Raw genomic sequence first — 53,912 nt, 5'->3', positions numbered from 1 at the left:
ATACCGATCTACGTCAAAGATGATGGATACATCAGTGAAGAGATCCTCGGAGAAGTTGTCGATGCGGATCGAGTGAGTCCACGGATCATCGTCCCGATTGATCACTGATCGCATGCGGAGTTGGCGTGCGTGTGACTGCGCGTTGAGCATCCGGTCGTGACGGAATGCTTGCGCGGCGATCAGTACGGCCACCGCTGTGAGCAGACCCGTCACCCAGTCAGCAGTAGAGCCCCAGTCCCACTGCCGAATGTCTGGCGTGCCGGTCAGCCACTCAGAGACTCCGCCCCAGAACTCATCCACCCGCTCACCGTAGCGGGCTAGACGACCATGACGGTCGCGATGGTGCTCGTGATCGAGCGGCTCGTGCTGGCGGCGTCCCACTGCACCGTCACGTCCGGCGACATGTCCGCCGTCGTGTCGATCGTCGTCATCGCTCCGGCGTTGTCGATGTCCTGGAAGAACTTGCTCGCGCCGATGGAGTACGACGCTTCACCGCCCACGATCACCTTGCCGGCCGTGCCGACCTCGCGGACCACGATGAGGCAGTCGAAGGTGCAGGCCTTGTTCACCGCGCTGGCGAGCAGCGCTGACGTCAGGACGGATGCGACGACCACTCCCCCGAGCTTGACCCGGATGGTGAGCGACGAACCGATGAGGGGTGTTGAGTAGATCCCCTCGCCGTGGATGCGGATGCGCTTGCCCACCGTGAGCGCGTTGGCCTTGATCAGGTTCGAGCCGACGCCAGCGCCGAGCAGGCTCGTCTCGGAGACGGTGTTGGTGATGGTCTTGTTGACCGTCTGGGAGAAGATCACGCTGTCCGCGTTCGGGTTGTACGTCATCAGACGACCCTCCACGCGGACGGGAAGGCCTTGAGCGTGACCGCTGAGCCGGACGGCAGCGTGTAGGTGTTGGCCGTCGTCACGTTGCCGATCAGCTCGGTGCCGTTGCCCTTGATGGTCGCGGCGGCTGCGTTGATGTTGACGAACTCGTACATGCGGCCCTGACAGGTCGCGAGGGCGGGCAGCGTCTGGGTGGCGGTCGTGTTCAGCTCGACAGAGCACTGAGTTCCCGTCATGGTCGTTGCTGATGTCAATGCTGAAGCAGAGACGGCGGTAGCGAAGGACCCACCCGACTGAAGAGTTGAAGTGGGAGCGGCTGACATGCCGATAGCGAATCGCTGATTAGTAGAGTCGATACTAGCCATAGTCACATTTGCAGCATTCTTGTACTGAACGGCAGTGATGGAATCTGTACCGGGCCGAAAGATGAACGACCCATTGCCCTTGGTTCGCAGAGTGATTCCGATATTAGTGTCGGTTCCGAGCGGAAGTAACGTCGGATAGCCTCCCGCCCCCGCGTTTGACAGACTTAGGTAGTTGACCGCTGATGCCACTCCGGGAGTCGAGAATATCGGCAAGCCGTTTGCGTCGTTCAAACCTGTCAGAGAAGGTGGTACTGAGAACGATTTGACTCCGGTTATTGTCTCGGATCCGGTGAGATGTACAGCTGTCGGAGTCGTAGGGTTTGGATACGTACCACCCAGGTCCCCGCCCGCAGATCCGGTAGGAGCGCTGGACGAACTCTCAATTCGATCATAGATCGCATTCTTTGTGGGGACTTCGAGTGATCCATTCCAGCCGCTGCCGTACGCATCATCAGGTACCGTAACTGCGCTGTTATCCATTCCAGTATTATTGAAGTAGGTGAGGTTCGTGCTCGCCCCAGCACCTGCGCTCAGATACAGGTTGGTATCGCAGTTGAGCACCTTGTTATTGTTGAAGCTTACCGAATCGCACGCATAGAGAAACACGCCTCGAGCAGAACCGTCTACTATGTTGTCAGATACGACGACATCTCTGAGATATTGGAACTCGAGGCCTCTGTTCGAGTCAGTTCCAGCGTCTTTGATCCCTTCAATGTTGTTTCCTACGACAATAACTCTGCTCGTCTGGTAAAGCGGGATGTCCTGACCTTGGACGTATACTCGCCCGCCGATCACCTGGTTACTGACGATGTTTATATACTTACTCTCGTCAGTTTCCCCCGCGTTGCTATCACAAAAGACGGTGATGTTTGCGCCTATTGAATTTTGAGCCGCGCTTACGATATTGCCGACGATCGACGTGTGGTAGTGCGGTATCTTCTCACCTCCCGCGGTGATGTTCCCCTCGACAGTGTTGCCCTGAATGAGATTTTTGTGCATCGCAACTGTGTTGATCGCCGAACGAGAGTTGAAGATACCTAGTTGGCCCTGCCGAATAAAGCAACGCGTGATCGTGACCTCCGAGAGCACAGACGACGCATCGCTCGGACCACCAAAGATCGTGTCACCATATCCCCCTGAAGTTAGGGTGCACCGATCGATTGTGATCTTTCCGTATGTGCCCCCACCTGATGCCACCAGTTTGATGGCCGGGCCAAGATTATCAAGGGACCATAGATTGTCGATGGAGATGTTGTCGCAGTTGGACACGATTATCGAACCATCGCTCGACGCCATTTGGCTTCCGTCAATCCTCAGGTCCGAGATGCGCGCGTTGGTGATACCGCTGAGATTGATCGTACGTCCACCTCCCCCACCCATTTGCAGGACCGTGCCGTAACCTTCCCCACGTAGCCACACGTTCGATCTCATACTTATCGCACCCGTCAGGTCAGCTGCTAGCCATTGACCCCTCACCTGCACGACACCGCCCCCCGCACTATTCACTGCCGTGATAGCGGCATTGATTGCAGCTGACATGTGCGCGTACGAAGCTCTCGGATAGTCCGAGCCAGAAGGTCCCACCGTCGCCGTCACTGTCCGCAGCCGTGTCGAAACCAGGTTGATCGCTGTCGCTTGCGCCGTGCTGACCGGCTTGGCTGCGTCGGTGGTGTTATCCACGCTTCCCAGACCGACGTGCGCCTTCGTAATGCCGGTCGGCGTTCCGGTGAACGCTGGTGAAGCCAGCGGTGCCTTGAGCGCCAGTGCGCTGCTCGTCGCCGCTGACACCGGCTTGCTCGCGTCGCTCGTGTTGTCCACGTTGCCGAGCCCCACGTCACCCTTCGCGAGGGTGACTGCGCCTTGCTTGCCCGCGACCGACTGAACGGGCGCGGATGCACCGGCTTGGAAGGCATCGACGTAGCCAGCCGGGTTGCTCGCGTTGTACTTTGCGTTCAGAGCCGTCTGTGTGGCCGCGGAGACGGGCTTCGCTGCGTCAGACGTGTTGTCGACCAGGTTGAGGCCGACATCGGCCTTGGAGAGGACGACGTTGCCTGTGCGGCCGGCGACGGTGCGGACATCGCCGCGTAGGTCGAGCCCATCAACGAGCTCGTCGACGTAGGTCTGGTCCGCCTTCGTCAGGACCGCATCCTCGATCGCCTCGAGAGTGCCCGCTGTCACCGTGCCGGCGATCACCCACCCAACCTGCACGATCTTCGGGAGTGAGCCTTCTGTCCCACGCGCGAGGACGACGTTGTCTCCGCTGACAGAGGTAATGCGCGCGATCTCGGCGTTGTCGGAGCTCGGGTCCTTGCCGTACGGCGCTAGAGTCACAGGCATGTCGGGAGCAAAGAGGAAACCATCGCCGGGAGCGACCGTGAAGTTCATTCCCGACGTGCGATTTGCTGGCACTGATGCCAGGAACGACTGCGCCAGATTCTTGTGAGTAGGGAATTGCATCTACTCATTAATATAGCCCGCAAGCCCGATTATGGGAAGAAGTGATTCGGACAATGGACCCAGCTCTTATCCCATTTATTTCAGGTGCATTTGCATTGGGCGGTACAGCCTTCGGCTTCGGTTTGAAACTACTCGATGATCGCCTAAAGCGAAAACGAGAGGATGCTCTCAGGTGGTCCCCGACTGTAAGAGAACTTGGAGCGACTTACCTTAAGGCGTCCGACGATCTGCTGTTGCTGACGCGCTACATGACCAAACCGACTCCCTTGACGAACAGCAAGTTTAGACAGGATTTCCGAGATCTTTTTCCAGGCGCAGAAGAGCCGCTCGGTCGCCTATTCCACAATTACACATCATTGTCTATAGTTGCAAAACCTAATATCGTGTCGGCCGCAACGATCCTTTGGGACGCCGCCCGTGACTCTCTCTTTTGCAATTTCGAGGATCTTCCAGAGGCAGTCGCCGCGCACGAAAAGGCGCAAAAGGCCTTCATCTCCATCCTTCGCCACGAACTCGGAGTGGAGCTTCTACCGAAAGCGAAGCTAGCGGAGCTTCTTATCGTTGATACTCGGCCATTCGGAAGCCAGAAACCGGACTCATCAGCCGAGCCCGATGTTGCAAGGTCGCCTATAAACCCCGCCTCTGCCCAGGGGCAGATCACACCTATTGAAGAATCATCATGACATCTATTGTTCCTACACCTACCGTGAGCCCTTTTCTAGTAGAGATGGTCGGGGGTGAGGCCGACCCCTGGTTCGCCGGCATCGCTGGCTCGCTGGCCACTTTGATAGCAGGTGCGCTCATCGGTTTTCTGAGTTCGTTTGCTACCGAGCGCATTCGCGCCGGACGCGACGATAAGCTTCGTAAAGAAACACAGATACGTGAGGACAAGTTGCGGGCTGAGGCATATGAACGTGAAGATGATCGGCGCTTCGACGACACTCTGCGACTGGCGGTTGCCGAGTTTATGGCCGCGGGCCAAGGTCTCCAGACTCTTGGGTTAAAGCTGACGGTGTACGATACGGGCAAGCGCGAGGAGGAAACAAATGCGTTGAAGAAACAGGCTCTAGAAGAATTTCCGCAAATGTGGGCGCTTCGATACGCGATCGATTTGGTAGCATCTGAGGACATTCAGCTGGCCGCGCTTCATTACGCGGAAGCGGTCCAAAATGCGACGACTGCGTACAAAGAAGATGACAAGGTCGCCTCGAAAGCGAATACCGCCGCGCGTGACTTGTCTGATCTGGTCAGGAAAAAGCTGAGCGGTAAGCCCGGAGAATACAGAAAGAGCACCCATCAAGAGGGTGCTCCGGCTTCCGAACCAGACAAGTCCTAGTCCTGCGTCGCTGCTTCGATCGCCGCAACGATCTCGTCGCGGGTGTTGTCCTTCGTGACGTCGAGCGTCAGCCCGTCAGTCTCGGCCCGAGCCAGTAGCTCAGCCTTGGTGAGGGGCTTCGTGATCTGCTCGGCTTCGATCTGCTCGACGACGAACTGACCGTCAGCCTCGATCTCATCGGCCTGCTCAGCGGTGAGCGGGCCTTCGTAGCCGTACGCCTTCGTCACCGTGACGCCAGCGCGGGTGCGCTGGTCGTACGGGAAGTCCCATGGGAGTGTGACCTTGTAGTCAGCCATGGTCAACCGCCTAGTTCGCTACCGCACCAACGATGAGCTGGTGGTTGCCGTAGCCGGCGTTGTGACGAGCGCGTGTACCCCAAGTGAAGATGTCCTTGTCGAACGCGCGGTCGCTGTTGATGTCGGTCTTCGAGATCAGGTTGATCGCTACCCGGATCTGAAGGATGAACGGCATGAGCCCTTCGCCGAGGTTCGCGACAGCCCACTTCTTGCTCGTCGCACCGAGATGTGGCAGCACGATCACTTCGTAGCGGCCGTAGTACGGGTTGTCGACGGCAGCGCCGCCCTCGACGATCGTCTTGCTCTTCACGAGCTTGTTCGCCGCAGCTACGAGCGCCGGGCCAACGATGAGGGCTGTGCCCTGGTAGCCGAGCACTTCGTCCTGGTCGTCCTTCATCGCTGCGAGCAGGAGCTCAGCGGCGTCGAGGTTCGCGACGTTAAGGTCCTTCGCTGTGCCGAGGTAGTTGCCTCCGCCAGCGTGGTTCGCGTCGAAGAAGTTCTGGCCGTCGAAGATCGGAGTCGTGAAGGCGAGGTCGAAGGCGCTCGACACGAGGCGGGTGTAGTGCTTCCCAGCCTTGGTCGCCATCGTGCTGAGCGCGATCATGATCTGACCGGTCTGGTCGTCCTCAAGCGCGTCTCGGTCGACGTCGAGAGTCGATTCATACTTTTTGTTCGTGATCTCGTACTCAAACTTGCTGAGCGTCCCAGGGATGCGCTCTGACTTGAACTCACGCAGTCCGGGTACGTTGCCGAGCCACGCATACTTCTCACTGGTGTTCTTGCTGTTGACCGGCATCGCGATCTTCTTCCACAAGTCCGCGTTCGGTGCGGTCTCGTAGCGTTTCTGCCATGTCACGTTGATGTTCGTATTCAACGATTTCAGAAACTCTTGGGTGATAACTGTCATCTAGTGGATTCCTTTCCTAGACCTTAGATTTTTACGCGCACTTCAGTTGCTGATACGAACTTCACCACCTGACCAACGCGAACGTCGTTCGTTGTAGTTGCTGCCAGAGCGACTACGTTGTCATCAACTGCGAATACGTCTTGCTGCACCCATGCTTGGGTTGCACCCGTGCAAGGGAATGAGAACACTCCCTCTTTCCAGACACGAACGTATTTGTCGACGTCCTGGGTGCCCGCGCTGTCTTTGGTCTCCATCGCGACACCAGCGAATTTCTCCCCCGCTGTGTCTGATCCTTTTTTCGCAAAGCCAGCAGCGTTTGTGTTGACAATGCTCCCCGCGAACACCTTTGTCGATGGGGCAAGATCGACGTCAACAAGGATGCCTTCTTGCCTTTGGTCTGGACGTGGTGCTGTTAAGTTAGCCATTTACTTGATCCTTCCTATTTACCAGCCGCTGCGGCTGCTTCTTTTTTCTTGTACTCAGCGATCTCTTCCGGCGTGTTGCCGAAGTCGCTGCCGAGGCTCTTGTCCTCGTCGGTCAGTTCGACCGCGACCGCTTCGCCACCGTCACCGCTCGGTGCTGATGCGATGAGCGTGTTGGTAGGGAGCGCTTCGAGGAACGCGCTCAGGCTCGTGCGCTGGCTGTCGCTAGACGCCATGAGCAGAGACACCGCGCTGTCGAGCTGGTCGCTCTTGATCGCGCCGCGCTCGATGTGTGCCTTGACGGACGCGGTGAGACGCGTCTTCAGCAGTTCTTGCTGTGCCTCGCGGCCAGCCTTCGCGTCAGCCTGAAGCTGGGCGATCTGTGACGCGGTGAGCCCGTGTGCGCTCGCCTGAACAGGACCAGCAGCGGGTGCAGGTTCCTCAGGTGTCGCAGGCTCCTCGGGCGTTGCTGGTGCTTCAGGCGTTGCTGGCTCGTCGACAAGTCCGAACGCTGTGCGCTCGTCGTCGGTGAGTTCTGTCTTGTGCTCAGCGAGGAATGCTTTCTCCTCGTCGGTCAGCTCGTCTGCCTTCTTGGCACGTAGTGTGGCTAGATCCATAGATTCTCCTTCGTTGTGTTTATCGCTGCCGCCAGCGTCGCGAGACGCCATGACCGGTTTCAGCTTCTTGAATAATGGGATGTTCGTGAGCGCAGCGCCGGTGAAGACGTTGTCCACGAACTCGCCCTCGACCTCTGGGTTCTCCCACGGGAAGTCCCGCGGGTTCCACTCAGGCGAGATGTACGCATACTCCTCTTCATTGAGAGAGCGAGCGCCCTCTCGCGTCCACTTGACGCTCCCCCACAGCTCGGTGCCGTTGTTCTCAAGGAACAGGCCAGTGATCCAGGCAGCAGCCTTGCCGCCCATATCATGGCCGTAGTTCAGCGGTGCGCGGTTCTTGTTCTCCGCGACGAGGCCAACGCCGGACTCGAAATTCGTCACCATGTCGGCGAGATCGCTTGTCGTCATCTCGAACGCACCGTGCCACGGCGTGTGCCAGTGGCCGGCGCTCATAAGGTGAATAGCGGCTGGTCCGTTACCGTCGGCGTCCGCCGAGATCTTGATTAGTCGTTGTACCGCTTTACTTGCCATATCTGCCCTCAATATGAAGTGGAGGGGCAGTTCTGTCAACGCTATTTCGGGTAGTTGATGATGCGACCGCACCGGCAACGTGGGTGACCTGGTGGGCGCGCGACCTCGGCACCGTTGCCCAGGGTGAACAGCTCGCCCAGTGGCTTCGTCACGCCGTGGAGCGGTCGACAGAGGAGACATGCGCCGAGCAGGGCGTCCCACGTGCTGCTCTCGGCGCCGGACTGGACCGCGAAGTCCTCGATGCCACGCTGGTAAGCGTTCACGCTCTCGGTCTGCGCGATCATCTCGGCACGCTTCGGGTTTGCCACCCGAGCACGGATGCGAGCGGTCATCTGCTCCAGGTTCTCGCCCTGCGCGATGCTCGACTGGATCGACTGCTGGATGTAGCGGCGTGTGGTCGAAGTGATGTCCTTCACCAGCTCCGCCGTGTACTTGCCCGCTGCCCTCTGGATCGACTCACTGAGTGTGCTGAACCCGAGCGGTCGCAGGTAGATCTCCTCCCCCGCGTTCGCGCCGATCACCGCCAGCTCGACGAGGTGGTCTTGGATCGCCGCGGTGAGCAACGCGATCTCGACGGTCCACAGCTCGTCCGACTCAGGCGGCACGGCGGACGCCTGGACCGTGCGGAACTGCACCTCGGCCCAGTTCACGATCTGAGGGATGCGCCCGGACAGCCCGAGCAGGTAACCGTTCACGTCGGCCTGCAGGAGGGCTTCCTCGCGCACGAGCCGCTTGAACGTGGCCGGCGACGCCTTGTAGCTCGCCTCCCAGGGCTCGCTCTCGCGGATCGCGGCCGTCAGGTGCGCGTGGGCGCTAAGCAGCCTTGCTTGACGGCTCATAGAGCGCGGCCTCAACGCTCGCCTTGAGCGCCTTCAGTTCCTTGACGGTGGCGTCAGCTTTGACGTCCGCCTCCTCGGTCTTCACGACGACCGGCTCAGGCTTCTCGTACAGCTCAGCTAGCTCCTCGTCGTCCACCTCTTCCCAGCCGATCGACTTACGCAGCGTGTTCTCGTCTCCGGCACGCGGGTGCAGGGCACCAGCGGTCACGTACTTGGTGACGGCCTCACTGATGAGGGATAAGTTCTCGTCGCTGGTCTTGCCCACGCGGAGGGTCGGGTACTCCACGTCGGTGAAGTTCAGGTCGACGATCAGGCGCACGGCCGTCTGCTGCACGGCGTCGCGCAGGGTGTTGGCCACGTTCTGCGTGCCCATGTCGAACAGCCGGCTGTGGTCCTCGGACGCGCCCTTGGTCCCGCTGGACCCAGACGCACCGATCTCGAGGAACTGAGCCAGGACGTTCTTCATGATCTGCCGGTCGTGGTGGTTGATGCTCGGCTCGACGTCCTTGAGCGTCGCTGCCTTCATGTCCATGAACTCGACAACGTAGCCCTCGGGGTGCTCAATGTAGGAGCTCTCGTTGGCGCGGAGGTTGCGCGCTGCACGGCGGAGCTTGTCCTTGTCTGCCTTCTGCGCTCCGGCTGGTGTGGTGATCTCAACGACGCCGAGGCTCTGGCGCTCGTGGCCGATCGCGTCGATCTTGTAGAGCTTGTCCTTGATGTACCAGTGCTTGTACGCGGACCGAAGCAGCGAGCGACCAGCCCTGTTGTCACCCTCCTGCTTGTGCGTGATGCGGAGGATCTTGACCTCAGGGATGGAGAACCGGCCGTTGTTGGTGACCTGAGTCACACCCTCACCGCCGCCTTCCATCTCCCAGCTCTTGATCGTGGTCTGCTTGCGGAAGCTGATCTTCACCAGCGCGATGCGGAGCTTGCCGTCGATCGTGCGGGGCTCGAAGACCATCTCAAACAGAGAGAAGCCCATCTCCAGGTAGGTGAGGGCTTCATCCAAAAACTTCGCCCAGTTGACGAGGTTGAACAGGCACTCCTTCACGAGGTCGCGGACTTCGATGTCCTTCTCGTCCTCGCTCGCGGCGTCCACGTCCCACTCGGCACTGATGACGGGGAACTTGAGCGCGTCCAGCGCGGCGTTCACCGTGGCGTCGTTGCGGCGCATCTCGTCGAAGACACGAAGAGCCTGCTCCCCCTGAAGCTTCCAGTTGTACTCTTCGCCGATGATTTGACCGGACGCTACTTGAGTGCCGGACTCACCGACTTCTTTCATCAACTCTTTTCGTTTGAATAATGCCATCTGCCACTGAATGTACGCTAAAAGCTCTCGTCCATCAATCCCGCGAACTCGCTATCGTCGTCGCTATCTTCGTAGTCGTCGATCGGCTCCACGCGTTTCACAATTAGGTCAGTCATCGCATAACGCCCGGCGTCCATCGCATGGTTGAAAAGGTCGCGCGGCACGTTCATGGGCTGGCCGTCGCGGTCCAGCTTCCAGAGGTAGTTGCGCTCCTCCTTGATGAGATCGGTGTCCTGGTCCAGTACGTAGACCTGCTGCGACTGCACAGTACCCACGCCGTTGAGCACGGAGTCCGCGCCCTTCACCGCGCCGATGATCGGCACCCCGTAGCTCTTGATCTCCTCGATGCTCTTCGGTTCGCTGCTGTCCCCGACGACGAGCACCTGCTCTGGCTGGTCGAGGATGAGCTTCGCGATCTGCGCGTTGCTGAGGCCCTTGGCGTAAGCGATCAGGACCCAGAGGTAGCCGCCGTTGTACTCGTAGACGTCCACGATGGCCGTGGGATCGTTGGTGTAGCCGAAGTCCAGACCGCGGCGCATCAGCCGTGCTTCGGGCGGGATCGCCTGGAGGTGGATCCAGTTCGTCATGATCTGCCCCTCGTTGCGGCCGACGTTGCCCAGGACGTAGACCTGGCGGTAGTTCTCGTCGATCCGGCCGTTCTCCTCGATCTCGCGGACCAGGGCGGGCTCGAGCGCTTCGTTGTCGCGGTAGGTCAGCTTGAGGAAGTCGTGCTTGCGGTGCGGCATCAGCTTCTCGTGCGCCCAGAACGAGCCGACCGGGTTGAAGTCGACGATGATGACCTTGCGGGTACGGCCGGCGAGCTGGCGGTAGATCGGCCAGCTCACGTTGTTGGCCTCGTTCACGAAGAGGATGTCTCGGCGCGGACCGTGCGCCTTGCTGGCGTCGTCCACGCTGAAGAACTCGATGATCGAGTCGTTGTCGAAGCGGTAGACGAACTCCGAGCGCGACCAGGAGCCCTCCTCCCAGTAGTGCTGCATCCGCATGATGTTCTGGAAGTCACGGATCGCACCTAGCTTGAGGTGAGGCAGCGACTCGGACACCACGCTGATGACGAGCCCAGGGTTCGACTGCGCGGTGTGAATCAGGTACGCGAGGATCGAGAACGTCTTCGACGCGCTCGTGCCGCCCTGGATGATGCGGAGCCTCCGGCGGAGGCCGCTGATCTTAGTGAGGGCCGTCGTCTGCTGGAGTGTTGCCGCCATCAGGATCGTCCTCGTCGTCGTCTAGGACGGTGAGAGTTGCTGGAGCGAGGCCGACCAGGAGCGGCACCGGTGCCTGCTTGAGGTCGACGTCCATGTCGATCTTCGTTCCGTAGCCGTACTTCGCGAGCCAGTCCGCTGCCTTGAGGTCGCCAGTGGCAGCACGGATGATCGCCGCCTTGATGATGGCGATGGCCGGCGCACCACGGAACTCTTTGAAGCCACGCTCCGGGTCGGGCAGCAGTGCCTCGAAGTCCTCATCGTTGAGCATCTGCTGGATACGCTGACTGAGGCTGATCGAGCCCTTGGGGCGACCGGCAGGATTGCCCGAGACGCCAGGCTTGAACTGGGTGGCAGCGCCCACGGAAGGGTCGACCCCTGAATTGAGGAGCTTCTTGGGCTTTTCGCCTGCCTGTTGGTCGCCTGATTGTGCGGGCTGTGTCATCTGACTCTACTTATGCCACAAGCTACGGAAAAATGGAACCTTCTTCCTGTGCTCCGGCTTGTTCTTGAGCTTCCGCCTCAGAGAATTGGGAGACCATCCTCTCGCCTCAAGGAAATCATAAACGACTGCAAACGGGATTAGTGGCAGGATCCTCAAAATCCGTCCCGTGGAGGTAAGAAAGGCATACCAGCGAGCGATCTCCCCGTCGCGGGAAGTTCGACGCAACAAAAGACGAACACCGAACGCCGATAGATACTTTCTCTTGTAAGGCAACTTCAAAAGCGCCCGCTTTCGCCAGAACACGCCATCCACGTCATTGAAAAAGATGAGCAAATACATAGAGTTGTCAGGGTACTCGAGGTGAATCAGTTGTCTTCGACTCTCTCCAGGATCAAGTGTTTCACGATTCCAGAACTCATCTTCTACTAATCCGTTGTGTTCGGGAGCGATTACTTTTGAGTAGTCAGTACGTAGTGAAAGACGCAGGAAATAAATCGGCACTTCACCAATGTTGCGGTATTCGATTTTCAGGTTCTGGCCATGTTCGGTCAACCGAAGCACATTCTCAGATTCGTCGTAATATCCAATCGGTCCCATGAATCGGGCGCTCACTACAAACTTGTCGGCCAGCGTCCGGCTACGTCGCCTTGCCTCGACTCGCCACAGAATTAGAGCCAGTACGAAAGCGCCCACTGTACCCACAGCAGCGAACCAGTCGGCCGCACTTCCCCAGTCCCAGCTGTCGTACCCGAACCACTGAGCAATCCCGTCCCAGAACCCCCGCGCATCCATGGCCAGAGCGTACTGGTCAGCTCTCCACCACGTAGTCCACCAGCGCCTTCGCCTTGCAGCGCCTGCAACCCTTCACCTTGAACCACGCCCTGCCAGCGAAGCCGGTGTTCTCCACCGTCACGGTCTGCTTGAACGTCTCCCACGTGTGGGGGCAGGTCGTCGGCTTGGTGCGTGCGGTGCGTCGAGCCTCAGCCGCGAGCCGGATGCGAGCGTGGAGGGAGGAGCGGAGGGCGGCGAGGTGGTCGGTCACCCGATGAGGTCCGGGTTCTCGTGGATGTTGCCGATGACCTCTAAGGACGCACACGTCTTCCCGTCGAGGTAAGGATTGGAATACCCGCCGTGGCTGATGTCTCGGAAGCCGTCGTCCTTGAGGTGTAGCGCGACACAGTCGGTCTGATAGCGACCATCGCGGAACGACACTGACCAACGAGCGAAGTCGTAGACAGCGTTGTACCCGCCGAGCAAGATGTCGCCCTCGTAAATTTCCACGCCGTTCTTGTCCTGAAGGCCAGTGAACTGCATGAGCGCCTTCGGGGCGTCGTAACCTTCGGTCGCGTTGCCTTCCTTGATGGCTTGCATCATAGAAAGCTTCCAGCCGGACGAGTACGTGATGTACCCATCTTCGGCGGTGTACGCCATGCACATGTTGCCGCTAGTGCCATCCCAAAAACGAAACTTGATCTCGCGGCTCATCGTTTATTCCTCTGGTCGAACCAGACGGCGATGCCAGTGACGATGAAGATGATGGCGAAGATGACTCCGACGACGATGTAGCTCTGTAGTGTGACCATTAGGGTGTTCCTTGTTTAGTTATGCTTTCACTATGCGCCTATCGCTTCAAATAGTCAATACTATTCTTGCGTTACAGGAACTGCTCATACTTGTCGCTCGTATAGACCGACCACGGCGTGAACGATCCGCGCGCTTGATAAATGCGCCAAGCGTTCGCCAAGTTGGTCGCCGGATCCAGCAGCGCGTCGCAGTCCGGTCGCCCGGCCAGCACACGGACCTGCATGAGCCCGCAGCTCATCCCCTCGCGCCGGCCGCTCCCCTGGTACGTAAGACTCAGGTCGCCGATCGCACTCGGGTTGCAGCCGCTCTCGGCTCGCATCACTGCGAGGGCCACATCGACGTCCCACGCGTACTGCGCGACGAGCGGTCGGTACTGCTCACAGCCGCTTGGTGCTGTCGTTGCCGCCACGACCTGCGTAGAAGCTTCCGGCTGCGCGATGGGCGCTGGAGCGAGTTCTTGTGCCGTCTGCTGTTCTGGCGCGGTAGAGACGGCGTCTACTGGCGTTGCTGTAAAGACGCGGAGGCCACGGCTTCGTTGACCTGCGCCATGTTCTCGCTCCGCAACGTCCAGCCGGTGATGACACCAGCGACGGCGAAGGTCATGATCGCGACGAGGAGCCACGGTAGTGCGACGCCGAGGGCCACGGTACGCGGCTGCTTCGGCATGGCTGGTGTTGGTGCGTTGGTGTGTGTGGTGCTCATATTCAGTTATCCTTGTTTACTTGTGCTTACTTGACTGTTGCGAACGTGACCTTAGCCGGCGTAGCGTAGTGTTTGATCGATATTAGGTTTGACATGTTGGTGTTTCCGTTTATGTTTTACATGTCTTGTTATACGCTTAGTGTGTGCAAAAGTCAATACTATTTACGAGCGATATGGGGCATCGCTCCCGAGCACGTCAACGAAAAGTTCGAACTTCTCGTCGTTTGAAGTGGCGATGTCGAGCCCGTGAAACGTGTCCTCCCTCGCGCCAGGCCCTGCCACTACCTCTCGAAGGTGGTAGTAACCATCTTCGCCAATCGGCCAGTCCAGCTCAACGTAGGGCATAATGCCGCGTTTGCCTGCACGAACCTTTGCAGCAACCCGCCCGAACGGACCTCCGATTAGGCGCAACTCATGCTCTTCCTTAAAGGCCGGGTGCTTCAACACAGGAGCTTCCGTCATTGCGCGGCTGTAGATGGCAGTATAGATTCGGGCGTCTTCAAGCTCGTAGTTGTAGTCACCCTCTCGAACAACTCTCATGCCCTCGTACACGATAGATCTCGCCAGATCGAGGGCAACTACTTCCTCGTAAACACATTCAACGAGACGCCAACCAGGCATATTCTGGAACATGGACCTCTCGAATCCGAGGGCGTATCCCTGTCCGCCTCCCGCGTAACCACGCCACTGACTGAGTGAATCAGGATCGGACGAGAAGGACACAACAAAGTAGTTCACTTCAATCCAACGATTGAAGTTATCCGCCGCCATGTAAAGCGCCGAGGCAAGGTCGTCGTTCTCACGCCTTCTAGCCTCACGTCGAAGAACATCCACGATCAGATTTAGGAATTGCTGGACCTCCTCTGTGTCATTCATGTGGCGCGCATGCGAAGCCCAAAACTGCTTGCTTTGCATGATCGCCATCGCTCCGGCTGCATCCGTGTAGTGCCACATCAGGTTCGTAGGGACGGCGCCGTTACGCGGGCGAAGGTTTTTCACAGACCGACCGTATCCCTCAGATCCGCCGCACGGCGTTCGCCCACACCCACGCGTCGAGCTTCGTGCCGTCCGACATGCTCCACTCGACGTGCACAGCTCGGTCGTTCCACTCGATGGCGAACGCGTCAGTGATGACGGGCTGCTCTTGGAAGCGCACCCAGACGCGCACAGGCACCGCCGGCCCCCGCTGCACGGGGTGGTTGGCGACGTCGAGCTCCTCAATGGTCAGGGACACCGGTACCGGCCGTACTGCCGCTTCGGTAACGCGCTGCTGCGTCAGGCGGTCGTAGTGGTCCGCGTAGCGTCGGTTCGATCCCATGGCGGCCAGAGTAGAACATACGTTCGAACGGGTCCAACCTCGGCGGCGTGTCCTACGTTGGTGGCATGGACCGTAGGTATCAGGTATTCATTAGCTCGACCTTCATCGACCTAGTTGAGGAGCGTCGCGAGATTATCCAAGCACTGCTAGAGATGGATTGCCTTCCAGCAGGGATGGAGCTATTCCCGGCAGCAAACGAGGACCAGTGGACGCTGATCAAAGGTGTCATCGATCAGAGCGACTATTACCTCGTAGTCCTCGGTGGCCGCTACGGCAGCACGACTGAAGACGGTATCAGCTACACAGAAATGGAATACGACTACGCAGTCTCGAAAGGCATTCCGGTGATGGGGTTCGTTCACGGCGATCCGGGCAGCATTCCGAAATCTAAGCTAGATCTTGATCCCGAACTCCAGGCCAAACTATCTGCGTTCCAAGACAAGGTGCAGACTCGTATGGTGAAGCGATGGACCACTCCTGCCGAACTGGGGTCCGTAGTAACTCGGGGGATGATCGCTCTGACTAAGAACAACAAACGCGATGGTTGGGTTCGAGGGAATCTCGCCATGACCGAGGAGGTTCGAACACAGATTGCCGAGCTTCAGGCGCAAGTCGCAAAGGCCGAGAAGGCTGCCGTCGTCGCCGACAATGGAACGACCAGCGGACTCGATACGTCCTTCGCCCACGGGCAAGACATCGTCAGATTGCTCTACCAGGCGACGCTTTCAGACCACTCTAACAAGATGTTCTCAACTTCAGGAGGTTACGAGGTCAGTTGGGACTACATCGTACGTCGACTAGGTGTCTCAATGCTCGCTGAGGCGCCTGAGAGATTGCTTCGCGAGCGCCTCAATGCGAACATCTCAAGTAAGTTGAAGCGAGATGTCTTCACCGACTACAAGCGCGTCTCTGCGACGATAACGGATGACAGTTGGGGTACGATCATTATTCAACTTCGCGCACTAGGCGTAATTACCACCGGCACCAAGAAGCGTACTGTTTCAGATAAATCAATCTATTGGGCTCTTACGCCGGCCGGAGACAAGTATCTAGTCGGGCTTCGTGCGCACAAGCGGCCAACGGGAGATGACCCAGTAGTTCAGGAGTCCGGAGAGTCCGAAAGCGACGAGTAAGTGCTGCCCCTCCTCCCCTACTACTGAGGAGACCACCCGCTGAACCGATCACAACCTACTCGTACGTCACGGCCAATGCTCACGAGGCTTCCCTCGGCTTGACAGTTGGGTTCTGTTCCAACCGTGACTTCTTGGTAGTTCGAGCACTCTGTAAGAGAAGCGATTTGACGTTTAGTCACGGCTCGCTACACCTGAGGGTGCTCGCTCTTGCTGCCTTGGCTTGTTCTTGCACTCCACGTAGGGACAGGGGTTACGGCTAGCGGTGCAGTTGGTTGAACGAAGTCTGCGCCTTCGGTGTTATGAAAGTATTTACCAAATTGCAGGACTGTCGTATAATAAAGGCAGCATCGAAGGTCACCCCGCTCTACCCGAGCGGGACTTCTTTTCCCTATCTAACTTGATGATCCAGTGGCTTCTGCATCGAAGGTCACTGAACTGTGCCTGATTATGAGCTAGCGGAATCGTTTAGTCAATATCGCTCTAGCCAAACCGCCCTCATTCCCTCATACTTCGTCGTATATGGGCGGCGACTTTCACAGACTCACCAACAGGCAGTACACAGTGCCGCCAGACATCAAACGCCCGCAGAGCGCGGTGGACGCTGAGCGGGCGGAAGGTCTGAAGCGAGAGCGCTACCAGTCGCAGGTTGTTGAGCGATACCGGCGGTATGCCCCGAGGAAGCGACTACAGACCGAAGTTCAGCCAGAAGACGCAGGAGACGACAGCGAAGGTGCAGAGGGTTAGTAGCGTCTCGCGTTCAAGGTTGCGGCGATGAGGATAGCGGTGAGTTGTGCGGTGGTTGATCCGACGAGTCTTAGGACCAGCCGGCTTCCGACGTAGTGGAGTCAGGTCCAGGATCTCCCCTGTAGCTGTGTCGACAATCATGCCGCGAATTCCCACGAGTCCGCCGCCCTACACCACTGGCGATTGACCTTGATCTCTATCGGGTTTTTCGTGAACCGACTGAATGGGCGTGGAACCACCTGTTCGCTGTACCGTTGCCTTTTGATTCCGAGTTTCGTCATTGCTTGTTTTCCTTGTTTAGTTGTGTTAACAGTATGCGCTCACCTCGAGAAATAGTCAATACTTTCGTGACGCTTATTCGAAGATCAGGCCGGCGAACTCAGACGCTGTCGAAACCAGAAAAAGCTCTGGGTCGTTATGTTCGTACTGTTCAAGCATCCAACGTAGCTCGCGCGCTCTCCTGTCGTCCTGAGCGACAAATAGGACCGATGGGATGAACGCTTTCGACGCCCGCTTCGCTGCCACGTACGCGACGAGCTTCTGCGTGATCTTCGTCCGGCTCTCGGTCCCGCGGTCTACCTCCAGCCACCAGTGCCTGTACTCCTGCTCGAACATGTCCGAGATCTGGAAGTAGAGGTCTGGACGGACTACCACGCTGCCGATGGTGCGGTGGCTGTCCGGCTCTGTCTCCACCATGTCGAAGCGGTACCGCGGGGCCACAGCCCGGCGCAGCACCTCAATGTAGGCGTCCACGATCGCCATGGTGTGGTGGTTCACCGCCTTAGAAGGGGCGTACCGTCCGTCCTTCCCCGCGAGTCGCCAACCGACGCTGCCGAGCTGGTAGACGTACTGGCCACTACCTGCCCCCGTCCCGCCGATCATGCGCCGCTCAATGCGTGCCAGGACACCGCGCTCTATCAAACGATTCAGAGCCCTGTAGACAGGACGCTCCGTCAGTCCTTCGAAATGCAGTGCACGGACGTGACCCGCCGCCAGCTGCCCGAAGCGGCCAATCGACAGCACTATCTGGCGGTCCCGGTCGAGAAGAATCATGCCAGTGACTATGAGGCACGGTAGTACGCGTGTCAACGCACCGCGCAGCACCGTGCTGGCGCGGATCCAGGGGGCGTCGAAGCAGACGTCAGGAGGACAGCGATCCGGACACCATGCAAAGCGACACAATCGCGACCTTCTCTAACTGTGGAAAAGTCCAGACCATTCCGACCAATAATCGTATTGACTATTCCCAACATAAGCGCATAATAAGGTGCAGGAAGAACGCGGGGCACAAGATTGAGGCCTGACAGCAGTTCAACCATGGACATCAATGATTGAGCGTGTGACTGAGTGGTTTACTCGGTGGGTAATAGATGAATCATGCTAAGCGACTGGTAGCTCCAGCGGTGACCATGAGGAGCCCGGAACTGTTGATGGTACGAGTAACCGACAGCCAGCTATTGTCCTGAAACCACTGCGCCACGCGCTCAACGAACTAAACAAGGGGGACACGATTAGGACATTAACACATGGAAGAACAAGGCACCTGGAAGATCTCTAAGAAGGAGAAGGGCAGCAAGCAGGTCCACTACAGCGACCGCTACGACCCGGTACTACGCGCAGCACTACAGACGCTCGCAGACCGTGAGACGCAGCGCACCGGAACCAAGATCTCGGTATCCACCGTGATCGCGAACCTGACCACCCGCAACGGATCGTTCGCGATCGAGAAGCGCAAGGAGATCAGACAAATATTAAGAACACTGAAGAAGGAGAACACACATGGCTGAGGAGGTACCAGCACCTAAGAAACTTGCCGAAGCCCTCGTAGCGTTCCGCGCAGTAATGCCGGTCGTCAAGCGTGGCACGTCAGGTCAGGCAGGCTCACGAGCGTACAAGTACGCAGACCTGGCCACCGTCGAGGAGACCGCCCAGCCGCACCTCGCAGCGAACAAGCTAGCGATCACGCAGCCGATCAACACAGAAGAGAACGGGTTCACCTACCTCAGCACAGTCATTCGGCACGAGTCCGGTGAGAGCGAGACAAGTCGTCTGCGCATCCCGATCGAGGGCCTACGACCGCAAGAGGTCGGATCGATGATCACCTACTACCGACGCTATGCGTTCACCACCAATCTCGGCATCGCCATTGAAGGCGAAGACGATGACGGTGACGCCGCCGAAGGATCGAAGGTGGCCGTCAGCCGAAAACCTGCACCGTCCACCACGAAGCCGGCCAGCGAGAGCCAGGTCACGCTGATTGAGTCTCTAGCGAAACGCAAGGGTAAGGACGACGAGTGGGTCCTGAGCACACTAGAGAAGGTCAAGAGCAGCGCTCACGCTTCAACGGTCATCGACAAGCTGCAAGAGCTTGAGGACGCGCAGTGATGCAAGTCTTCGAGTACTACAGCGATCACGAGCAGGACATGATGGCGGAAGCCAGGATCCTGGAGCACGAAGAGCGCAGCACGGCGGTAGGCACCTGTCGAGCGTGCCTGCGCGAGAACGAGCAACGAGACAGTGACGGCCTATGTGCCCACTGCGAAGACCAGCCAGCGCGAGCATTCCTGCTCCCGCTACTGGCACCAATTAACTAATGGGCCGAGCCCAAGGAAACATGGCAATGCCGAAACCACTTAGCAAGATCAAGTTCCATTCGATCGCACGAGACATCAAAGACGGACGTCGCACGGTCGCCCAGATGGCGGAGTTCCACCACGTGTCACAGCAGACCATCCGAACCGTGAAGCGCACCAAGACGTGGCCGGGGTTCGTCCAGGCGAAGCAACAGCGCACCAGCTACATCGCCAACGCGAAGGACCGGAAGTTTCACGCGGCGGAGAAGGCCGGGCTCAAGCCTGTGCGCCACGCGACCGCACCAGTGCTGACCGGAGTCGAGAAACGACTCCAGGACGGGCTGAACCAGCTGGCTCAGACTCCGACCCGCGATGAGTTCGAGTCAGCGATCAAAGAGATCAACCTTCGGCTGGACCGACACGTCACTATGATCTCCGCGAAGAGGGACCGGCGCACTTGGCCGTGGGGCAACCGCTGATGGCTGGAACGGTAGCTGGAGGACGTAAGGCACGCGAGAAGAACCTTGCGCGAGATCCAAACTTTTACAAGCGCATCGGAGCGATCGGTGGGCACAACGGAAACACCGGAGGCTTCGCAGCCAATCCCGAGCTAGCGCGTCTTGCGGGCATCAAGGGTGGTCGCATCTCACGACGGCGTAGACGCGCGCTTGCAGTCGGAGACGTCGTGAGGGTCCGTGAAGACACGCCAACGTGGGTGACCGAGACATCACGGGGTCGCAGCGGAGTGGTCACTGAATTGAACCCCAGACACGAGTTTCAGGTCAGCGTGACGATAGACGGCACGACCGAGCTGTTCCGGGACTCCGACCTGGAGCGGGTTCGGTCATCGTTGAAGCGCGCGGCCTAGACGTCGCTCGCCACCGAGCAGTGGCGGCACACGAACACCAGGACGTCGAGGGAACGGTCAGCGTTCAGCGCGCGGATGAAGCCAGGCTCCAGCCGGCGCCGCTCACACGCAGTGCAGTAGTACCGATCGAGTCCCTGCGACTCCATGTAGGCGACCACGCGGTCACGGAGCGAGTCCGGACGCTGGATCGCCTGACGCGTCGGTCGTCGACCCAGACGGGTAGCGACCACACGCTGCACCTGACGCTCCGAGATCGAGAGCCCCAGCTCCTCCTTGATGAAGCGAGCTGGCATGCCCTTCTGGGCGTAGTAGATGATCTCCTCGATGTCGTAGCGGTCGTGCATAGATAGAACCATTTAAACACAAGGAGGCACATGATCAAACTGATATGCATAGTCGCGTTCGCACTACTAAGCGGAATCGTGTCGATTTACGTCGGAACGACGTTCGGAACCACGCTTCAAGCGGTACTGATACTCCCACTCGGCCTGGCTTTCGGCATCGCGGGAAGCTGGGTAGGTGACAAGTTGTCGGAATAGTGTCGAGCCGTAAAAGGTATCTTCTGCGACGTCCCCACCAGGGGTCGCAGAAACGACGCTAGCAATACCACAGACTTGCACTTTGTCAATTAGTTCAAAAGTTAGACGCGGCGGGAAGTTGATGTTCTGGTAACCGCATCACGCAACCATCGCGGCGTTCTGTCAAAGAAGACAGCGACGACGATTTTTCCACAGGTCGCGGCTTGAACCGAGCGTGCGGGACTAACTAACCGTTGGTGTCGTACACCCGCCGTTCGCTTCGGGCCGTGGGTCAGGTGGACTGCGGCGTCGGGGTAGCGGAGCTCGACTGCGTCACATCAGGCGTCGGCGTCTCGGTTGCGACAGCAGCCGGCTTATCAGTGACAATCGCGGTGATCCACGCCGCCGTCACCGGAATGATCGAGATGACGAGGTAAAGGAGTCCAAGGTAGATCAGTAGTAGACCCGAAGCAGTGATTCGCTGCCATAACGCCGAACTCTTGTCCAGAACGATCGCCTGCGTTACCTTTGCGAACCCGGTGAGCATTTCAGAGAAAGTTGCATCGGCACCAGCCAGTTGAGCGTCAGGCTTGTCAGGCGGCGTTTTCGGTAGTTCACGTTCAAGACGGCCTGCATGGTTGAGCCCGAGCGTATAAAAGACGAGGCCGATCACTATGAGTGCAGGCCCCACAGCGACAAGGAATAGCGGAAGTAGCAGCACGTCCATCTCAGTCCTCCATCGGTCTGGTGGCCGAAGGATACATCCGCGCTCCGCTTTGCGAAAGAGAAAAACTGAACCAACACCGAAGGAGGTGATATGTACCAGAAAGAACTACAACCAGGAGCTGCGCGATGATCGCGCTCCTCCACCGCGTCCTTCACGAGATCGGGCGCTGCCCGCGCCAAAGAGCGCATCACCCGTGCGACGGCGGTGAGCGCTGCGGGTGGGACGTATGAGCGAGCGTCAGCAGCCGATCGACGTCCCCACCAACGCTGAGCTCCTAGAGTCGATCCTCACTGTCGAGGGATCGTTCGGAGACAGCTACAGCCGCTTCCACGCCTACTCGCTCCGAAACATCGGCTTCCTCGCCATGCAGGGCTGCCCACCTGAGCCCGTCGCCACGTTTAAGCGCTGGCAGGAGCTTGGCTACCACGTGAAGAAGGGCGAGCGGGCGTACTCGATCCTCCGTCCCATCACCGTGAAGGTGAAGGGCGACGAGAGCGAGACGCCTCCACCGCCAGACGCTGAGCCAGAGCAACCCAAGATGATGCGCCGCTTCAAAGTTGTTCGTGCGCTCTTCCACTACGCGCAGGTGGCCGGCGAAGGTGAGCTGCCTCCGTACGTCTCGCCGAACTGGGATGAGGCTCGAGCGCTTGAGGCGCTCGATGTGACCGAAGAGCCGTTTCGGCTCTATAACGGCAACGTGATGGGTTACGCCTACGACCGCACGATCGCTGTCTCCCCTGTCGCTCCGTACCCGTTCAAGACCAAGGTTCACGAGCTCGGCCATGTGGTCGCCGGTCACACCGACGACGCGTCTGACGACGAGGACGAACGCGAAGCGATGCACCAGGGCGTCGGTGAGTTCCAAGCCGAGTCGACCGCGTACCTGACACTGCACCAGCTGGGCGCGGAGGACCAAATGGACCCGAGCGAGAGTCGCGCCTACATCCAGAGCTACCTGCGGGGTCACGATCCGACAGAGGTAGAAGTGCGCCAGGTGTTCAACGCAACCGATCGCATAGTTCGGGCTGGACATATTGAAGCGGAGGAGCAGGCATGAGCGACTTCCCACACGGGCACCGTGACCATTCCGGGTGGTTCTGCTCAGACCCGGCCTGCGTTCACGAACAAGAACGTAAGGAAAAGGAAGTGAACGAGTTCATGCGTGGCGCTCGGGTCATCGAGTCGAAATCCGGTATGACCATCACGAATCTGCAACCTTCGTGGGTGCAGCAAAGAGACGGGAGCTACATCTCGATCGAGCGCGCACACGAGATGAACCGCGCTCAGCGCCGAAAGCTCGGGATTCGCTTATAAAGTCTTGACCCAATCGGATAGAAGTGCGAATATCAGAACAGCCCTCGAAGACTTCACCAGGCGGTGAGCGTCAACACCGTGGCAGACGTTTAATGCTCGCAACGTTAATAGAACAGCCGCCTCGCACCTTTCAGAATCAACGGCAGACATGCACATGGGAATCGTGAAGGAAGAACGATAGGCAAAAGTTTAGGCCGATGAGAGCGGTGACCGAGAGGTCCCGCATGGGGACATTCCTCTCCAATAACTCTCCCAACTGCGACGTTCGAATCGTCGCCCCGTGATGCAGTCGTTGAACCGTCCGGCTCGTTCCGTCGCCGCCCATGTTGAGGGGCGGGGACCGGACGGTCCGGACGGGCGCATTCCTCGCAGTGTGCGCTCCGATCTCCCGGTCGACGGGTACCTACCCTCCACCCGTCGACCTCCTAGTTCCACGCATGGAAACCCACCTTGCGTGCGTGGAACTAGGAGGACACAACCATCGAACGAACCACTCCACCGCACTTAAGAGACCCGGCCCTCTTCGGGCTGGAGACGCTCTATGCGTTGCAGCCGGCCGAGACCCGCTCCGAGCACGTAGCTGGCATCCAGAAACATCACTCTGAACTCGTAGAGCGCGTGGGCTGGGTGAACCTCCTGCGTGAGGACCGGAGCGTCGGTCTAGAGGAGGCCGAGGCCAGTCCAGAGTTCTGGGCTTGGGCCGCGGAGAACGAAGACACGACGGACCAGGTGCTCGACGAGCTGGTCCGGTCGCTCGGGCTGCAGGCTGACGCTGCGCTGGCTCAGCTCTCCCTCGCTGGTCTGACTGATCGGACACTGCTCCTGCGCAGCCGAAAGCAGGGTGACGGAGCGCTCCATGCGTAGGGCGATGCTGCCCAACTCGGAGTCGGTGATCCAGCAGCGGGTCTGCCTCTACCTGAAGACGCACTACCCAGACGCCATCTTCCGCTCTGACTTCGCCTCAGGACTCAAGCTATCCATTGGGCAGGCGACCCTCCACAAGAGCCTGCAATCCAGTCGCGCCTGGCCCGACCTGGTGATCTACGAGCCACGAGGAGGTCTTCAGGGCCTGTGCATCGAGCTGAAGCGAGACGGCGTGGTCGTCTTCAAGAAGGACGGAACGCTCCGTGCGGACGAGCACCTGCAAGAGCAGGCGGCCATGCTCGACGCGCTCCGACAGCGGGGCTACCACGCGAGCTTCGCTGTGGGTTACGACGCCGCTGTGGGCCTGATCGAGGAGTACTTCCAGGAGCGCTGATCGCTGGTGTAACTGCGTGACCGACCGGTCGCGCTGAACACCCACGATCAGGGAGACGTCATGACGACCGCGCTCGTACTACCGGCAACTGAAGACCCGTACCTCTGCGACCTCACCAGCGCAGAGCAGATCCACTCACTCGTCGACGGCTGGTTCGAGATCCTCGACCTCATCGAGCCCGGAGCGACGCTCTGGATCAACGACGAGGCCGCGCTCAACAACAAGCCCTTCAACCAGCACGCGATGTGGCTGCTCCTGGCCCACTCGCCCAACGTGACCGCTAGCCCGTTCCTCCGCGGCTCCATCGTCCTCACTGGACCGATGCACACCAACGAGGACGGCCTGAGCGACGTGGACGAGTACTTCGTCGACCTCGTCATCCGCGGCTCGCGGTTCACCGCTGAGGTGTGGCTGAAGGACGCGACCGACTGGAAGGACATGAACATGCCGTTCGACACCTGGAAGTCGGCGTACCAGTCCGTGCTGAGCTTGAAGGAGCGCTGGCCCGACGTCGAGCGAACCCGAGTTCGTCCGCTCCCCTGAACGTGAAGACCCCGCAGCCAGCGGGGTTTCTTCTACAGCGGAGGGTTGACCGCGTAAGTGAATACACGCATATCGTCATATCCACTGCGCCTGTGGTAGCGCTCGTCAGCACGGATAGCGACTGCGATCGAAACAAACTCGGAGACGTCCCACTCAGTGAACTCGTATTGGAGCGTCACGTTTTCGCCTGACGCCCGTCCTCCCGCTCGGAATGCGGTGGGAAACCAGATTGAGTCTCGCTTGGCTACTCCCCACTGGATGACGCGACCACGAGAGTCTGACGCAGACGCAACAAAACTGACAGAGTCGCCGACGTTCACCCGAATTGGATCGACGTGCCGTTCATTCTCCTTGAAGCCAGCGCGCCCTAGATTGTCTTCGACCTTCTCAATGAGCGGATAGAACTCACGTGATGGATCTTCTTCTTCCCTGTTCAACGCAACCAGATTCCTTATGTAGCCGGCAGTACCGGACAGCAATTCCTGTTCATATCGCACCACTGACCTGTTGTGAGCAACTGTATTGCGAACTCTCTTGGCGATTCCAAAGTACGGCTTGATCGAACTCCAGTCACCGAAGATCGGCTTGAACTTGGCCCAATCCTGCTCCAAAATTTCTATAAGTTCGTATAGGTCGGTGTATTCAAGCAGATCAGTCGACACCCTGACGCCACGTCGGCTCGACTGCTCAACGGCGACACGTTCTTCAAGCTTTTCACGGGGCTTGGTCTTCGGGAAAGACAACCACTCGTCGCCAAGTCGAGACCGCACAACAATGCGCAAGACTGTTTCGATTGAGCGCAGGGCCTCAGACGGATCCATGTTCAAAACGTATCGCAGAAATGAAGGGGCCCCCACCCTCCGCGAGCAGTCTGGTCGCTCAAGCGGAAGGTGGGGGCGTCGGTGGACCGGTCAGGAGTTGGGCTTGTAGCCCTTGCGACGGCCCTTGAGGCCATCTGCGTTCTCCAGCACGGCGCTGATGTTCGGCGCGAGCTTGTTGAACTCGGCCAGGGTGACGACCATCTCGGTCGTCTGCCCGTTGCGGATCTCCAGCGACACCAGGTTGGCGGCGGGCTTGAGATCCTTGACCTCGATCGGGAGAGCGTCGAACTGCTTCGGCTCATCGAGATCGGGGTGGCTGCGGACGACGATCGTGACGATCTCGTCCTCGGAGGCTTCGGCACCGGTGAGGTCCGAAACCCTGATCTGGCGGAACCCCATCGGGATCACACTCCTTATGTCAAGACGGGCACGGGGTGTACTCGTCATGCCACTACTAAGAAGCATTTGTGTCGGCGCGTAAATGGTAGAAATCACAACAGACTTAACGACCCCCGTTTGAGACAATAGAAGTACACATGCAAGTCCAATTCGATCTCGCCGCCTACGTCACTGCTTCCACTCGCGAGAGCGGTGTTCCATTGAAGGTCGAGGATCAAGCAGTCATCACCTCGACTGCGACCATGGTCGCAGCGCGCCGAGCTGAGCGCCTCTCCGTCGCCGCCTAACGGCGCGGAACGTCCGGTCGCTCCCGGTCCCTCGTAGACCCGTTTCCAGGCTTCTCAGGGCCGTCTGACGCGTGGTGTGCTTGGCTACTTGTTACGTCGTCCAGGAAGAGGACCCCGCGGGTCGCGCGCGCGACGGCTCCCGGGCGGATCCTCCCGCTGCCTCCGCCCACGATCGCTGCTGCGGAGGCGGAGTGGTGCGGGCTCTCGAACGGCGGACGGCGGACGAGGGTCCCGCCGGTGTGCTCGCCGACGAGCGAGCGCATGCAGGTCGCCTCGAGTGCCGCCTCGTCGTCGAGATCCGGCAGGATCCCGGGCAACCTCGAGGCGAGCATCGTCTTCCCGGCTCCGGGCGGACCGAGGAGGAACACGTGGTGACCGCCCGCCGCCGCGGCGATCATCGCGGACGCCGCTTCCTCGTTGCCGATCACGTCCGCGAAGTCGAGCCGGGACTCCGGCTCACGAACGGCTGGAGGCGTTGCGGAGCGCTCCGGCAGGACCGGCACGTCCCACTCCGCCCCGTGCCAGACGGCGGCTGCCGCCAAGGACGAGACCGGGATGACGTCGACACCGTCCACCAGCTCCGCTTCGAGCCGGTCGTCTTCGGGCACCATCACCCTGTACCGGCCGGCCCGCGCCGCGGCGAGCACCGCGGGCAGCACGCCCGGCACCGATTGCAGCCGCCCGTCGAGCCCGAGCTCGCCGATGTGCACGACCGCTGCGACCGATTCCCGGTTCACCTCCCCCAGCGCCGCCAGCGCCGCGAGCCCGATCGCGAGATCGAACGCGGACCCGTGCTTGGGCATCGCCGCCGGCGACAGGTTCACCGTCATCTTGTACTCCGCGATCCCGCTGCCCGAGTTGATCGCCGCGGACCGCACCCGCTCCTTCGCCTGCGACAGCGCCGCATCCGGCAGCCCGATGATCACCATCCCCGGAGTGCCGTCCGCAGAATGCGCCTCCACACCCACCACGGCACCCGTGAAGCCGACCAGACCGACCGCGGACGTCCTCCCCAGCCCCATCACGCCACCGCCCGCACATGACGCACCTGCGACGGCACACCCTCCGGAGCGACGATCCCGACCGCGTCGATCCGCAGATGCCGCGACCGCTCGTCGTGCTCCCGCGCCCACGCATACGCCAACCGCCGCAACCGCTGCGCCTTCACCCGCGTGATCGCCTCGATCGGCAACCCGAACCGCGTCGAGGACCGCGTCTTCACCTCCACCACCACCAACGCCGCACCCTCGCGCGCCACGATGTCCAGCTCCCCCTCCCGCACCCGCCAATTGCGGTCGAGGATCTCGAAACCGCGCTCCCTCAGATGCGCCGCAGCGATCTCCTCGCCACGCCGGCCCAACTCGTCCTTGTCCATGCAGAACCTCCCGAGGGAAGGGTCGCGGAGGGAGAAGGGGCACGGGGCGAGCGGTGGCAGAACTGGGGAGGGGCTGGGGAATCCGGAGCTGTGGAGGACGGGTCCGGCGGCGTCGATCGGCGCGGAATCGTCGGCGGATGGGGTCTCGATACGCCGCCTCTGGCGGCTACTCGACCAGCATGAGTCGGGCCAGGCGCAGTGGTATCAGCCACTGAGAGAGCGGACTTCGACGCCGCAGGTCTGCTCGATCGTGGGTCTCGATACGCCGCCTTCGGCGGCTACTCGACCAGCATGGGTGGTGCCGGCGGAGTCGCGAGGGAAGAGCTGCCAGCGACGTCCGTCTGCGAGGTGCCAATGATCGCCACCGCTACTGCGCTGCAAGCGCTCCTCAGCCGGAGAATGGTGCGCTGTAAGCGCTCCTCATCAGAGGGAAGAGTGCGCTGTAAGCGCTCCTCAGCAGAGGGAAGAGTGCGCTGGAAGCGCTCGTCACCCCGGAGAGAACGAGACGGAGGCCCTACTCGTCGAGGGCGAGCTCCTTCGGGAGCTCGAACTCCTTGCGGGAGAGCTCCTCGACGTTGACGTCCTTGAAGGTGAGGACGCGGACGGACTTCACGAAGCGGTCGGAGCGGTAGACGTCCCAGACCCAGACGTCGCGCATGGTCAGCTCGAAGTAGAAGTCGTGCTCGGTGTCGCGGCGGACCAGCTCGACCTCGTTGGCGAGGTAGAAGCGCCGCTCGGTCTCGACGACGTACGAGAACTGCGAGACGACGTCGCGGTACTCCCGGTACAGTGCCAGCTCGACCTCGCGGTCGTAGTCCTCGAACTCGTCCTCATCCATCGTCCGTCGATTCTACGCGACGCCGCCCGGCGCCGGGACCGCCCTAGGCGGAGACGGCGTCGGCTCCAACCTCGCGCGAGCGCGACAGCCAGGTCACCCGGTGCAGCGGCGACGGCCCGACACGATCCAGGCCGGCCCAGTGCGCGGCGCTGCCGTAGCCCTTGTTGCTGTCCCAGGCGTATTCCGCGAAGTCGTCGTGGTGGCGCACCATCTGGCCGTCGCGACCGACCTTCGCCAGCACGGAGGCGGCGGAGACGGAGGCGCAGTCGCGGTCGGCCTTGACGCGGGTGACGATCGTCAGCTCCGCCGCCCACGGGCCGAGCGCGGGCGTGAGCCAGTCGTGCTTGCCGTCGAGCAGGACGACGGCGCGCGACAGCTCCACGCCCTGGTCGACGAGACGCTCGATGCCGCGGGAGGCGGCGCGGCCGAGGCCGGCGATGATCCCGGTGTCGTCGATCTCGTCGGCGGAGGACTCGCCGATCGCCCAGCCGGACACCCACTTCACCACGCCGGGCAGCAGCGCCTCGCGACGGGCGGGGGCGAGCATCTTCGAGTCGCGCAGGCCCTCCGGGAAGCGGCCGCAGCGCGAGCCGATCGCGACGACGCCGACCGAGACCGGTCCGGCGATCGCGCCGCGGCCGACCTCGTCGCAGCCGATGACGCTCTCGTAGCCCTGACGGAAGAGCCGGCGCTCCTCGCGGAGATCCGGGTCGGCGACGACCACCTAGCGCCCGCCTGCGCTGGCCCGGTCGTCATCCGACTGCTCGTCGGACGCCTCGGTGTCGACGCCACGGAACACCGACGGGTAGTCGTCCAGCCAGGCCCACTGCTGCACGGGCCAGGTGACCAGGATCGCGCGGCCGACCACGTTGTCGATCGGCACGAAGCCGTTGCCGGGCTTGTCGGTGTTGTAGCGGGAGTCGGCGGAGTTGTAGCGGTTGTCGCCCATCACCCAGAGCGAGCCCTCGGGCACGACCACGTCGAACGGAGTCGCCGAGACCGCCTGGACGCCGTCGGGGAGCTTCACGTACGGCTCCGAGATCGGATTGCCGTTGATCTCGACCTGGCCGAGCGGCGTGCAGCAGGTGACGTGATCGCCGGGCAGGCCGATGACCCGCTTGATCAGGTGGTCGTTGCTGTCGGGCGCGGTGAGGCCGACGAGCGCGAGGGCCGAGTCGATGGCGGCCTGGAACGCGGGGACCTCGGGCTCGGTGGTCGGCGAGAGCCAGCCACCCGGATCGCGGAAGACGACCACGTCGCCGCGCGAGATCGGGACGACGCCGGGGACCAGCTCGTTCACGAGGATGCGGTCGTTCTCGACCAGCGTCTGCTCCATCGAGGAGGACGGGATGTAGAACGAGCGGATGAGGAACGTCTTGACGAGGAACGAGACCAGCACGGCGACGACGACGATGATCAGCACGTCGCGAAGGAAGAGGAGCACTCCCCGTCGGCGACGGCGCGGGCGGTGCTCGCCGTCCGGATCGGCGGAGTGGCGGCCGCCGTCGGGCGGGAGGGTCACGGGGGCCGTGCTGTCTGTCATCGCGTGCCGTGGCCCCTACTGTGGTCGACCCGCGCGGTGCCGCGCCGGTCTGTGGATCACCGGGTCGTACCGCCCCGGAAAAGGGTCGGACCCCGGTCCATCATAGATGGGCCGGGGTCCGGGAATCGCTGTGCGGACGCCGCTCAGGAGTCGCGCTTCTCCTTGATCTTCGCCTTCTTGCCGCGGAGGTTGCGGAGGTAGTAGAGCTTCGCGCGACGCACGTCACCGCGGGTGACGACCTCGATGTGGTCGATCACCGGGGAGTGGACCGGGAAGGTGCGCTCGACGCCGACCTGGAAGCTGACCTTGCGGACCGTGAAGGTCTCGCGGACGCCCTCGTTCGAGCGGCCGATGACGACGCCCTGGAAGATCTGGATGCGCGAGCGGGTGCCCTCGACGATGTTGACGTGCACCTTGACGGTGTCGCCGGCGCGGAACTCGGGGATGTCGGTGCGGAGTGACGCCGCATCGAGTGAGTCGAGGATGTGCATGCTGTATCGCTCTCCGTGCCCGCCACAGGTCGAACACCGTTTCGTTGATGGAAGTCGGTCGTGCCCACGTCGTCGCGGCTCCCCTGTGGCAGAGCCTGCGCGAGGCACAAGCGCTCATTCTGCCATGGCGCCGGATCCGGCGTCAAAGCGGCGGGCCGGCCGGACTCTCGCCAGTACGCAGAAGTTGCGGTAGTCGACCGCGACTACCGCAACTTTCGAGGACTCGGAGGAGCAGTCGGACGCGCTGCTAGCGGGGCGCGCAGCCTCAGAGGACGATCGTCTGGCCGTCCTGGGGGCGGTCCGGGTCGAAGCGCTCGTCCGTCACCGGCTGCGGCTGCGGGCCGCCCTGGGCCTGCACCTCGGCGGCCGCGGCGAACGCGAGGAGCGTCGCGCGGGCATCCGTGAAGAAGCGCCAGACGGAGTGGGTGAAGGCGACGACGCCCAGGAGGATCGAGAGCAGGCCGAGCGCCCACGCTCCGGGAGGGAAGAAGCCGAAGGCGATAAGCGACACGTGCCAGGCGCCGAGCGCCGCCACGTCGCCCCAGGCGGGGGTCCGCGAGGGCCGCACGGTCACCCGAAACGCCACGACGCTCGCGACGACGGCCAGGGCGACCGCCAGAATGGGGAGGGCGATGACCAGGCCGAGCACGGTCCAGCCGCTCGATCCTCCGAAGAGTCCGTACCCCAGGAGGATCCAGAGCGGCAGGACGACCGCCGCAGGGTACAGCCAAGAACCGAAAGCCCGTCTCGTGCGCATGCACCGACGGTACCCACGACCGCTGAAGAACGCCTCAGCGACCCCCGAGAGGATCAGCATGATCGAGCTGCGCACACCCGCCGAGATCGAGGAGATGCGCCCGGCCGGCCGCTTCGTCGCCGAGGTGCTGAAGGCGACGTCCGCCGCGGCCGCCGTGGGCGTCAACCTGCTCGAGCTCGACCGCCTCGCCCACGACATGATCCGCTCGGCGGGAGCGGAGTCCTGCTACATCGACTACCACCCGTCGTTCGGCGCCAGCCCGTTCGGCAAGGTGATCTGCACGTCGGTCAACGACGCCGTGCTGCACGGACTCCCCTTCGACTACCGCCTGCGCGACGGCGACCTGCTGACCCTCGACTTCGCCGCCTCCGTCGACGGCTGGGTCGCCGACTCCGCGATCACCGTCGCCGTCGGCACGCCCCGCCCCGAGGACCTGAAGCTGGTCGACACCACGACCCGCGCGCTCGAGGCCGGCATCGCCGCCGCGCAGCCCGGCAAGAAGATCGGCGACATCTCGGCCGCCATCGCCGCGGTCGCCCGCGCCGAGGGACTCAGCATCAACACCGACTTCGGCGGCCACGGCGTCGGCCGCACCATGCACGGCGACCCGCACATCGCCAACGACGGCCGCGCCGGCCGCGGCTACCCGCTGCGCCCGGGCCTGGTCGTCGCGATCGAGCCGTGGTTCCTGCAGAGCACCGACGAGATCTACACCGACAAGGACGGCTGGACCCTCCGCAGCCGCGACGGCTCGCGCGGCGCGCACATGGAGCACACCATCGCGATCACGGAGACGGGCAACATCGTCCTCTCCGCACGGGACTGACCCCAGCCCCGAAGGTTCTCCCGCCGACTACTGGACAGCGGCAGTATCCGATAGCGATACTATCCGCATGCGAGTCTCGGAGCTCAGCCGCCTCAGCGGCGTCAGCCTGCCCACGATCAAGTACTACATCCGCGAGGGACTGCTGCCGGCGGGCACGGCCTCGGGGCCGCAGCGGTCCGACTACGGCGACGACCACCTCGCCCGCCTCCGCCTGCTCCGCGCCCTGATCGAGAGCGCTGGAGTCGGCATCGCCGGCGCGAAGCGGATCACGGCCGTGCTGGACGAGGGCGCTCCCCCGGCGGTCGCGTTCGAGGTGGCGCAGGACGTCGTCTCCGCGAACGTCGACTCCGAGGCCGTCGCCTCGAACGACGCGCTCGACCGGGTGCGGTCGGTGGTCGGCGACGACTACTGCGAGCACCCGGCAGTGCGGACAGCGGCTCGGGCTCTCGACGCCCTGGAGCTCTCCGGGGGCGGCATGACGCCGTCCTGGCTCGACGCCTACGCCCGGGCGGCGGCGATCGTCGCGAGCGCGGACCTGGACGAGCTCGAGGCGCGCAGCAGCGTGAGTGAGCAGACCTCGATCGCGGCGGTGGGCACGGCCCTCGGCGACGTCGTGCTGCAGTCGATGCGCCGGGTCGCCCAGGCCCGGGAGACGCAGCGGCGGTTCGGGGAGCGGCAGGACTCGGCGTCCGCCTCCGAGCACGTCGCGACGCGAGAGAACGCCGAGGTGGCGCGATGACCGCCACGATCCAGCGTCCGGCGCGTGCGGCAGCGATCCTCGCCCGCCCGCACCGCCTGCTCCTCGTCCTCGCCGCGGCGATGGCCGTCGGTGTCCTGGCCTGCCTCGTCCTGCTGCTCGTCGACCCGCGCGAGCTCGGCGGCCAGCCGCTCTGGGCGAAGCCGCTGAAGTTCTGCCTCTCCATCGCCGTCTACGCACTGACGCTCGCCTGGCTGATCGGCCTCGTCCCCGAGCGCCGCCGACGACTCGCGCGGATGCTCGGCAGCGTCGCGGTCGCCGGACTCGCGATCGAGATGGTCGTCATCGGCGGCGCCGCCGCGGTGGGCGTCACCAGCCACTTCAACGTCACCACCCCGCTGCACTCGGCGCTCTGGGCGGCGATGGCGGTGTCGATCGTCGTCGTCTGGCTGGTCACGCTGGTGCTGGCGGCGCTCCTGGCGCGGGTGCCGCTCGGCGACCCCTCACTCACCCTCGCGGTCCGGGCCGGCCTCGTGATCGGACTGGTCGGGATGGCGCTCGCCTTCCTGATGACCGGGCCGACCGCGTCGCAGCTCTCGGACTATCAGGGCGTCGTCGGTGCGCACGCGGTCGGCGTGGACGACGGCGGCGCGGGACTGCCGCTGCTCGGCTGGAGCACCACGGGCGGCGACCTCCGGATCCCGCACTTCCTCGGGATGCACGCGCTGCAGGGGCTGCCGCTGCTGGCCTTCGCACTCGCACAGCTGGCGACGCGGGTGCGGCTGCTCGGCGACGCGACCCTCCGCCTCCGGCTCGTCGCGCTCGCGGCCCTCGCCTGGTCCGCCCTCGTCGCGCTGACCTGCTGGCAGGCGCTGCGCGGGCAGTCGATCGTGGCTCCGGATGCGCTCACCCTCGCCGTCGGCGGCGCTGTCGTGCTCGCCCTCGTGGTCGCGGGAGTCGTCGCTGTCCGCCGCGCCTCCGCCGAGGTGGCGCGATGAGCCGGCTGCGCCGCGGTTGGACGCCGCCCGCCGCGATCTACCTGGTGCTCGCCGTCGTCGGCCTCGTCGGCACCTGGACGTACAACGTCCGCGCCGTGCTGGAGAGCGTCGACTTCCTCGGCGACCTCGCGGGCGGCGGACCGGCGGTCTCGTCGATCACGACGGACCTGCTGGTGGTGGCGATCGCCGCCGTCGCCTTCATGCTGGCGGAGGGGCGCCGCATCGGCATGAAGCGGGTGTGGATCCTCGTCCTGCTCGCGCCCCTGGTCGCCCTGGCCTTCGCCTTCCCCCTCTTCCTCGCCCTCCGCGAACGCCACCTCAGCCTGACGCGCGCGCCCTGACCCCCGCCGCGAGATGCCACTTATGAGCGCGACACACCGAGAAAGGCGGTCACAAGTGGCATCTCGCGGGATCGGGGCCAGGCGTGGAGTCGCGAGATGCCACTTGGGTACGCGACACGCCGAGGAAGGCGTACCCAACTGGCATCTCGCGAGGGGCGGTCAGGGCAGGAGCTCCGGGCGGACGCGGCGGGTGCGCTCGACGCTCTGCTCATGGCGCCAGGCGGCGATCGCTCCGTGGTTGCCGCTGAGCAGCACCGGGGGGACGTCGAGGCCGCGCCAGGAGGCGGGCTTGGTGTAGCTGGGGTACTCGAGCAGGCCGTCGGAGTGGCTCTCCTCGACCAGGCTCGCCGGGTTGCCGACGACGCCGGGCACGAGGCGGCCGACGGCCTCGATCATCGCCATCACGGCGACCTCTCCCCCGTTGAGGACGTAGTCGCCGAGGCTGATCATCCGCACGCGGGCGCGCTCGGCGGTGTGGTCGACGACGCGCTGGTCGATGCCCTCGTAGCGGCCGCAGCCGAACACGAGGGACGACTCCTGCGCGAGCTCGCGCGCGGTCGCCTGGGTGAAGACCTCGCCGGCGGGCGAGGGGAAGATCACCAGCGGGTCCGCCGCGGGATCGAGGATCGTGTCGAACGCCTCGCCCCACGGCTCGGGCCGCATCACCATGCCGGCGCCGCCGCCGTAGGGCGTGTCGTCCACGGTGCGGTGCCGGTCGTGGGTGAAGGAGCGGAGGTCGTGCACCCCGAGCTCGATCAGCCCGCTCTGGCGCGCGCGCCCGAGCAGGCTGATGTCGAGGACGCCGAAGAACTCCGGGAAGATCGTGACGATGTCGATCCTCACGACCGCGGCTCCTCCTGGGAGTCCGGGGTCGCGGCGTCGGCCGAGTCGGCAGCCGCGGAGTCGGCCGGAGCGGAGTCGGCGGTCACATCGGCGGAACCGGACTCAGCGTCGGCGTCGGTGTCCTCCTCCTCGACCGGAGCGGCCGCGGCCAGCTCGGGGTCGGAGAGGTCGATACCGCTGAGGTCCACCTCGGCGGGCTCCTCCTCGGGAGCCTCCTCGAAGAGGCCGATCGGCGGCGTGACGGTGACGATGCCGGCGACCGGATCGACGGACGGGACGATCGCGTTCACGAACGGGACCATCACCTCGCCGGACGGCGTGCCGACGATCAGGAGGTCCTGCGCGGGGAAGTGGTCGACGCGGCGGACCGTGCCGACCTCGCGGCCGTCGCGGACGACGGACATGCCGACCAGCTGGTAGTCGTACCAGGAGTCGTCGTCGCCGGGCTCGGTCTGCACCTCCTCGTCGATCCAGAGGATCGCCTTGAGGAGGGTCTCGGCGGCGTCGCGGTCGGCGATGCCCTTGAAGAACGCGACGGGGTGGCTGTTGTACCAGCGCAGCTCGACGAGCTCGAGCTTCTTGCCGTGCCACTCGGAGGTGCGCGGCACCTGGAGCGTGAAGGAGGCGCCGGGGGTGAAGCGCTTGTCGGGCTCGTCCGTGTAGAGCTCGAGCTTGATCGCGCCCTTGAGCCCGTGGGCCTTGGTGAGTCGGGCGACGCGGAGCTGCGTCGTGCCCGCTGCGGGGGCCGCCACCCTACTTGTCGGTGTCGACGACGTCGACGCGCACGCGTCGCCCGTCGGCGAGGGCAGCGACGAGAGTGCGGACGGCCTTGGCGGTGCGACCGGAACGTCCGATCACGCGGCCGAGGTCCTCGGGGTGCACGCGCACCTCGAGGACCTCTCCGCGCGGGGAGCTCGTAGCCACGACCTTGACCTCATCGGGGTTCTCGACGATCCCCTTGACGAGGTGTTCGACGGCGGGAGCGAGCATGGACTACGCCTCGGTGGAGGCTTCGTCGGCGGCGGGCGCCTCGGGCGCGGTGGCCTTGGCGGGAGCCTCGGACTTCGGCTTGAGGACCGGCTTCTTCTTGGCGTCGACGACGAACGGAGCCTTGGGCTCCTTCACCTGGACGGTGCTGACGGCGTCGGCGTCGTTCTTGAAGCGGCCCCAGTCGCCGGTCAGCTTGAGGATCGCGGCGACCTGCTCGGTCGGCTGCGCGCCGACTCCGAGCCAGTACTGCGCGCGCTCCGAGTCGACCTTGATGAACGAGGGCTGCTCGGTCGGGTGGTACTGACCGATCTCCTCGATCACGCGACCGTCGCGCTTGGTGCGCGAGTCGGCGACGACGATGCGGTAGTAGGGCGCTCGGATCTTGCCGAGGCGCTTCAGACGAATCTTGACAGCCACAATTCTCCTGTGTGGTCGTTGACCGTGAGGTCGATGATGGATGAACTGAGCCGTGAGCGTGGGGTGCACACCCGGCCGGAAGCTCGAGGGGGTTTCTTCGGCGGTGAGTAGAGGGTCGACCGCCTCGGACCCGACGGATCATTCTGCCAGAAAAACCCCCGGCCTGCGGCCCCGACACGGACACCCGTCACTCGGCGTCCGCCCCGGTCTCTGGTGCGAGGATGTGGGGGCGCGTCCCGCCCCGGTGGACGCCGGACTGACGAGGACGCCGTCATGGAGATCACCTTCGCCGAATCCGACCGCTCCACCCTCGGGATCGAGTGGGAGGTCGCCATCGTCGACCGGCAGACGGGCGATCTCGCCAACGTCGCCGACGTCGTGCTCGAGGCGCTCCGCGGCGAGGACGGATCGCCGCACCCGCGGATCACCGGCGAGCTGCTGAAGAACACGGTCGAGCTGGTCTCCGGCGTGCACCGCACCGTCCGCGACGCCGTCGCCGACCTGCAGGACCAGCTGCGCCAGGTGCGCGAGATCACCGACCCGATGGGCCTGGACCTCGTCTGCTCCGGCTCGCACCCGTTCGCGCAGTGGTACGACCAGACCATCACCGACAAGGAGCGGTACCACCGGCTCATCGACCGCACCCAGTGGTGGGGCCGCAACATGATGATCTGGGGCATCCACGTGCACGTCGGGATCGAGGACCGGGACAAGGTCCTCACCATCCTCAACGCGCTGCTCGACTACTACCCGCACCTGCAGGCGCTCTCGGCATCGAGCCCGTTCTGGGGCGGCGTCGACACCGGCTACGCCTCGAACCGCGCGCTGATGTTCCAGCAGCTGCCCACCGCCGGCCTGCCGCCGCAGTTCGGCGCCTGGGCGAACTACGAGGAGTACGTCGACGACATGATGCGCACCGGCGTCATCGACGACCACACCGAGGTCCGCTGGGACATCCGCCCCTCGCCCCAGTGGGGCACGATCGAGATGCGCGCCTGCGACGGGCTGTCCTCGCCGGAGGAGATCGGCGCGGTCGCGGCGCTGATCCAGTGCCTGGTCGAGCACCTCTCCACCGAGCTCGACGAGGGCGGGACGCTCGCGACGATGCAGCCCTGGTACGTCCGGGAGAACAAGTGGCGCGCCGCGCGCTACGGACTCGACGCCGAGATCATCCTCGACGCGGCCGGGAACGAGCGGCTCGTGACCGACGACATCCGCGATCTGCTCACGACGCTCGCGCCGGTGGCGGAGCGCCTCGACTGCGCGGCGGAGCTGGCCGACGTCGAGCTGATCCTCGTCGCGGGTGCGAGCTACCAGCGCCAGCTGCGCACCGCGGCCGCGAACGACGGCGATCTGAAGGCGGTCGTCCGCGCGCTCGCCGGCGAGCTTCGTGACGGTTTGAAGGACCCGCGGGCATGACCCGACGGCTCCTCACGGGCGCGCTGCTGCTCGGCGCGAGCGCGCTGGCTCTCGTCGGGTGCTCGAGTGCCAGCGGCGCTCCCGCCGGAGCGGGTGCGACACCGACGGCGTCCGCCGGGACGGCCACTGCCCTGCCGTCGCCGACCTCGGATCCGCTGTCCGACTCCGCGCCGCTCGCGCTCGGCGGGGCACTGCCGGCCGGCGCGCGGGTCACGATCGTGGGCGACAGCATCGTCCGCGGCCTGGGCCTCGATCCCGGACAGGCCTGGCCCGCGCTCGTCGGCGACGACCTGGGCTGGAGCGTGGTGAACCTCGGCTGCGACGGGGGCGGCTTCATCGAGCCCGGCGACTGCGGCGTCGCGATCGGCGACCGGGCCGAGGAGATCGCCGACACCCGGCCGGACGCGATCGTGCTGATCGCCAGCAGCAACGACCTCGGCTGGACCCCCGAGGAGGTCGCCGACGCGATGGGCCCGGCGGTGCAGGCGATCGCGGAGGCCTCCCCCTCCGCCAAGCTGATCGCGCTCGACTCGGTGTGGGGGCCGGATCCGCGACCGGAGGATCTCGACGCGTACGATGCGGCGCTCGTCGGCGCCGTCGATGCGGCGGGCGGGATCGCCCTCGAGTACCCGGACCCGCTGCGCGCCGACGGGCTGCTCGCCGAGGACGGCGTGCATCCGACGGCCGAGGGCCAGGTCGCGCTCGCGGACGCCTTCGTCCTCGCCGCGGAGAAAGCCGGCCTCGCGCAGGCGATCCCCGGGGACCAGCGGGCGACGGACGCGCCCGGCTGACCCCCGAGGAGCCGCTCAGCGGGTGGTGCTGTTCTTGCCGTCGCGCCAGGAGAGCAGGTCGCGCACCGGCTGGAGATCGATGTCCGGGCCGGTGATGCCGAGGGTGAAGAGGCGGGCGCCGAGGTCGAACTGCTGGTCGAGCACGCCGAAGGAGGCGTCGCCGACTCCCCCGCGGACGCTCGCGCCGGTCGAGATCTCGATGGCGTCCATGTCGCGGTCGACGCGTCCGCACCAGTCGGCGAGGACGCCGAGCTTGCGCTCGAGGGTGGGGACGTCGGAGAAGCTGTGCCAGATGTCGGCGTGCTCCGCGACGATGCGGAGGGTCTTCTTCTCGCCGCCGCCGCCGATCATCACGGGGATGTCGCGGGTGGGAGCGGGGTTCAGCTTGTCCCAGCGGGCGCGGATGCGGGGCATGGCCTCGGAGAGCTCGTCGAGGCGCGAGCCGGCGGTGCCGAAGTCGTAGCCGTACTCCTGGTAGTCGCGCTCGAACCAGCCGGAGCCGATGCCGAAGATCAGGCGACCCTCGGCGCCCTTGGCGCTGATGTGGTCGACGGTGCGGGCCATGTCGGCCAGCAGGTCCGGGTTGCGGTAGCTGTTGCAAGTGACGAGCGGGCCGAACTCGATGCGGCTGGTCTGCTCGGCCCACGCGGCGAGCATGCTCCAGCCCTCGAAGTGCAGGCCGTCGGGCTCGCCGGAGAGCGGGTAGAAGTGGTCCCAGTTGAAGGCGATGTCGACGCCGATGTCCTCGAGCTCGGCGAGCGTGTCGCGGATGACCTCGTAGGAGACGTGCTGCGGGGCGATCTGGACGCCGATGCGGACGGGGCGCGGAGAAGCGGTTGTCATGCCTTCACGCTAGACCTCGCGGCGGGCCGATCGGGAGTCGCGGGAGCATGCTGATCGAGTAGGCCGCGCAGCGGGCGTATCGAGATCCGACCGGGCGGCTACTCGCCGGCCGGGTCGGGGGACGCGGTGGGGGCGTCCTCGCTGGTGGAGCGGGCGAGCTTGACGGTGGTGGCGCCGTCGGCGTCGAAGAGGCGGAGGCGACCGCCGTCGATCGAGGCCATCATCGCGTCGGCGAAGATCATCGGCAGGGCGACGCCGTCGCAGGCGATCATCGTGCTCGGGCCGGCGTCGACGGTCAGCGCGCCCTCGCCGTCGATCGACCACTCGCCCTGCACGCCGTTGCAGCCGTCGGAACCGGTCCAGGTGCCGTCCTCGGCGAGGAGCAGGAACGGGACCTCCGGCGACTCGTAGGACACTCCCGTGACCCAGCGGCCGACGAGCTCGTCCGGCGCCGGGGCCGACGCGGCGTCCACTCCGGAGCCCTCGGAGCAGCCGGCGAGGCCGAGGGCGACGGCGGCCGCCGCGGCGACCGCGAGACCGGCGCGCACGCCCCTCATCGGCCGAGGAGCTTCTGCAGCTGCTCCAGCTCCTCCGGAGTGGGCTGCGCACCCGCGCCGGAGCCGCCGCCGAGGCCGAAGCCCGAGCCGCCCGCGTTGGTGGACTGCGGGCCGGAGCTGATCGCCGCGTTCTCCGCGGCGCGCTTGGCCGGGTTGCCCGACTTGCTGCTCTTCTTCTTCTGCGGCTTCGGGCGGCCCTGGTAGCCGGCACCGGGGACGGGGCCCATGCCGGGGACGTTCGGCACGCCGCCCTTGGCGACGGTCTTCATCATCTTCGCGGCCTGGTCGAAGCGCAGGACGAGCTGGTTGACGTCGGTCACGGTCATGCCGGATCCGCGCGCGATGCGCAGGCGCCGCGAGCCGTTCAGCAGCTTCGGGTTCACCCGCTCGGCCTTGGTCATCGACTGGATGATCGCCTCGGTGCGGACGATCTCGCGCTCGTCGAACTGGTCGAGCTGCTCGCGCATGCCCTTCGCGCCGGGCAGCATGCCTATCATCTTCTTGATCGAGCCCATGTTGCGCAGCTGCTGCATCTGGCCGAGGAAGTCGTCGAGGGTGAACGTGTCCCCCATGATCTTCTCGGCGATCTTGCGCGCCTCGTCCTCGTCGAACGCGCTCTGCGCCTGCTCGATGAGGGTGAGGACGTCACCGAGGTCGAGGATGCGGCTCGCCATGCGGTCCGGGTGGAACTGCTCGAAGTCGTCGAGGCCCTCGCCGGTGGACGCGAAGAGGATCGGGCGGCCGGTGAGCGAGGCGACCGACAGGGCCGCGCCGCCGCGGGCGTCGCCGTCGAGCTTGGAGAGGACGACGCCGGTGAAGTCGACGCCCTCCTGGAAGGCCTTCGCGGTGGCGACCGCGTCCTGGCCGATCATCGCGTCGATGACGAAGAGGACCTCGTCCGGGTTCGTCACCCGGCGGATGTCGGAGGCCTGCTTCATCATGTCCGCGTCGACGCCGAGGCGGCCGGCGGTGTCGATGATGACGGTGTCGTACTGCTTGTCGGTGGCGAACTTGATCGCGTTCTGCGCGACCTTCACCGGGTTGCCGACGCCGTTGCCGGGCTCGGGCGCGTAGACGGCGACGCCGGCCTGCTCGCCGACGACCTGCAGCTGCTGCACGGCGTTGGGGCGCTGGAGGTCGGCCGCGACGAGGAGCGGCGTGTGGCCGTCCTTGCCGAGGTACTTGCCGAGCTTGCCGGCCAGGGTCGTCTTTCCCGCGCCCTGGAGGCCGGCGAGCATGATGACCGTCGGCGGGCGCTTGGCGAACTCGAGGCGGCGCGACTGGCCACCGAGGATCGCGACGAGCTCCTCGTTGACGATCTGCACGACCTGCTGCGCGGGGTTCAGCGCCTTGTTGACCTCGTCGCCGAGCGCGCGCTCCCGGATCTTGCCGGTGAACGCCTTGACGACGTCGAGCGCGACGTCGGCGTCGAGCAGCGCGCGCCGGATCTCGCGGACGGTGCCGTCGACGTCCGAGGCCGAGAGCTTGCCCTTCGTGCGCAGGTTCTTGAAGGTCTCGACGAGTCGATCGGAGAGGGTGCCGAAAGTAGCCATGATGCCGGGAATTCTACCGGAGCCTTTCCGGAGGTCGGACGACGGCGGCCCGCGTCGATTAACTGTACCGAGTGCAGGAACTCGTCTAGGGTGGCCGGGTGATCGAGACACTGCTCGCGGGCGACGCCGCGGATCCCCTGGACTACCGCGACGGCTGGGAGCTGCAGCGCCGGCTGCACGGCGAGGTGGTCGCCGGTTCGCGGCCGGGCACGCTCGTGCTCTGCGAGCACGCCGCCGTCTTCACGGCGGGCAAGCGCACGGAGGCGCACGAGCGGCCGGTCGACGGCTCCCCCGTGGTCGACGTCGACCGAGGCGGACGACTGACCTGGCACGGGCCGGGGCAGCTGGTCGGCTATCCGATCGTGCGGCTGCGCGAGCCGGTGGACGTGGTCGCCTACGTCCGCTCGCTCGAGGGCGTGCTGATCGACGTGCTCGACGACCTCGGTGTCGCCGGGGTGCGGGTCGACGGGCGCTCGGGGGTCTGGATCCGCCGGGGCGAGGGCGCCGACAAGATCGCCGCGATCGGCATCCGGGTGGCGCACGGCGTGACGATGCACGGCTTCGCGCTCAACGTGTCGAACGGCCTGGAGCCCTACTCCCGGATCGTCGCGTGCGGCATCGCCGACGCCGGAGTGACCACCGTCGAGCGCGAGCGCGGCGAGGCGCCCTCGATGGAGTCGGTGCGCGCCCGGGTCGAGGCGCGGTTCCGGGAGGCGGCGCCCGCCTTCGCGGTCGTGGACGTCGTCGCAGGGGTCGCGGCGTGAGCGCCGAGACCGGCGGCCGGAAGCTGCTGCGCCTCGAAGTCCGCAACGCCGAGACGCCGATCGAGCGCAAGCCCGAGTGGATCAAGACCAAGGCCGTGATGGGCCCGGAGTACCGGCAGCTGCAGTCGCTGGTGAAGGACGAGGAGCTGCACACGGTCTGCCAGGAGGCGGGGTGCCCGAACATCTTCGAGTGCTGGGAGGACCGCGAGGCGACCTTCCTGATCGGCGGCTCGCAGTGCACGCGTCGCTGTGACTTCTGCCAGATCGACACGGGCAAGCCCGCCGACTACGACGCCGATGAGCCGCGCCGGGTGGGCGAGTCGGTGGCGCGGATGAACCTGCGCTACGCCACGGTGACCGGGGTGGCCCGCGACGACCTGCCGGACGAGGGCTCCTGGCTGTACGCCGAGACGATCCGGCAGATCCACGCGCAGGCGCCGGGGACGGGCGTCGAGATCCTGGTCCCGGACTTCACCGGGCGCGCGGAGCACCTGCAGCGGGTGTTCGACGCCCGGCCGGAGGTGTTCGCGCACAACGTCGAGACGGTGCCGCGCATCTTCAAGCGGATCCGGCCGGCGTTCCGCTACGAGCGCTCGCTCGACGTGCTGACCCAGGGGCGCGACGCGGGGCTGATCACCAAGTCGAACCTCATCCTCGGCATGGGCGAGGAGCGCGAGGAGATCTCGCAGGCGCTCCAGGACCTGCACGACGCGGGCACCGACATCGTGACGATCACGCAGTACCTCCGCCCGACGCCGCGGCACCTGCCGGTGGACCGCTGGGTGCACCCGGAGGAGTTCGTCGCGATCAAGGAGGAGGCGGAGGACATCGGCTTCCTCGGCGTGCTCTCGGGCCCGCTCGTCCGCTCCTCGTACCGCGCCGGTCGCCTCTGGGCCCGCTCGATGGAGTCGAAGGGCCTGCCGGTCCCGGAGCACCTGCGCCACCTGGCGGACGCGGCCCTCGGCTTCTCCCAGGCGGTCTGACCCGCTCTCCCCCGCGAGATGCCACTTGTGCACGCCTTGCACGGCGTGTCGCGTGCACAAGTGGCATCTCGCGGATGGGGTCCTGGGGACCCTTGCTGGTCGAGTAGCCCCGCAGGGGCGTATCGAGACCCGTGAGCGTCAGCAGGGGTGGTCTGCAGACTCGCTGTCTGACGCTGGTGGATCTCGATACGCCCGCTCCGCGGGCTACTCGATCAGCAGAGGGGCCGGCATTCGAGAGGGCTGTTCGCCGAGTCGACCCGTCTCGGACCGTGGCCTGCCCGCAGAACCCGGTTCGCGTCCACTCGCGGCCCGGCCGTCGACGGTGACTCACGCTGCGTCGGCGTCTGAACTCCTTCGCGAGATGCCACTTGTGCACGCCTTTCACGGCGTGTCGCGTGCGCAAGTGGCATCTCGCGGAGGGGAGGGAGGGCGCCCCGGGTCAGGCGACGAGCTGGGCGGCGAAGACGTGGGGGGTGAAGCCGGTGAGGTCGTTGATGCCCTCGCCCTGGCCGACGAGCTTGATGGGGATGCCGGTCTTCTCCTGGACGGCGAGGACGAAGCCGCCCTTGGCCGAGCCGTCGAGCTTGGTGATGACGAGGCCGGTGACGCCGGCGTGCTCGATGAAGGCCTGGGCCTGCATCAGGCCGTTCTGGCCGGTGGTCGCGTCGAGGACGAGCAGGATCTCGGAGATCGGCGCCTGCTTCTCGACGACGCGCTTGATCTTGCCGAGCTCGTCCATCAGGCCGCCCTTGGTGTGCAGGCGGCCGGCGGTGTCGATGATGACCATCTCGATGCCGTGGGTCTTCGCGAACTCGACCGTCTGATAGGCGACGGAGGCCGGGTCCTGGCGCTCCTGCTGCGGCCGGACGATCTGCGCGTCGGCGCGCTGCGCCCAGGTGGCGAGCTGGTCGACCGCAGCGGCGCGGAATGTGTCGGCGGCGCCGACCACGACGCTGCGGTCGAAGTTGCGGAGGAACTTGGCGAACTTGCCGATGGTCGTGGTCTTGCCGACGCCGTTGACGCCGACGACCAGAATGACCGCGGGGCGCTCGCTGAGCTTGAGGGTCGTGTCGTACTTGGCGAGGCGCTCCTCGAGCGACTCGCGGAGCATCCGCTGGAGGTCGCGCGGATCGGTCGTGTTGTAGCGGGCGACCTTGGCGCGGAGGTCCTCGACCATCTCCTCGGTGATGTCCGGCCCGAAGTCGGCGGTGATCAGGGCCGTCTCGAGGTCGTCCCAGGTCTGCTCGTCGATCGTGCGCTTCTCGAACAGGCCGCGGAGTGCGCGACCGAGCGACCAGGAGCTGCGTTCTGCCATGCGCCCAGGCTACCGGCGGGTGGACGTCCGATCTGCAGGCGATCCGCCCTTCGCGGCGCCTGGACCTGCGGCAGGACGGGCCTGCCGGCCGGCATCGCCTGCGAATCGAACCCGGGCATCAGACCGCCGGCGCCTCCACGCGCTGACCGACCACGGCGGAGACGCCGTCCTGGCGCATCGAGACGCCGTAGAGGGCGTCGGCGATCTCCATCGTGCGCTTCTGGTGCGTGATGACGATCAGCTGACTCGACGTCCGGAGGTCCTGGAAGATGCTGAGCAGGCGGCCGAGGTTCGCGTCGTCGAGCGCCGCCTCGACCTCGTCCATGATGTAGAACGGGCTCGGCCGCGACTTGAAGATCGCGACCATGAAGGCCACCGCGGCGAGCGAGCGCTCGCCGCCGGAGAGCAGCGACAGCCGCTCGATCTTCTTGCCGGCCGGGCGCACCGCGACCTCGATGCCGGTGGTGAGCAGGTTCTCCGGGTCGGTGAGCCGGATGCTGCCGGTGCCGCCGGGGAAGAGCACCGGGAAGACGTCCGCGAAGGCGGCCTGGGTGTCGTCGAAGGCCGAGGCGAAGACCGTCTGCATGGTCTCGTCGAGCTCCTCGATGATGGTCAGCAGGTCGCGCCGCGTGTTGGTGAGGTCGGTCAGCTGCTCGGTGAGGAAGACGTGGCGCTGCTCGAGAGCCGCGAACTCCTCGAGGGCGAGCGGATTGACCCGGCCGAGCTGGCCGAGCTGCTTCTCGGCCTTGTCCAGCCGGCGGCGCTGCTCGTCGCGGACGAAGGGGCGCGCGGGCGCCTCGGCGTCGGACTCGTCGGGGACCGGAACCTCGGGGCCGTACTCGGCGACCAGCACGTCCTCGACCAGTCCGAGCTCGGAGCCGGCGCGCTCCAGCAGCCCGGTGAGCTGCAGGCGCTTCTCGTAGATCTGCAGCTCCAGACCGTGCACGCTCTCTGTGACGCTCTGCAGCCGGTCGCGGAGCACGCCCTCCTCGCGGCGCAGCGCCTGGAGCTCCTCGTTCTGCTGCGAGCGGGCGGTCTCGGCGCGCAGCAGCTCGGCGCGCGACTGCTGCACCGAGCGGTCGACGGAGGCGAGCACGGCGGGGATCGCGCCGGTCACGTCGGCCGCGGCGTCGTGCTGGCGGCGGCGGATCACCGCGCGGCGGGCGGCCTCGTCGGCGGCGGCACGGTCGGCGGCGAGCTGGCGCTCGAGCGACTCGCCGCGGGACTGCTCGGCCCGGACCCGCTCCTTGGCGGTCTCGACGCCGAGGCGCGCCTCGATCTCGCGCTCGCGTGCCGCGTCGACCTCGCGCTGGAGGCCGTCGCGGGCGCTGACGTCGAGGACCGGGCGCGGGCGCGAGCGGGCGACGTCGAGCTCGCCCTTCGCCCTCTGCGCCGCGGTCTCGGCGTCGCCGACCCGCTCGGTGGCGATGGTCAGGGCCTTCTCGCCGCGGCCGAGCTCGGCGGTGGCGCCCTCGAGCTGCGCGCGGACCCGGCCGAGGCGCTCGGTGTGCGCGGCGCGGGCGGCGTCGTGCTCGCGCAGGGCGGCGAGGGCGAGGCGCGACTGCTCCTTGGCGGCGCGCAGGGCGCCGGTCTGCTCGGCGAGGTCGAAGCGGAGGCGGTCGATCCGGCCCTCGATCTCCTCCAGCCGGCTCGCGGCCGCGTCGCGCTCGGAGACCAGCTCGAGGCGGCTGCGCTGCCCGCCCGCTCCCCCGCTGAGCACGGCGTCGGAGACGGAGGCGCCGTCTCGGGTGACCACGGTGACGGGGTGCTCGCCGCCGGCCAGCGCGGGCCAGAGCCGGCGGGCGGTGTCGAGGTCGTCGACGACGACGACCTGCTCGAGCAGGGCGAGGACACCGTCGGGGCCGGTGACGACGTCGCGGGCGCGGATCGCACCCTCCGGCACCTCGATCGCGAGGGAGGGGCGGGCGGCGTCGCCGATCAGCAGCTCGACCCGGCCGAGCTCGCGGCGGATCGCCTCGTCGAGCGCGGCCTCGGCGTGCGGCTGCGAGTCGGCGAGCACGGAGTCGGCGGCCGCGCCGAGGGCCGCCGCGATCGCCGCCTCGTAGCCGGGGCGGACCTGGATCCGCTCGGCGACGCGGCCACTGATGCCGTCGAGGCGGGTGGCGATCAGCTCGGCCGAGCCGTCCGAGACGTCGAGGGCGAGCGAGAGGGCGCTGCGGCGGGCGGCGAGGCCGTCGCGCTCGCGCTCCAGCGCGTGCAGCTCCTCGCGGAGCCGCTCGATCTCGCCCTCGGCCTCGAAGACCGAGGACTGGGCGAGCTCGTAGCCCTCGTCGAGCGTGCCGTCGGTGCCGCCGCCGGCCTCGCCGATCTCGTCCTCGAGCGCGTCGAGCTGGCGCTGGGCCGCCTCGCGGCGCTGCACGGCGGAGTCGAGGGTGTTCTGCGCGCGGAGCACCTCGCCGCGGACGGCCGCGAGGCGGGAGGCGGCGGTGTCGGCCTGGCCGGTGAGCTTGGACAGCTCGAGGTCGTGCCGGGAGACGAGCGCCGACTGCGCCGCGATCTCCTCGTCGGTCGCGTCCAGGGCGCCGCGAGCGCGCACCGTCGCCTTCTGCGAGTCGGTCCACGCCGTCTCGGCGTCGAGCACGGCGACGCGGAGGCGCTCCAGCTCGGCGCGCGCCTCCTCGACCATGGCTGCCGTGACGCGCGGCTGCACCGCGGGCTGCTCCGACTCCGCCTCGAGCAGGGCGAGGCGCTGGCCGGCGAGCGCCGCCAGATTGCGCAGCCGCTCCTGCACCGACTCGAGCTCGAAGGTGGTGCGTCGGGCGTCGTCGACCGCGTCGCCGACCATCTCGGACTCGATCCGGGCGGTGCGCAGCGTGCTCTGCTCGAGCCGCTCCTGCAGCACGAGGCGCTCGCTGTGCCGCTCGCTCTCGGTGCGGGCGAAGCCGTCGAGCGCGGTGCGGAGGGTGACGACGTCGTCGGCGAGCAGTCGCGCGCGGGCGTCGCGGACGACGGCGGCGATGGTCTGCGCCTGCCGGGCGACCTCCGCCTGGCGGCCGAGCGGCTTGAGCTGGCGGCGGATCTCGCCGGCGAGGTCGGAGAGGCGGGTCAGGTTCGCCTGCATGCCGTCGAGCTTGCGGAGGGTCTTCTCCTTGCGGCGGCGGTGCTTGAGGATGCCGGCCGCCTCCTCGATGAAGCCGCGGCGCTCCTCCGGAGTCGCGTGCAGGACGGCGTCGAGCTGGCCCTGACCGACGATCACGTGCATCTCGCGGCCGAGACCGGAGTCGCTCAGCAGCTCCTGGACGTCGAGCAGCCGGCAGGCGCGCCCGTTGATCGCGTACTCGCTGCCGCCGTTGCGGAACAGGGTGCGCTTGATCGTCACCTCGGTGTACTCGATCGGCAGCGCGCCGTCGGTGTTGTCGATGGTGAGCGCGACCTCCGCGCGGCCGAGCGGGCCGCGGGTGGAGGTGCCGGCGAAGATGACGTCCTCCATCTTGCCGCCGCGGAGGGTCTTCGCTCCCTGCTCCCCCATCACCCAGGCGAGAGCGTCGACGACGTTGCTCTTGCCGGAGCCGTTGGGCCCGACCACGCAGGTGACCCCGGGCTCGAAGGCGAACGTGGTCGGCTGCGCGAAGGACTTGAACCCCTTGAGGGTCAGGCTCTTCAGGTACACCCGGCCGCCTCGCTCCGCTCGAAAACGCTCCCTACGGTACTCGACGGGCTCCGTCGTGCCCCGGAACCGCGCGGTGCGGCCCGGCGGCGTGCACACTGGGGAGGTGACGAGCCCCACCGACCCCGCGCTCCGGATCCGCGAGCTGCCGATCCCCGAGCACCCGGGGGCCGAGGGCTGGGACGACTTCGTCACCCTCACCGCGATCGGCAACGCCGTCGAGGCCGAGGGCACCGGCACGGACGAGCTCGGCTTCCCCGCCGAGACGAACCTCGGCGAGTGGCGGCAGCAGGAGTTCGACCCGCGCCGCGCGTTCCTCGCCGAGGTCATGACGGACGACGGCGTCCGCGCGGTCGGCAGCGGCGAGCTGCACTGGAGCACCGAGGAGGGCGACGACGCGGCCTGGCTGGCGTTCTCGGTCCTCGCCGGGGAGCGCGGGCGTGGTGTCGGCTCCGCCCTGCTGGAGCGGCTGACGGCGGAGGCGCACGCGCTCGGGCGGACCGTGCTGCAGACCTGGACGGCGCACCGGGCCGACCGCTCGGGGCCGCGCCTGGCCGCGCGCTCCGGGGCGGGCTCCGTGCCCGCCGACGACCCCGGCGCGCGCTGGCTCGCCTCCCGCGGCTGGGTGCTGGAGCAGGTGGAGCGGGTCAGCGCGGTGCGGCTGCCGCTGGACCCCGTGCTCGCCGCGTCCCGACGCCGCGGTGCCCTGGCGCACGCCGAGGGCTACGAGCTGCGGCACTGGAGCGGCGCGACGCCCGCGGAGCTCGTCGACGGAATGCTCGCCCTGCGCGCGAGCATGTCCGCGCAGGCGCCCACGGCCGGACTGTCGGTGCCGGAGGAGACCTGGACCCGCGAGCGCCTCGAGGCGCACGACCGCGAGTCGACCGCCGGCGGGCGGGTGGAGCTGACCTCGGTCGCCCTGCACGAGGGCCGGCCGATCGGCTACTGCACCGTCGACGTGCTGCCCGGCCGCGCCGCGCTCTGGGGCGCGACGCTCGTGCAGCCGGCGCACCGCGGGCACCGGCTCGGCATGCTGCTGAAGCTCGACGCGCTCGAGCACCTGGCCGCGGCCGACCCCGACTGCCGTGCCGTCTACACCTGGAACGCGGAGGAGAACCGGCCGATGCTCGCCGTCAACGAGGCCGTGGGGTTCCGCGCGATCGCAGTGGAGGGCCAGTGGCGGCTCGACGAGGTGGCGCCGTGATCCCGCTGGTGGAGCCGGGGCCGGCGCTGAGCGCCGCCGAGCGCGAGCGCTTCGCCCGGCAGATCCGGCTGTCGCCGCTCGGCGAGCTCGGACAGCGGCGCCTGCGGAACGCGCGGGTGCTCGTCCTCGGCGCGGGCGGCATCGGCTCCCCGGTGATCACGGCGCTCGCCGCGGCCGGAGTCGGGCACCTCGGGATCGTCGACGGCGACGTCGTCGAGGCGTCCAATCTCGCGCGGCAGACGGCGCACGACGAGTCGTCGATCGGCTCGTCGAAGGCGGAGTCCGCGGCGGCGACCGCGCGGCGGCTCTCCCCCGGGATCGACGTGCAGGCCTTCCCCGTCTCCTTCACCGGTGCGAACGCCGACGCGCTCGTCGCCGGCTGGGACGTGGTGGTCGACGGCTTCGACACCTTCGGCTCGCGCTACCTCGCCTCCGACGCGACGACCCGGGCCGGCGTTCCGCACGTCTGGGGGTCGGCGCTCGGCTTCGACGGGCAGCTGTCCACGTTCTGGGCCGACGCGCCCGGGGGCGGAGTCACCCTGCGCGCCCTGCACCCCGGGGCCGAGGACGCAGCCGACAGCTGTGCGACGGTCGGCGTGCTCGGCTCGCTGTGCGCGGCGATCGGCTCGGCGATGGCGAGCGAGGTGGTCAAGCTCGTCACGGGCGTCGGCTCGCCGCTGTTCGGGCGGGTCGTCGTGCACGACGCGCTGGACGGCTCGTGGAGCGAGCTGCCGCTGGCCCGCGCGGTGCCGCCGGTGGCTGCGGTGCTCGCCGTCGCGGGAGCGGTGACCGCCGATGAGCTGCGGGCGCGGCTCGCGGGGCCGACGCCGCCGACGGTCGTGGATCTGCGGGAGGACGACGAGGACCGCTCGGTCGCGATCCCCGGGGCCGTGCGGCTGCCGATGTCGCGCTTCGATCCGGCGCTGCTGCCCGCGGGGCCGCTGGTGCTGCACTGCGCCTCGGGCGTGCGCTCGCGGATCGCGGCCGAGCGGGCGGCGGCGGCGGGGATCGCCTCCGACTCTCTGCTCGGCGGCATGGTGGGCTGGCGCTGATCCGATCGGAGGTGCGATTCGCAGGTCTTCCGCGTTCCCCGTGCCGTCTCGCCGCGTGGGGCGGCCGACCGGAGCCGAGATCTCCTGCAGAACGGGCAGGAGGCTACACAACAGACAGGAGCCTGCACAACGGACAGGAGCCTGCAGAACGGCGAGAGGCGCGGGGGTCAGCCGCCGGCGAAGGGCGGCAGGACGTCCACCGCGGCGCCCGCGGGCAGCGGCGTGGCGCGGTCGGTGGTCGAGACGCCGTCGACCAGGTAGCTGCAGCGGGAGAGGACATCGGCGGCGGACGGCGCGGAGGCGACGAGCGAGACCTCCAGGGCGGCCAGGTCGGCGACACCGTCGAGCTCGTCGGAGGCGCGCCCGAGGGCGGCCTTCGCCGCGGCGAAGTAGCGGACGCGCACGCTCAGCCGCCGATCGCGCTCATGGTGCGCTCGGGCTGCACGAAGCCGTCCCGGTTCATCTCGTGGCCGGCCGGCTTGGCCCACATCGCGCCGCGCCAGAGCTGGGCGACGTGGTGGTCGTCGGCGCCGGAGCGCATCGCGCCGAGCAGGTCGGTCTCCTCGTTGGAGAAGAGGCAGCTGCGGACGCCGCCCTCGGCGGTGAGCCGGGTGCGGCGGCAGTCGCCGCAGAACGCCTCGGTGACGGAGGCGATGATGCCGACCGTGCCGAGCAGCTCGTCGGAGCCGATCGCGCGGACGTCGAAGAGCTCGGCGGGCGCGCCGTCGCGGGGGGCGGCGTTCGGCGTGAGGACGAAGCGCTCCGAGAGCAGGTCGCGGATCATCGCCGCCGTGATCATGGTCGAGCGGTCCCAGCCGTGGTCGGCGTCGAGGGCCATCTGCTCGATGAAGCGGAGCTGGTGCCCTCCGGCGAGCGCCCAGGCGAGCAGCTCGGGCGCTTCGTGGTCGTTGATCCCGGGCAGCAGAACCGCGTTGATCTTGGTCTGCTTGAGCCCGGCGGGGCCGAGCGCGTCGATGCCGGCGAGGACCCGGTCGAGGAAGGGGCGGCGGGTGACCTTCGCGAAGGTCTCGGCGCAGATGGAGTCGAGCGAGACGTTCACCCGGTCCAGGCCCGCGTCGGCGAGCGACTGCGCGCGACCGGAGAGGCCGATCGCGTTGGTGGTCAGCGAGATCTCGGGGCGCGGCTCGATCGCGGCGACGTCGCGGATGATGTCGACGAGGTCCTTGCGCAGCAGCGGCTCGCCGCCGGTGAAGCGGATCTGACGGACGCCGAACTGCTCGACGGCGATGCGGGCGAGGCGGACGATCTCCTCGCGGTTCAGCAGCGAGGCGGGCGGCTGGAACGGCAGGCCCTCGGCCGGCATGCAGTAGGTGCAGCGGAGGTTGCAGCGATCGGTCAGCGAGATGCGCAGATCGTCGGCGACGCGGCCGTAGCTGTCGAGCAGCAGCGGGGTCTCGGGCCGCTCGGCCGGGAGGACCGCACCGCGTGGGCGGGGCCGGATGCCGGGGATCCCGAGTGCTGTGCTCATCCGGACAGACTACGCGCCGGATCCGGGCCGGAGCGGGCAAGATGGAGACGTCCCTGCCGCCGGTCAGGAACGCCTCCGCCCCGTCAGGAACGCCCCGCGCCGTCAGGAGCGCTTTCGCCGGCCAGGACCTCCGAGAGGACCCGATGACCTCGATCGATCTGCACGCCGCCCGTGTGCGCGCGCTGCTCTCGCCGCTGGCCACCCGCGGCGCCCGCGAGACGCTGACGCTCGCTCCCGCCGCCGTCGCGGCCGACCCGGGCGCGTACGACCGCCGGGTGCTCGCGCGCTCGGTCGACGCTCCGCTGGATCTGCCGCGCTTCGACAACTCGCAGATGGACGGCTTCGCGGTGCGCGCGGCGGACCTCGCCGCGGCGAGCGCCGGCAGCCCGGTCTCGCTGCCCGTGGCCGCGCCGATCCCGGCCGGCGACCGCGCTCCTCGGCACGAGGCGGGCACCGCGGTGCCGATCATGACGGGCTCGCCGCTGCCGGCCGGGGCCGACGCCGTCGTCGCGATCGAGACCGTCGACCCCCCGCGCTTCCCCGCCCCGGGCAGCACCGACGCCCAGGTGGCGTTCTCGCGCCCCGTCGTCGCGGCGGCCTTCGTCCGCGCCCGGGGCAGCGACGCCAAGCAGGGCGAGCTCGCGCTGCCCGCCGGCACCGTCCTCCGCGCCGCGCACTACGGCCTGCTCGCCTCGCTCGGCCTGACCGAGGTCGAGGTGCTCGCCCGCGTCCGCGTGCTGGTCGTGCCGACCGGGCACGAGATCCGCGCGGCCGGCTCGGAGCTCGAGGACGCGCAGATCTACGACGCCAACGGCTCGCTGCTGGCCGAGGCGGTCCGCGAGGCCGGCGGCCTGCCGATCGTGGTGCCCTGCGGCAGCGACCGGCCGGAGGACCTCCTCGCGCTCCTCGACGCGCACGCGGCCGAGGCCGACCTCGCGATCACCGTCGGCGGTGTCAGCGCGGGCGCCTACGAGGTCGTCCGCGACGCGCTCGGTGCGGCCGGCTCGGAGTTCGGCCACGTCGCCGTGCAGCCGGGCGGACCGCAGGGCCTCGGGCTCGTCCGGGTCCGCGACGACCTGCACCTGCCGATCGTGTCGCTGCCGGGCAACCCGGTCAGCGCCCTGGTCTCGTTCGAGCTGTTCCTGCGGCCCGTGCTCCGCTCGCTCGCCGGCCGGCTGCCGGCCGAGCGCCCGCGGCTGCGCGCCCGGCTGGCCACGCCGCTCGACTCCCCCGGGCACCTGCACCAGATCCGGCGCGGCACCCTCGACGACGAAGGGCTCGTGCACGCCGTCGGCGGCCCGAGCTCGCACCTGCTCGCGTCCTACGCTCGATCGAACGTGCTGATCCACGTCCCGATCGGGACCGAGCACGCCGCGACCGGAGACACGGTCGAGATCTGGAGGATCGATGACTGACACGACGGACACGACCGGAAGCGGCGGGACGGCCGACGGCACCGAGCTGACCCACGTCCGCGGCGACGGCGCCGTGCACATGGTCGACGTCGGCGGCAAGCAGGTCACCTCGCGGGTCGCGGTCGCGGAGGGGTTCGTCGAGACGACCCCCGACGTCGTCCGCCTCCTCGCGCAGGGCGAGCTGCCCAAGGGCGAGGCGCTCGGCGTCGCGCGCATCGCCGGGATCATGGGCGCGAAGGCCACCTCGGCGCTGATCCCGCTCTGCCACCCGCTGGTGCTCGACGGCGTCGACATCGACCTCGAGCCCGGCGACGACCGCGTCCGGATCGAGGCGCGCGTGCGCACGAGCGGCCGCACCGGCGTCGAGATGGAGGCGCTCACCGCCGTCAGCGTCGCTGCGCTCACCGTCTA

At 65.8% G+C, this 53,912-nt stretch carries 62 protein-coding genes and 1 pseudogene (2 of these 63 running past the window's edge); 22 read left to right on the top strand and 41 right to left on the bottom strand.

The window, feature by feature from the left end:
- The 3 genes in view from C1I64_RS04800 to C1I64_RS04790 are tightly spaced (at most 17 nt apart) and all read right to left on the bottom strand, a layout consistent with a single transcriptional unit that may run on beyond the window.
- On the bottom strand, window positions 1–300 hold the 5' end (the start) of the coding sequence (locus C1I64_RS04800; RefSeq protein WP_127886382.1) for a hypothetical protein. Its footprint begins 381 nt before the window's first position; only the first 300 of its 681 coding nucleotides appear in the window; its start codon is at window positions 298–300; its stop codon lies off the left edge, out of view.
- A gap of 17 nt (window positions 301–317) precedes the next feature.
- Window positions 318–839: a hypothetical protein gene (locus C1I64_RS04795; RefSeq protein ID WP_127886381.1), complete on the bottom strand. Its 522-nt coding sequence runs from the start codon at window positions 837–839 to the stop codon at window positions 318–320.
- Window positions 839–3,661, bottom strand: a complete 2,823-nt coding sequence (locus C1I64_RS04790) for a right-handed parallel beta-helix repeat-containing protein (RefSeq protein ID WP_127886380.1) — start codon at window positions 3,659–3,661, stop codon at window positions 839–841. Before C1I64_RS04790 ends, C1I64_RS04795 begins: the two co-directional genes overlap by 1 nt.
- A gap of 53 nt (window positions 3,662–3,714) precedes the next feature.
- Here C1I64_RS04790 and C1I64_RS04785 point away from each other — a divergent pair, with 53 nt between their 5' ends.
- Window positions 3,715–4,344: a hypothetical protein gene (locus C1I64_RS04785; protein WP_127886379.1), complete on the top strand. Its 630-nt coding sequence runs from the start codon at window positions 3,715–3,717 to the stop codon at window positions 4,342–4,344.
- Window positions 4,341–4,997 (top strand): hypothetical protein, encoded by a 657-nt coding sequence (locus tag C1I64_RS04780; protein ID WP_127886378.1) that lies wholly within the window; start codon window positions 4,341–4,343, stop codon window positions 4,995–4,997. Before C1I64_RS04785 ends, C1I64_RS04780 begins: the two co-directional genes overlap by 4 nt.
- Here the strand turns inward: C1I64_RS04780 and C1I64_RS04775 are convergent.
- The 15 genes from C1I64_RS04775 to C1I64_RS04705 all read right to left on the bottom strand — a co-directional run bounded on the left by C1I64_RS04775 (window position 4,994) and on the right by C1I64_RS04705 (window position 15,187).
- On the bottom strand, window positions 4,994–5,293 hold the full coding sequence (locus C1I64_RS04775; protein WP_127886377.1) for a hypothetical protein: 300 nt from the start codon (window positions 5,291–5,293) through the stop codon (window positions 4,994–4,996). The genes C1I64_RS04780 and C1I64_RS04775 overlap by 4 nt on opposite strands.
- Window positions 5,294–5,303: 10 nt before the next feature.
- Entirely contained in the window at window positions 5,304–6,200 is an 897-nt protein-coding gene (locus C1I64_RS04770) for a Mu-like prophage major head subunit gpT family protein (protein WP_127886376.1), read from the bottom strand.
- 23 nt (window positions 6,201–6,223) lie between these two features.
- Window positions 6,224–6,625: a hypothetical protein gene (locus tag C1I64_RS04765; protein WP_127886375.1), complete on the bottom strand. Its 402-nt coding sequence runs from the start codon at window positions 6,623–6,625 to the stop codon at window positions 6,224–6,226.
- Between the two features lie 14 nt (window positions 6,626–6,639).
- A complete protein-coding gene (locus C1I64_RS04760) occupies window positions 6,640–7,770 on the bottom strand; it encodes a phage protease (RefSeq protein WP_164874440.1) in 1,131 nt (376 codons plus the stop codon).
- Between the two features lie 41 nt (window positions 7,771–7,811).
- Window positions 7,812–8,609 (bottom strand): phage minor head protein, encoded by a 798-nt coding sequence (locus tag C1I64_RS04755; RefSeq protein WP_127886373.1) that lies wholly within the window; start codon window positions 8,607–8,609, stop codon window positions 7,812–7,814.
- The gene (locus C1I64_RS04750) at window positions 8,584–9,918 is read right to left on the bottom strand and encodes a phage portal protein family protein (protein WP_127886372.1); all 1,335 of its coding nucleotides are present in this window, start codon (window positions 9,916–9,918) and stop codon (window positions 8,584–8,586) included. Before C1I64_RS04750 ends, C1I64_RS04755 begins: the two co-directional genes overlap by 26 nt.
- 17 nt (window positions 9,919–9,935) lie before the next feature.
- The gene (locus tag C1I64_RS04745) at window positions 9,936–11,141 is read right to left on the bottom strand and encodes a PBSX family phage terminase large subunit (RefSeq protein ID WP_127886371.1); all 1,206 of its coding nucleotides are present in this window, start codon (window positions 11,139–11,141) and stop codon (window positions 9,936–9,938) included.
- Window positions 11,104–11,583: a DUF5681 domain-containing protein gene (locus tag C1I64_RS04740; protein WP_127886370.1), complete on the bottom strand. Its 480-nt coding sequence runs from the start codon at window positions 11,581–11,583 to the stop codon at window positions 11,104–11,106. Before C1I64_RS04740 ends, C1I64_RS04745 begins: the two co-directional genes overlap by 38 nt.
- A gap of 6 nt (window positions 11,584–11,589) precedes the next feature.
- Complete coding sequence (locus tag C1I64_RS04735) at window positions 11,590–12,375, bottom strand: hypothetical protein (protein WP_127886369.1); 786 nt, start codon at window positions 12,373–12,375, stop codon at window positions 11,590–11,592.
- 16 nt (window positions 12,376–12,391) lie between these two features.
- The gene (locus C1I64_RS04730; RefSeq protein WP_127886368.1) at window positions 12,392–12,625 is read right to left on the bottom strand and encodes a hypothetical protein; all 234 of its coding nucleotides are present in this window, start codon (window positions 12,623–12,625) and stop codon (window positions 12,392–12,394) included.
- The gene (locus C1I64_RS04725; protein ID WP_127886367.1) at window positions 12,622–13,068 is read right to left on the bottom strand and encodes a YopX family protein; all 447 of its coding nucleotides are present in this window, start codon (window positions 13,066–13,068) and stop codon (window positions 12,622–12,624) included. The genes C1I64_RS04730 and C1I64_RS04725 overlap by 4 nt, the downstream gene beginning before the upstream one ends.
- A 169-nt stretch (window positions 13,069–13,237) precedes the next feature.
- The gene (locus tag C1I64_RS04720) at window positions 13,238–13,576 is read right to left on the bottom strand and encodes a transglycosylase SLT domain-containing protein (RefSeq protein ID WP_127886366.1); all 339 of its coding nucleotides are present in this window, start codon (window positions 13,574–13,576) and stop codon (window positions 13,238–13,240) included.
- Window positions 13,577–13,662: 86 nt separating this feature from the next.
- Window positions 13,663–13,869: a hypothetical protein gene (locus C1I64_RS04715; RefSeq protein WP_127886365.1), complete on the bottom strand. Its 207-nt coding sequence runs from the start codon at window positions 13,867–13,869 to the stop codon at window positions 13,663–13,665.
- 162 nt (window positions 13,870–14,031) lie between these two features.
- Window positions 14,032–14,745 carry a DUF2971 domain-containing protein gene (locus C1I64_RS04710; RefSeq protein WP_164874439.1) on the bottom strand — a complete coding sequence of 238 codons (714 nt, stop codon included), beginning with the start codon at window positions 14,743–14,745 and terminating at the stop codon, window positions 14,032–14,034.
- Window positions 14,746–14,884: 139 nt separating this feature from the next.
- A complete protein-coding gene (locus C1I64_RS04705) occupies window positions 14,885–15,187 on the bottom strand; it encodes a hypothetical protein (RefSeq protein ID WP_127886363.1) in 303 nt (100 codons plus the stop codon).
- Window positions 15,188–15,252: 65 nt separating this feature from the next.
- Here C1I64_RS04705 and C1I64_RS04700 point away from each other — a divergent pair, with 65 nt between their 5' ends.
- Complete coding sequence (locus C1I64_RS04700; RefSeq protein WP_127886362.1) at window positions 15,253–16,320, top strand: DUF4062 domain-containing protein; 1,068 nt, start codon at window positions 15,253–15,255, stop codon at window positions 16,318–16,320.
- 1,098 nt (window positions 16,321–17,418) lie between these two features.
- Here C1I64_RS04700 and C1I64_RS04695 read toward each other — a convergent pair.
- Window positions 17,419–18,117: a replication-relaxation family protein gene (locus C1I64_RS04695; RefSeq protein ID WP_127886361.1), complete on the bottom strand. Its 699-nt coding sequence runs from the start codon at window positions 18,115–18,117 to the stop codon at window positions 17,419–17,421.
- A 473-nt stretch (window positions 18,118–18,590) separates the two neighbouring features.
- On the opposite strand from C1I64_RS04695, the gene C1I64_RS04690 reads away from it, so the two are divergent.
- From C1I64_RS04690 to C1I64_RS04680, 3 genes are all read left to right on the top strand, one after another.
- Window positions 18,591–18,851, top strand: a complete 261-nt coding sequence (locus C1I64_RS04690) for a hypothetical protein (RefSeq protein ID WP_127886360.1) — start codon at window positions 18,591–18,593, stop codon at window positions 18,849–18,851.
- Window positions 18,844–19,449 (top strand): ERF family protein, encoded by a 606-nt coding sequence (locus C1I64_RS04685; protein WP_127886359.1) that lies wholly within the window; start codon window positions 18,844–18,846, stop codon window positions 19,447–19,449. Before C1I64_RS04690 ends, C1I64_RS04685 begins: the two co-directional genes overlap by 8 nt.
- A gap of 229 nt (window positions 19,450–19,678) precedes the next feature.
- Complete coding sequence (locus tag C1I64_RS04680) at window positions 19,679–20,116, top strand: hypothetical protein (RefSeq protein WP_127886358.1); 438 nt, start codon at window positions 19,679–19,681, stop codon at window positions 20,114–20,116.
- A 385-nt stretch (window positions 20,117–20,501) separates the two neighbouring features.
- On the opposite strand, the gene C1I64_RS04670 is transcribed toward C1I64_RS04680, so the two are convergent.
- Both C1I64_RS04670 and C1I64_RS04665 read right to left on the bottom strand, forming a co-directional pair.
- Window positions 20,502–20,849, bottom strand: a complete 348-nt coding sequence (locus tag C1I64_RS04670; RefSeq protein WP_127886357.1) for a hypothetical protein — start codon at window positions 20,847–20,849, stop codon at window positions 20,502–20,504.
- Between the two features lie 466 nt (window positions 20,850–21,315).
- Window positions 21,316–21,750, bottom strand: coding sequence for a hypothetical protein (locus tag C1I64_RS04665; RefSeq protein ID WP_127886356.1), 435 nt, complete (start codon window positions 21,748–21,750; stop codon window positions 21,316–21,318).
- 226 nt (window positions 21,751–21,976) lie between these two features.
- Between C1I64_RS04665 and C1I64_RS04660 the strand changes: the two genes are divergently transcribed.
- The 4 genes from C1I64_RS04660 (at window position 21,977) to C1I64_RS04645 (ending at window position 24,865) form a co-directional block, all read left to right on the top strand.
- Window positions 21,977–22,807: an ArdC family protein gene (locus C1I64_RS04660; protein ID WP_127886355.1), complete on the top strand. Its 831-nt coding sequence runs from the start codon at window positions 21,977–21,979 to the stop codon at window positions 22,805–22,807.
- On the top strand, window positions 22,804–23,064 hold the full coding sequence (locus C1I64_RS04655) for a hypothetical protein (RefSeq protein ID WP_127886354.1): 261 nt from the start codon (window positions 22,804–22,806) through the stop codon (window positions 23,062–23,064). The genes C1I64_RS04660 and C1I64_RS04655 overlap by 4 nt, the downstream gene beginning before the upstream one ends.
- Before the next feature lie 868 nt (window positions 23,065–23,932).
- Entirely contained in the window at window positions 23,933–24,322 is a 390-nt protein-coding gene (locus C1I64_RS04650; protein WP_127886353.1) for a PDDEXK family nuclease, read from the top strand.
- Window positions 24,323–24,382: 60 nt separating this feature from the next.
- Window positions 24,383–24,865: a DUF3846 domain-containing protein gene (locus C1I64_RS04645; protein WP_127886352.1), complete on the top strand. Its 483-nt coding sequence runs from the start codon at window positions 24,383–24,385 to the stop codon at window positions 24,863–24,865.
- A gap of 32 nt (window positions 24,866–24,897) precedes the next feature.
- On the opposite strand, the gene C1I64_RS04640 is transcribed toward C1I64_RS04645, so the two are convergent.
- The 9 genes from C1I64_RS04640 to C1I64_RS04600 form a co-directional block, all read right to left on the bottom strand.
- Entirely contained in the window at window positions 24,898–25,686 is a 789-nt protein-coding gene (locus C1I64_RS04640; protein ID WP_127886351.1) for a hypothetical protein, read from the bottom strand.
- Window positions 25,687–25,776: 90 nt separating this feature from the next.
- Entirely contained in the window at window positions 25,777–26,085 is a 309-nt protein-coding gene (locus C1I64_RS04635) for a hypothetical protein (RefSeq protein WP_127886350.1), read from the bottom strand.
- Window positions 26,086–26,368: 283 nt separating this feature from the next.
- Window positions 26,369–27,394 (bottom strand): ATP-binding protein, encoded by a 1,026-nt coding sequence (locus tag C1I64_RS04630; RefSeq protein WP_127886349.1) that lies wholly within the window; start codon window positions 27,392–27,394, stop codon window positions 26,369–26,371.
- Window positions 27,394–27,747, bottom strand: coding sequence for a YraN family protein (locus C1I64_RS04625; RefSeq protein WP_123704773.1), 354 nt, complete (start codon window positions 27,745–27,747; stop codon window positions 27,394–27,396). Before C1I64_RS04625 ends, C1I64_RS04630 begins: the two co-directional genes overlap by 1 nt.
- A gap of 514 nt (window positions 27,748–28,261) precedes the next feature.
- Window positions 28,262–28,585: a DUF2469 family protein gene (locus C1I64_RS04620; protein ID WP_056044100.1), complete on the bottom strand. Its 324-nt coding sequence runs from the start codon at window positions 28,583–28,585 to the stop codon at window positions 28,262–28,264.
- A 43-nt stretch (window positions 28,586–28,628) separates the two neighbouring features.
- On the bottom strand, window positions 28,629–29,309 hold the full coding sequence (locus C1I64_RS04615) for a ribonuclease HII (RefSeq protein WP_127886348.1): 681 nt from the start codon (window positions 29,307–29,309) through the stop codon (window positions 28,629–28,631).
- Window positions 29,310–30,128: a signal peptidase I gene (gene lepB / locus C1I64_RS04610; protein ID WP_127886347.1), complete on the bottom strand. Its 819-nt coding sequence runs from the start codon at window positions 30,126–30,128 to the stop codon at window positions 29,310–29,312.
- A 143-nt stretch (window positions 30,129–30,271) separates the two neighbouring features.
- Window positions 30,272–30,619 carry a 50S ribosomal protein L19 gene (rplS, locus tag C1I64_RS04605; protein WP_123445722.1) on the bottom strand — a complete coding sequence of 116 codons (348 nt, stop codon included), beginning with the start codon at window positions 30,617–30,619 and terminating at the stop codon, window positions 30,272–30,274.
- A gap of 265 nt (window positions 30,620–30,884) precedes the next feature.
- The gene (locus C1I64_RS04600) at window positions 30,885–31,376 is read right to left on the bottom strand and encodes a hypothetical protein (protein WP_123445721.1); all 492 of its coding nucleotides are present in this window, start codon (window positions 31,374–31,376) and stop codon (window positions 30,885–30,887) included.
- Window positions 31,377–31,434: 58 nt separating this feature from the next.
- Between C1I64_RS04600 and map the strand changes: the two genes are divergently transcribed.
- From map to C1I64_RS04580, 4 genes are all read left to right on the top strand, one after another.
- Window positions 31,435–32,202 (top strand): type I methionyl aminopeptidase, encoded by a 768-nt coding sequence (map, locus tag C1I64_RS04595; RefSeq protein WP_123445720.1) that lies wholly within the window; start codon window positions 31,435–31,437, stop codon window positions 32,200–32,202.
- 67 nt (window positions 32,203–32,269) lie between these two features.
- Window positions 32,270–32,941 (top strand): MerR family transcriptional regulator, encoded by a 672-nt coding sequence (locus C1I64_RS04590; RefSeq protein WP_127886346.1) that lies wholly within the window; start codon window positions 32,270–32,272, stop codon window positions 32,939–32,941.
- Window positions 32,938–33,897, top strand: a complete 960-nt coding sequence (locus tag C1I64_RS04585; RefSeq protein WP_127886345.1) for a hypothetical protein — start codon at window positions 32,938–32,940, stop codon at window positions 33,895–33,897. The genes C1I64_RS04590 and C1I64_RS04585 overlap by 4 nt, the downstream gene beginning before the upstream one ends.
- Window positions 33,894–34,238 (top strand): DUF2834 domain-containing protein, encoded by a 345-nt coding sequence (locus tag C1I64_RS04580; protein WP_127886344.1) that lies wholly within the window; start codon window positions 33,894–33,896, stop codon window positions 34,236–34,238. Before C1I64_RS04585 ends, C1I64_RS04580 begins: the two co-directional genes overlap by 4 nt.
- Before the next feature lie 159 nt (window positions 34,239–34,397).
- Here C1I64_RS04580 and trmD read toward each other — a convergent pair whose 3' ends face one another.
- The 4 genes and pseudogenes from trmD to rpsP form a co-directional block, all read right to left on the bottom strand.
- Window positions 34,398–35,081: a tRNA (guanosine(37)-N1)-methyltransferase TrmD gene (gene trmD, locus C1I64_RS04575; RefSeq protein ID WP_123445716.1), complete on the bottom strand. Its 684-nt coding sequence runs from the start codon at window positions 35,079–35,081 to the stop codon at window positions 34,398–34,400.
- Between the two features lie 194 nt (window positions 35,082–35,275).
- Window positions 35,276–35,833, bottom strand: a pseudogene (gene rimM / locus C1I64_RS04570) (ribosome maturation factor RimM); the annotation flags it as partial.
- Window position 35,834: 1 nt separating this feature from the next.
- Window positions 35,835–36,071: an RNA-binding protein gene (locus tag C1I64_RS04565; RefSeq protein ID WP_123445714.1), complete on the bottom strand. Its 237-nt coding sequence runs from the start codon at window positions 36,069–36,071 to the stop codon at window positions 35,835–35,837.
- A 3-nt stretch (window positions 36,072–36,074) separates the two neighbouring features.
- Window positions 36,075–36,488, bottom strand: a complete 414-nt coding sequence (rpsP, locus tag C1I64_RS04560; RefSeq protein WP_127886342.1) for a 30S ribosomal protein S16 — start codon at window positions 36,486–36,488, stop codon at window positions 36,075–36,077.
- Window positions 36,489–36,761: 273 nt separating this feature from the next.
- Between rpsP and C1I64_RS04555 the strand changes: the two genes are divergently transcribed.
- Complete coding sequence (locus C1I64_RS04555) at window positions 36,762–37,907, top strand: glutamate--cysteine ligase (protein WP_127886341.1); 1,146 nt, start codon at window positions 36,762–36,764, stop codon at window positions 37,905–37,907.
- Window positions 37,904–38,698 (top strand): SGNH/GDSL hydrolase family protein, encoded by a 795-nt coding sequence (locus tag C1I64_RS04550; RefSeq protein ID WP_127886340.1) that lies wholly within the window; start codon window positions 37,904–37,906, stop codon window positions 38,696–38,698. Before C1I64_RS04555 ends, C1I64_RS04550 begins: the two co-directional genes overlap by 4 nt.
- A gap of 15 nt (window positions 38,699–38,713) precedes the next feature.
- Here C1I64_RS04550 and C1I64_RS04545 read toward each other — a convergent pair whose 3' ends face one another.
- The 3 genes from C1I64_RS04545 to ffh form a co-directional block, all read right to left on the bottom strand.
- Window positions 38,714–39,541: an LLM class F420-dependent oxidoreductase gene (locus tag C1I64_RS04545; RefSeq protein ID WP_123732175.1), complete on the bottom strand. Its 828-nt coding sequence runs from the start codon at window positions 39,539–39,541 to the stop codon at window positions 38,714–38,716.
- 98 nt (window positions 39,542–39,639) lie between these two features.
- Window positions 39,640–40,098, bottom strand: a complete 459-nt coding sequence (locus tag C1I64_RS04540) for an META domain-containing protein (RefSeq protein WP_127886339.1) — start codon at window positions 40,096–40,098, stop codon at window positions 39,640–39,642.
- On the bottom strand, window positions 40,095–41,651 hold the full coding sequence (gene ffh, locus C1I64_RS04535) for a signal recognition particle protein (RefSeq protein WP_123445708.1): 1,557 nt from the start codon (window positions 41,649–41,651) through the stop codon (window positions 40,095–40,097). The genes C1I64_RS04540 and ffh overlap by 4 nt, the downstream gene beginning before the upstream one ends.
- A 98-nt stretch (window positions 41,652–41,749) precedes the next feature.
- On the opposite strand from ffh, the gene lipB reads away from it, so the two are divergent.
- Complete coding sequence (lipB, locus tag C1I64_RS04530) at window positions 41,750–42,415, top strand: lipoyl(octanoyl) transferase LipB (RefSeq protein WP_127886338.1); 666 nt, start codon at window positions 41,750–41,752, stop codon at window positions 42,413–42,415.
- Window positions 42,412–43,398 (top strand): lipoyl synthase, encoded by a 987-nt coding sequence (gene lipA, locus C1I64_RS04525; protein ID WP_208323042.1) that lies wholly within the window; start codon window positions 42,412–42,414, stop codon window positions 43,396–43,398. Before lipB ends, lipA begins: the two co-directional genes overlap by 4 nt.
- A gap of 439 nt (window positions 43,399–43,837) precedes the next feature.
- On the opposite strand, the gene ftsY is transcribed toward lipA, so the two are convergent.
- Window positions 43,838–44,713 (bottom strand): signal recognition particle-docking protein FtsY, encoded by an 876-nt coding sequence (gene ftsY, locus C1I64_RS04520; protein ID WP_127886337.1) that lies wholly within the window; start codon window positions 44,711–44,713, stop codon window positions 43,838–43,840.
- Between the two features lie 118 nt (window positions 44,714–44,831).
- The gene (smc, locus tag C1I64_RS04515; RefSeq protein ID WP_127886336.1) at window positions 44,832–48,344 is read right to left on the bottom strand and encodes a chromosome segregation protein SMC; all 3,513 of its coding nucleotides are present in this window, start codon (window positions 48,342–48,344) and stop codon (window positions 44,832–44,834) included.
- Window positions 48,345–48,447: 103 nt separating this feature from the next.
- On the opposite strand from smc, the gene C1I64_RS04510 reads away from it, so the two are divergent.
- Both C1I64_RS04510 and C1I64_RS04505 read left to right on the top strand, forming a co-directional pair.
- Window positions 48,448–49,545 carry a GNAT family N-acetyltransferase gene (locus tag C1I64_RS04510; protein WP_127886335.1) on the top strand — a complete coding sequence of 366 codons (1,098 nt, stop codon included), beginning with the start codon at window positions 48,448–48,450 and terminating at the stop codon, window positions 49,543–49,545.
- A complete protein-coding gene (locus C1I64_RS04505; RefSeq protein WP_127886334.1) occupies window positions 49,542–50,597 on the top strand; it encodes a HesA/MoeB/ThiF family protein in 1,056 nt (351 codons plus the stop codon). The genes C1I64_RS04510 and C1I64_RS04505 overlap by 4 nt, the downstream gene beginning before the upstream one ends.
- A gap of 167 nt (window positions 50,598–50,764) precedes the next feature.
- Here the strand turns inward: C1I64_RS04505 and C1I64_RS04500 are convergent, their stop codons facing one another.
- Window positions 50,765–51,001, bottom strand: coding sequence for a MoaD/ThiS family protein (locus C1I64_RS04500; protein ID WP_208645085.1), 237 nt, complete (start codon window positions 50,999–51,001; stop codon window positions 50,765–50,767).
- 2 nt (window positions 51,002–51,003) lie between these two features.
- Window positions 51,004–52,086, bottom strand: a complete 1,083-nt coding sequence (gene moaA, locus C1I64_RS04495) for a GTP 3',8-cyclase MoaA (RefSeq protein ID WP_127886333.1) — start codon at window positions 52,084–52,086, stop codon at window positions 51,004–51,006.
- A gap of 143 nt (window positions 52,087–52,229) precedes the next feature.
- Here moaA and C1I64_RS04490 point away from each other — a divergent pair, with 143 nt between their 5' ends.
- Together C1I64_RS04490 and moaC are read left to right on the top strand one after the other, a co-directional pair.
- Window positions 52,230–53,501: a molybdopterin molybdotransferase MoeA gene (locus C1I64_RS04490; protein ID WP_127886332.1), complete on the top strand. Its 1,272-nt coding sequence runs from the start codon at window positions 52,230–52,232 to the stop codon at window positions 53,499–53,501.
- On the top strand, window positions 53,494–53,912 hold the 5' portion of the coding sequence (gene moaC, locus C1I64_RS04485) for a cyclic pyranopterin monophosphate synthase MoaC (RefSeq protein WP_127886331.1). Its footprint extends 97 nt past the window's final position; 419 of the gene's 516 nt are visible here — the first part of the coding sequence; its start codon is at window positions 53,494–53,496; the stop codon falls past the right edge of the window. Before C1I64_RS04490 ends, moaC begins: the two co-directional genes overlap by 8 nt.

The organism is Rathayibacter festucae DSM 15932, from assembly GCF_004011135.1.
In the GTDB taxonomy this organism is placed as follows: domain Bacteria; phylum Actinomycetota; class Actinomycetes; order Actinomycetales; family Microbacteriaceae; genus Rathayibacter; species Rathayibacter festucae.
The sequence above is the reverse complement of the archived record's forward strand: the minus strand, read 5'-3'. Positions and strand labels throughout refer to the sequence as shown.

Coding starts and splice junctions, on each gene's coding strand:
- map (WP_123445720.1), top strand. CDS start 31,435: ATGATCGAGCTGCGCACACCCGCCGAGATCGAGGAGATGCGCCCGGCC.
- C1I64_RS04585 (WP_127886345.1), top strand. CDS start 32,938: ATGACCGCCACGATCCAGCGTCCGGCGCGTGCGGCAGCGATCCTCGCC.
- C1I64_RS04655 (WP_127886354.1), top strand. CDS start 22,804: ATGAGCGACTTCCCACACGGGCACCGTGACCATTCCGGGTGGTTCTGC.
- C1I64_RS04580 (WP_127886344.1), top strand. CDS start 33,894: ATGAGCCGGCTGCGCCGCGGTTGGACGCCGCCCGCCGCGATCTACCTG.
- C1I64_RS04555 (WP_127886341.1), top strand. CDS start 36,762: ATGGAGATCACCTTCGCCGAATCCGACCGCTCCACCCTCGGGATCGAG.
- C1I64_RS04745 (WP_127886371.1), bottom strand. CDS start 11,141: ATGGCGGCAACACTCCAGCAGACGACGGCCCTCACTAAGATCAGCGGC.
- lepB (WP_127886347.1), bottom strand. CDS start 30,128: ATGACAGACAGCACGGCCCCCGTGACCCTCCCGCCCGACGGCGGCCGC.
- C1I64_RS04630 (WP_127886349.1), bottom strand. CDS start 27,394: ATGGGGCTGGGGAGGACGTCCGCGGTCGGTCTGGTCGGCTTCACGGGT.
- C1I64_RS04755 (WP_127886373.1), bottom strand. CDS start 8,609: ATGAGCCGTCAAGCAAGGCTGCTTAGCGCCCACGCGCACCTGACGGCC.
- C1I64_RS04550 (WP_127886340.1), top strand. CDS start 37,904: ATGACCCGACGGCTCCTCACGGGCGCGCTGCTGCTCGGCGCGAGCGCG.
- C1I64_RS04490 (WP_127886332.1), top strand. CDS start 52,230: ATGACCTCGATCGATCTGCACGCCGCCCGTGTGCGCGCGCTGCTCTCG.
- C1I64_RS04565 (WP_123445714.1), bottom strand. CDS start 36,071: ATGCTCGCTCCCGCCGTCGAACACCTCGTCAAGGGGATCGTCGAGAAC.
- C1I64_RS04680 (WP_127886358.1), top strand. CDS start 19,679: ATGGCAATGCCGAAACCACTTAGCAAGATCAAGTTCCATTCGATCGCA.
- C1I64_RS04650 (WP_127886353.1), top strand. CDS start 23,933: ATGCTGCCCAACTCGGAGTCGGTGATCCAGCAGCGGGTCTGCCTCTAC.
- C1I64_RS04725 (WP_127886367.1), bottom strand. CDS start 13,068: ATGAGCCGCGAGATCAAGTTTCGTTTTTGGGATGGCACTAGCGGCAAC.
- C1I64_RS04710 (WP_164874439.1), bottom strand. CDS start 14,745: ATGAATGACACAGAGGAGGTCCAGCAATTCCTAAATCTGATCGTGGAT.
- C1I64_RS04590 (WP_127886346.1), top strand. CDS start 32,270: ATGCGAGTCTCGGAGCTCAGCCGCCTCAGCGGCGTCAGCCTGCCCACG.
- C1I64_RS04670 (WP_127886357.1), bottom strand. CDS start 20,849: ATGCACGACCGCTACGACATCGAGGAGATCATCTACTACGCCCAGAAG.
- moaA (WP_127886333.1), bottom strand. CDS start 52,086: ATGAGCACAGCACTCGGGATCCCCGGCATCCGGCCCCGCCCACGCGGT.
- C1I64_RS04645 (WP_127886352.1), top strand. CDS start 24,383: ATGACGACCGCGCTCGTACTACCGGCAACTGAAGACCCGTACCTCTGC.
- C1I64_RS04785 (WP_127886379.1), top strand. CDS start 3,715: ATGGACCCAGCTCTTATCCCATTTATTTCAGGTGCATTTGCATTGGGC.
- C1I64_RS04795 (WP_127886381.1), bottom strand. CDS start 839: ATGACGTACAACCCGAACGCGGACAGCGTGATCTTCTCCCAGACGGTC.
- C1I64_RS04625 (WP_123704773.1), bottom strand. CDS start 27,747: ATGGACAAGGACGAGTTGGGCCGGCGTGGCGAGGAGATCGCTGCGGCG.
- C1I64_RS04640 (WP_127886351.1), bottom strand. CDS start 25,686: ATGGATCCGTCTGAGGCCCTGCGCTCAATCGAAACAGTCTTGCGCATT.
- C1I64_RS04635 (WP_127886350.1), bottom strand. CDS start 26,085: ATGGGGTTCCGCCAGATCAGGGTTTCGGACCTCACCGGTGCCGAAGCC.
- C1I64_RS04765 (WP_127886375.1), bottom strand. CDS start 6,625: ATGGCTAACTTAACAGCACCACGTCCAGACCAAAGGCAAGAAGGCATC.
- rplS (WP_123445722.1), bottom strand. CDS start 30,619: ATGCACATCCTCGACTCACTCGATGCGGCGTCACTCCGCACCGACATC.
- C1I64_RS04600 (WP_123445721.1), bottom strand. CDS start 31,376: ATGCGCACGAGACGGGCTTTCGGTTCTTGGCTGTACCCTGCGGCGGTC.
- C1I64_RS04545 (WP_123732175.1), bottom strand. CDS start 39,541: ATGACAACCGCTTCTCCGCGCCCCGTCCGCATCGGCGTCCAGATCGCC.
- C1I64_RS04740 (WP_127886370.1), bottom strand. CDS start 11,583: ATGACACAGCCCGCACAATCAGGCGACCAACAGGCAGGCGAAAAGCCC.
- C1I64_RS04735 (WP_127886369.1), bottom strand. CDS start 12,375: ATGGATGCGCGGGGGTTCTGGGACGGGATTGCTCAGTGGTTCGGGTAC.
- C1I64_RS04760 (WP_164874440.1), bottom strand. CDS start 7,770: ATGGCAAGTAAAGCGGTACAACGACTAATCAAGATCTCGGCGGACGCC.
- C1I64_RS04665 (WP_127886356.1), bottom strand. CDS start 21,750: ATGGACGTGCTGCTACTTCCGCTATTCCTTGTCGCTGTGGGGCCTGCA.
- C1I64_RS04750 (WP_127886372.1), bottom strand. CDS start 9,918: ATGGCATTATTCAAACGAAAAGAGTTGATGAAAGAAGTCGGTGAGTCC.
- C1I64_RS04540 (WP_127886339.1), bottom strand. CDS start 40,098: ATGAGGGGCGTGCGCGCCGGTCTCGCGGTCGCCGCGGCGGCCGCCGTC.
- ffh (WP_123445708.1), bottom strand. CDS start 41,651: ATGGCTACTTTCGGCACCCTCTCCGATCGACTCGTCGAGACCTTCAAG.
- C1I64_RS04715 (WP_127886365.1), bottom strand. CDS start 13,869: ATGAGCACCACACACACCAACGCACCAACACCAGCCATGCCGAAGCAG.
- C1I64_RS04775 (WP_127886377.1), bottom strand. CDS start 5,293: ATGGCTGACTACAAGGTCACACTCCCATGGGACTTCCCGTACGACCAG.
- C1I64_RS04620 (WP_056044100.1), bottom strand. CDS start 28,585: ATGGATGAGGACGAGTTCGAGGACTACGACCGCGAGGTCGAGCTGGCA.
- C1I64_RS04685 (WP_127886359.1), top strand. CDS start 18,844: ATGGCTGAGGAGGTACCAGCACCTAAGAAACTTGCCGAAGCCCTCGTA.
- C1I64_RS04695 (WP_127886361.1), bottom strand. CDS start 18,117: ATGATTCTTCTCGACCGGGACCGCCAGATAGTGCTGTCGATTGGCCGC.
- C1I64_RS04700 (WP_127886362.1), top strand. CDS start 15,253: ATGGACCGTAGGTATCAGGTATTCATTAGCTCGACCTTCATCGACCTA.
- C1I64_RS04690 (WP_127886360.1), top strand. CDS start 18,591: ATGGAAGAACAAGGCACCTGGAAGATCTCTAAGAAGGAGAAGGGCAGC.
- C1I64_RS04660 (WP_127886355.1), top strand. CDS start 21,977: ATGAGCGAGCGTCAGCAGCCGATCGACGTCCCCACCAACGCTGAGCTC.
- C1I64_RS04770 (WP_127886376.1), bottom strand. CDS start 6,200: ATGACAGTTATCACCCAAGAGTTTCTGAAATCGTTGAATACGAACATC.
- C1I64_RS04790 (WP_127886380.1), bottom strand. CDS start 3,661: ATGCAATTCCCTACTCACAAGAATCTGGCGCAGTCGTTCCTGGCATCA.
- ftsY (WP_127886337.1), bottom strand. CDS start 44,713: ATGGCAGAACGCAGCTCCTGGTCGCTCGGTCGCGCACTCCGCGGCCTG.
- C1I64_RS04780 (WP_127886378.1), top strand. CDS start 4,341: ATGACATCTATTGTTCCTACACCTACCGTGAGCCCTTTTCTAGTAGAG.
- C1I64_RS04705 (WP_127886363.1), bottom strand. CDS start 15,187: ATGGGATCGAACCGACGCTACGCGGACCACTACGACCGCCTGACGCAG.